52 protein-coding genes and 6 pseudogenes are annotated in these 55906 nt (G+C 68.6%); 27 read left to right on the top strand and 31 right to left on the bottom strand.

The genetic code is table 11. The annotated features are described in order from the left end of the window. Positions 1-192 precede the first annotated feature (192 nt). On the bottom strand, positions 193-1155 hold the full coding sequence (locus tag ACIBK0_RS40830) for a carbohydrate kinase (protein ID WP_399091817.1): 963 nt from the start codon (positions 1153-1155) through the stop codon (positions 193-195). A 223-nt stretch (positions 1156-1378) separates the two neighbouring features. On the opposite strand from ACIBK0_RS40830, the gene ACIBK0_RS40825 reads away from it, so the two are divergent. From ACIBK0_RS40825 to ACIBK0_RS40810, 4 genes are all read left to right on the top strand, one after another. Further along, positions 1379-2401: a sugar ABC transporter substrate-binding protein gene (locus ACIBK0_RS40825; RefSeq protein WP_399091814.1), complete on the top strand. Its 1023-nt coding sequence runs from the start codon at positions 1379-1381 to the stop codon at positions 2399-2401. Positions 2402-2556: 155 nt separating this feature from the next. After that, positions 2557-3552: an ABC transporter permease gene (locus tag ACIBK0_RS40820; RefSeq protein ID WP_399091811.1), complete on the top strand. Its 996-nt coding sequence runs from the start codon at positions 2557-2559 to the stop codon at positions 3550-3552. Further along, positions 3549-4385 carry an ATP-binding cassette domain-containing protein gene (locus ACIBK0_RS40815; protein ID WP_399091808.1) on the top strand — a complete coding sequence of 279 codons (837 nt, stop codon included), beginning with the start codon at positions 3549-3551 and terminating at the stop codon, positions 4383-4385. Before ACIBK0_RS40820 ends, ACIBK0_RS40815 begins: the two co-directional genes overlap by 4 nt. Before the next feature lie 75 nt (positions 4386-4460). Further along, the gene (locus ACIBK0_RS40810; protein WP_399091805.1) at positions 4461-5492 is read left to right on the top strand and encodes a LacI family DNA-binding transcriptional regulator; all 1032 of its coding nucleotides are present in this window, start codon (positions 4461-4463) and stop codon (positions 5490-5492) included. 281 nt (positions 5493-5773) lie between these two features. On the opposite strand, the gene ACIBK0_RS40805 is transcribed toward ACIBK0_RS40810, so the two are convergent. Both ACIBK0_RS40805 and ACIBK0_RS40800 read right to left on the bottom strand, forming a co-directional pair. Continuing rightward, positions 5774-6490, bottom strand: coding sequence for a hypothetical protein (locus ACIBK0_RS40805; RefSeq protein WP_399091802.1), 717 nt, complete (start codon positions 6488-6490; stop codon positions 5774-5776). A gap of 477 nt (positions 6491-6967) precedes the next feature. Further along, positions 6968-9769, bottom strand: coding sequence for a SpoIIE family protein phosphatase (locus ACIBK0_RS40800; RefSeq protein ID WP_399091799.1), 2802 nt, complete (start codon positions 9767-9769; stop codon positions 6968-6970). An 85-nt stretch (positions 9770-9854) separates the two neighbouring features. Here ACIBK0_RS40800 and ACIBK0_RS40795 point away from each other — a divergent pair, with 85 nt between their 5' ends. Beyond that, the gene (locus tag ACIBK0_RS40795; protein WP_399091796.1) at positions 9855-10190 is read left to right on the top strand and encodes a hypothetical protein; all 336 of its coding nucleotides are present in this window, start codon (positions 9855-9857) and stop codon (positions 10188-10190) included. 1135 nt (positions 10191-11325) lie between these two features. Here ACIBK0_RS40795 and ACIBK0_RS40790 read toward each other — a convergent pair. The 4 genes from ACIBK0_RS40790 to sigJ all read right to left on the bottom strand — a co-directional run bounded on the left by ACIBK0_RS40790 (position 11326) and on the right by sigJ (position 14416). Next, the gene (locus tag ACIBK0_RS40790) at positions 11326-11784 is read right to left on the bottom strand and encodes a carboxymuconolactone decarboxylase family protein (protein ID WP_399091793.1); all 459 of its coding nucleotides are present in this window, start codon (positions 11782-11784) and stop codon (positions 11326-11328) included. 125 nt (positions 11785-11909) lie between these two features. Then, positions 11910-12392: a cupin domain-containing protein gene (locus ACIBK0_RS40785; protein ID WP_399091790.1), complete on the bottom strand. Its 483-nt coding sequence runs from the start codon at positions 12390-12392 to the stop codon at positions 11910-11912. Between the two features lie 14 nt (positions 12393-12406). Continuing rightward, entirely contained in the window at positions 12407-13327 is a 921-nt protein-coding gene (locus tag ACIBK0_RS40780) for an NADP-dependent oxidoreductase (RefSeq protein ID WP_399091787.1), read from the bottom strand. Positions 13328-13525: 198 nt separating this feature from the next. After that, positions 13526-14416: an RNA polymerase sigma factor SigJ gene (gene sigJ, locus ACIBK0_RS40775; protein ID WP_399091906.1), complete on the bottom strand. Its 891-nt coding sequence runs from the start codon at positions 14414-14416 to the stop codon at positions 13526-13528. 341 nt (positions 14417-14757) lie between these two features. Here sigJ and ACIBK0_RS40770 point away from each other — a divergent pair, with 341 nt between their 5' ends. Continuing rightward, positions 14758-14946, top strand: coding sequence for a hypothetical protein (locus ACIBK0_RS40770; protein WP_399091784.1), 189 nt, complete (start codon positions 14758-14760; stop codon positions 14944-14946). Between the two features lie 181 nt (positions 14947-15127). On the opposite strand, the gene ACIBK0_RS40765 is transcribed toward ACIBK0_RS40770, so the two are convergent. The 3 genes from ACIBK0_RS40765 to ACIBK0_RS40755 all read right to left on the bottom strand — a co-directional run bounded on the left by ACIBK0_RS40765 (position 15128) and on the right by ACIBK0_RS40755 (position 17607). Beyond that, positions 15128-16108, bottom strand: a complete 981-nt coding sequence (locus tag ACIBK0_RS40765; protein WP_399091781.1) for a GlxA family transcriptional regulator — start codon at positions 16106-16108, stop codon at positions 15128-15130. Between the two features lie 104 nt (positions 16109-16212). Beyond that, a complete protein-coding gene (locus ACIBK0_RS40760) occupies positions 16213-16746 on the bottom strand; it encodes a DUF4863 family protein (RefSeq protein WP_399091778.1) in 534 nt (177 codons plus the stop codon). Positions 16747-16920: 174 nt separating this feature from the next. After that, positions 16921-17607, bottom strand: coding sequence for a TetR/AcrR family transcriptional regulator (locus ACIBK0_RS40755; protein WP_399091775.1), 687 nt, complete (start codon positions 17605-17607; stop codon positions 16921-16923). Positions 17608-18072: 465 nt separating this feature from the next. Between ACIBK0_RS40755 and ACIBK0_RS40750 the strand changes: the two genes are divergently transcribed. The 3 genes from ACIBK0_RS40750 (at position 18073) to ACIBK0_RS40740 (ending at position 21346) form a co-directional block, all read left to right on the top strand. Further along, positions 18073-18804 carry a nitroreductase gene (locus ACIBK0_RS40750; protein WP_399091772.1) on the top strand — a complete coding sequence of 244 codons (732 nt, stop codon included), beginning with the start codon at positions 18073-18075 and terminating at the stop codon, positions 18802-18804. A gap of 675 nt (positions 18805-19479) precedes the next feature. Beyond that, positions 19480-20118, top strand: coding sequence for an HD domain-containing protein (locus ACIBK0_RS40745; RefSeq protein ID WP_399091769.1), 639 nt, complete (start codon positions 19480-19482; stop codon positions 20116-20118). Between the two features lie 574 nt (positions 20119-20692). Beyond that, positions 20693-21346, top strand: a complete 654-nt coding sequence (locus ACIBK0_RS40740; protein WP_399091766.1) for a class I SAM-dependent methyltransferase — start codon at positions 20693-20695, stop codon at positions 21344-21346. A 287-nt stretch (positions 21347-21633) separates the two neighbouring features. On the opposite strand, the gene ACIBK0_RS40735 is transcribed toward ACIBK0_RS40740, so the two are convergent. From ACIBK0_RS40735 to ACIBK0_RS40725, 3 genes are all read right to left on the bottom strand, one after another. Further along, a complete protein-coding gene (locus tag ACIBK0_RS40735) occupies positions 21634-22179 on the bottom strand; it encodes an AAA family ATPase (RefSeq protein ID WP_399091903.1) in 546 nt (181 codons plus the stop codon). Between the two features lies 1 nt (position 22180). Further along, positions 22181-22438: a hypothetical protein gene (locus ACIBK0_RS40730; protein ID WP_399091921.1), complete on the bottom strand. Its 258-nt coding sequence runs from the start codon at positions 22436-22438 to the stop codon at positions 22181-22183. Positions 22439-22534: 96 nt separating this feature from the next. Then, on the bottom strand, positions 22535-23257 hold the full coding sequence (locus ACIBK0_RS40725; RefSeq protein ID WP_399091763.1) for a VOC family protein: 723 nt from the start codon (positions 23255-23257) through the stop codon (positions 22535-22537). 135 nt (positions 23258-23392) lie between these two features. Between ACIBK0_RS40725 and ACIBK0_RS40720 the strand changes: the two genes are divergently transcribed. Together ACIBK0_RS40720 and ACIBK0_RS40715 are read left to right on the top strand one after the other, a co-directional pair. After that, positions 23393-23647, top strand: coding sequence for a hypothetical protein (locus ACIBK0_RS40720; protein WP_399091760.1), 255 nt, complete (start codon positions 23393-23395; stop codon positions 23645-23647). A 137-nt stretch (positions 23648-23784) separates the two neighbouring features. Beyond that, positions 23785-24027 carry a hypothetical protein gene (locus ACIBK0_RS40715; protein WP_399091758.1) on the top strand — a complete coding sequence of 81 codons (243 nt, stop codon included), beginning with the start codon at positions 23785-23787 and terminating at the stop codon, positions 24025-24027. Positions 24028-24135: 108 nt separating this feature from the next. Here ACIBK0_RS40715 and ACIBK0_RS40710 read toward each other — a convergent pair whose 3' ends face one another. From ACIBK0_RS40710 to ACIBK0_RS40700, 3 genes are all read right to left on the bottom strand, one after another. Next, on the bottom strand, positions 24136-24360 hold the full coding sequence (locus ACIBK0_RS40710; protein WP_399091756.1) for a CBS domain-containing protein: 225 nt from the start codon (positions 24358-24360) through the stop codon (positions 24136-24138). Between the two features lie 33 nt (positions 24361-24393). After that, positions 24394-24954 carry a hemerythrin domain-containing protein gene (locus ACIBK0_RS40705; protein WP_399091753.1) on the bottom strand — a complete coding sequence of 187 codons (561 nt, stop codon included), beginning with the start codon at positions 24952-24954 and terminating at the stop codon, positions 24394-24396. A gap of 390 nt (positions 24955-25344) precedes the next feature. Continuing rightward, positions 25345-25482 carry a hypothetical protein gene (locus tag ACIBK0_RS40700; RefSeq protein ID WP_399091918.1) on the bottom strand — a complete coding sequence of 46 codons (138 nt, stop codon included), beginning with the start codon at positions 25480-25482 and terminating at the stop codon, positions 25345-25347. On the opposite strand from ACIBK0_RS40700, the pseudogene ACIBK0_RS40695 reads away from it, so the two are divergent. Beyond that, a pseudogene (locus ACIBK0_RS40695) lies at positions 25442-26447 on the top strand (IS701 family transposase); the annotation flags it as partial. The gene ACIBK0_RS40700 and the pseudogene ACIBK0_RS40695 sit on opposite strands and share 41 nt — an antisense overlap. 235 nt (positions 26448-26682) lie before the next feature. Continuing rightward, positions 26683-27192 carry a hypothetical protein gene (locus tag ACIBK0_RS40690; RefSeq protein ID WP_399091750.1) on the top strand — a complete coding sequence of 170 codons (510 nt, stop codon included), beginning with the start codon at positions 26683-26685 and terminating at the stop codon, positions 27190-27192. 197 nt (positions 27193-27389) lie between these two features. Here ACIBK0_RS40690 and ACIBK0_RS40685 read toward each other — a convergent pair whose 3' ends face one another. The 5 genes and pseudogenes from ACIBK0_RS40685 to ACIBK0_RS40665 form a co-directional block, all read right to left on the bottom strand. Then, complete coding sequence (locus ACIBK0_RS40685; RefSeq protein WP_399091747.1) at positions 27390-27827, bottom strand: DUF6086 family protein; 438 nt, start codon at positions 27825-27827, stop codon at positions 27390-27392. Between the two features lie 61 nt (positions 27828-27888). Continuing rightward, positions 27889-28416, bottom strand: a pseudogene (locus ACIBK0_RS40680) (IS5 family transposase); the annotation flags it as partial. Positions 28417-28941: 525 nt separating this feature from the next. Beyond that, a complete protein-coding gene (locus tag ACIBK0_RS40675; RefSeq protein WP_399091744.1) occupies positions 28942-31236 on the bottom strand; it encodes an FtsX-like permease family protein in 2295 nt (764 codons plus the stop codon). After that, positions 31233-31931: an ABC transporter ATP-binding protein gene (locus tag ACIBK0_RS40670; protein ID WP_399091741.1), complete on the bottom strand. Its 699-nt coding sequence runs from the start codon at positions 31929-31931 to the stop codon at positions 31233-31235. The genes ACIBK0_RS40675 and ACIBK0_RS40670 overlap by 4 nt, the downstream gene beginning before the upstream one ends. Then, positions 31928-32452, bottom strand: a complete 525-nt coding sequence (locus ACIBK0_RS40665; protein ID WP_399091738.1) for a PadR family transcriptional regulator — start codon at positions 32450-32452, stop codon at positions 31928-31930. Before ACIBK0_RS40665 ends, ACIBK0_RS40670 begins: the two co-directional genes overlap by 4 nt. 153 nt (positions 32453-32605) lie before the next feature. Here ACIBK0_RS40665 and ACIBK0_RS40660 point away from each other — a divergent pair. Then, a pseudogene (locus ACIBK0_RS40660) lies at positions 32606-33381 on the top strand (transposase). A 113-nt stretch (positions 33382-33494) separates the two neighbouring features. Then, positions 33495-33923, top strand: a complete 429-nt coding sequence (locus ACIBK0_RS40655) for a VOC family protein (RefSeq protein ID WP_399091735.1) — start codon at positions 33495-33497, stop codon at positions 33921-33923. A gap of 26 nt (positions 33924-33949) precedes the next feature. Here the strand turns inward: ACIBK0_RS40655 and ACIBK0_RS40650 are convergent, their stop codons facing one another. From ACIBK0_RS40650 to ACIBK0_RS40640, 3 genes are all read right to left on the bottom strand, one after another. Then, entirely contained in the window at positions 33950-34276 is a 327-nt protein-coding gene (locus ACIBK0_RS40650) for a hypothetical protein (RefSeq protein WP_399091915.1), read from the bottom strand. A 700-nt stretch (positions 34277-34976) separates the two neighbouring features. Next, complete coding sequence (locus ACIBK0_RS40645) at positions 34977-36269, bottom strand: RNA polymerase sigma factor (RefSeq protein WP_399091732.1); 1293 nt, start codon at positions 36267-36269, stop codon at positions 34977-34979. Continuing rightward, positions 36266-36616, bottom strand: coding sequence for a YciI family protein (locus ACIBK0_RS40640; protein ID WP_399091729.1), 351 nt, complete (start codon positions 36614-36616; stop codon positions 36266-36268). Before ACIBK0_RS40640 ends, ACIBK0_RS40645 begins: the two co-directional genes overlap by 4 nt. 912 nt (positions 36617-37528) lie before the next feature. Between ACIBK0_RS40640 and ACIBK0_RS40635 the strand changes: the two genes are divergently transcribed. Then, positions 37529-38326, top strand: coding sequence for an IS110 family transposase (locus ACIBK0_RS40635; RefSeq protein WP_399091726.1), 798 nt, complete (start codon positions 37529-37531; stop codon positions 38324-38326). Positions 38327-38786: 460 nt separating this feature from the next. Here ACIBK0_RS40635 and ACIBK0_RS40630 read toward each other — a convergent pair whose 3' ends face one another. Both ACIBK0_RS40630 and ACIBK0_RS40625 read right to left on the bottom strand, forming a co-directional pair. Then, complete coding sequence (locus ACIBK0_RS40630) at positions 38787-39089, bottom strand: hypothetical protein (protein WP_399091723.1); 303 nt, start codon at positions 39087-39089, stop codon at positions 38787-38789. A 227-nt stretch (positions 39090-39316) separates the two neighbouring features. Next, positions 39317-39490, bottom strand: a pseudogene (locus ACIBK0_RS40625) (JmjC domain-containing protein); the annotation flags it as partial. Positions 39491-39791: 301 nt separating this feature from the next. Between ACIBK0_RS40625 and ACIBK0_RS40620 the strand changes: the two are divergent. Next, entirely contained in the window at positions 39792-40238 is a 447-nt protein-coding gene (locus tag ACIBK0_RS40620) for a hypothetical protein (RefSeq protein WP_399091720.1), read from the top strand. A gap of 207 nt (positions 40239-40445) precedes the next feature. Here the strand turns inward: ACIBK0_RS40620 and hemC are convergent, their stop codons facing one another. The 3 genes from hemC to ACIBK0_RS40605 form a co-directional block, all read right to left on the bottom strand. Further along, positions 40446-41381, bottom strand: a complete 936-nt coding sequence (gene hemC / locus ACIBK0_RS40615; RefSeq protein ID WP_399091717.1) for a hydroxymethylbilane synthase — start codon at positions 41379-41381, stop codon at positions 40446-40448. A gap of 204 nt (positions 41382-41585) precedes the next feature. Then, positions 41586-43988, bottom strand: coding sequence for a SpoIIE family protein phosphatase (locus ACIBK0_RS40610; RefSeq protein WP_399091900.1), 2403 nt, complete (start codon positions 43986-43988; stop codon positions 41586-41588). Further along, positions 43880-44623: a hypothetical protein gene (locus ACIBK0_RS40605; RefSeq protein ID WP_399091714.1), complete on the bottom strand. Its 744-nt coding sequence runs from the start codon at positions 44621-44623 to the stop codon at positions 43880-43882. The genes ACIBK0_RS40610 and ACIBK0_RS40605 overlap by 109 nt, the downstream gene beginning before the upstream one ends. Before the next feature lie 691 nt (positions 44624-45314). Here ACIBK0_RS40605 and ACIBK0_RS40600 point away from each other — a divergent pair. The 8 genes and pseudogenes from ACIBK0_RS40600 to ACIBK0_RS40565 all read left to right on the top strand — a co-directional run bounded on the left by ACIBK0_RS40600 (position 45315) and on the right by ACIBK0_RS40565 (position 51950). Beyond that, the gene (locus tag ACIBK0_RS40600) at positions 45315-46025 is read left to right on the top strand and encodes a VanZ family protein (RefSeq protein ID WP_399091711.1); all 711 of its coding nucleotides are present in this window, start codon (positions 45315-45317) and stop codon (positions 46023-46025) included. Between the two features lie 68 nt (positions 46026-46093). Continuing rightward, positions 46094-46789 (top strand): response regulator transcription factor, encoded by a 696-nt coding sequence (locus ACIBK0_RS40595; protein WP_399091708.1) that lies wholly within the window; start codon positions 46094-46096, stop codon positions 46787-46789. Further along, positions 46782-47861: a sensor histidine kinase gene (locus ACIBK0_RS40590; RefSeq protein WP_399091705.1), complete on the top strand. Its 1080-nt coding sequence runs from the start codon at positions 46782-46784 to the stop codon at positions 47859-47861. Before ACIBK0_RS40595 ends, ACIBK0_RS40590 begins: the two co-directional genes overlap by 8 nt. 318 nt (positions 47862-48179) lie before the next feature. Further along, complete coding sequence (locus tag ACIBK0_RS40585) at positions 48180-48827, top strand: GntR family transcriptional regulator (RefSeq protein ID WP_399091702.1); 648 nt, start codon at positions 48180-48182, stop codon at positions 48825-48827. A gap of 54 nt (positions 48828-48881) precedes the next feature. Continuing rightward, a pseudogene (locus ACIBK0_RS40580) lies at positions 48882-49391 on the top strand (DUF2848 family protein); the annotation flags it as partial. Positions 49392-49454: 63 nt separating this feature from the next. Beyond that, positions 49455-49994 (top strand): LuxR C-terminal-related transcriptional regulator, encoded by a 540-nt coding sequence (locus ACIBK0_RS40575; RefSeq protein ID WP_399091699.1) that lies wholly within the window; start codon positions 49455-49457, stop codon positions 49992-49994. An 893-nt stretch (positions 49995-50887) separates the two neighbouring features. Then, positions 50888-51151, top strand: coding sequence for a hypothetical protein (locus tag ACIBK0_RS40570; RefSeq protein ID WP_399091696.1), 264 nt, complete (start codon positions 50888-50890; stop codon positions 51149-51151). Positions 51152-51353: 202 nt separating this feature from the next. After that, positions 51354-51950, top strand: a complete 597-nt coding sequence (locus tag ACIBK0_RS40565; protein WP_399091897.1) for a class F sortase — start codon at positions 51354-51356, stop codon at positions 51948-51950. A 688-nt stretch (positions 51951-52638) separates the two neighbouring features. On the opposite strand, the gene ACIBK0_RS40560 is transcribed toward ACIBK0_RS40565, so the two are convergent. Further along, a complete protein-coding gene (locus tag ACIBK0_RS40560) occupies positions 52639-53244 on the bottom strand; it encodes a TlpA disulfide reductase family protein (RefSeq protein ID WP_399091693.1) in 606 nt (201 codons plus the stop codon). A 194-nt stretch (positions 53245-53438) separates the two neighbouring features. On the opposite strand from ACIBK0_RS40560, the gene ACIBK0_RS40555 reads away from it, so the two are divergent. Further along, on the top strand, positions 53439-53948 hold the full coding sequence (locus ACIBK0_RS40555) for a GNAT family N-acetyltransferase (protein ID WP_399091894.1): 510 nt from the start codon (positions 53439-53441) through the stop codon (positions 53946-53948). Positions 53949-54291: 343 nt separating this feature from the next. On the opposite strand, the pseudogene ACIBK0_RS40550 reads toward ACIBK0_RS40555, so the two are convergent. Beyond that, positions 54292-55055 (bottom strand): annotated as a pseudogene (locus ACIBK0_RS40550) (transposase family protein). Between the two features lie 252 nt (positions 55056-55307). Between ACIBK0_RS40550 and ACIBK0_RS40545 the strand changes: the two are divergent. After that, entirely contained in the window at positions 55308-55685 is a 378-nt protein-coding gene (locus ACIBK0_RS40545) for a hypothetical protein (RefSeq protein ID WP_399091690.1), read from the top strand. Positions 55686-55906: the final 221 nt, after the last annotated feature.

Here is a 55906-nt window from a genome sequence, read left to right as displayed (position 1 = left end):
CAGCGGAGCCTGCTGCCCGGCGCGGACGGACCGAAGAGTGACACCCTGTCGGCGCGGTCGTCCCCGGCGCCGACAGGGGTGTCATCGTTGACTTGTGTCATCGATGACATCGAGTGGCCCGATGATGGGGGCAATCCGGCCCGTGCGTCAACCAGTTCGGGCGTGACGTACCCCTACGCGGCCACCTGCCCGTCATACGCCGTCGGCTGTGGCGAGTTGCGTCAACTGGCTCTGCCATGGCGGATTGGGACCGGCAACCGAGCAGGTCAGAGCCGCGACCTGGGCTGCGAACTGGCAGGCTTCCGCGACATCGCCGAGACGGACGCTCGTCAGTCTGCCGCCGAGGAGGCCGTGGGCGCCGAGGTGGTGCAGCAGCCCGGCAGTGAAGGAGTCCCCCGCCCCGACCGTGTCGACCACCCGCGTCGCCACCGCGGGGACCCGCAGCCGCTCGCCGCCGAGCGAGGCCAGGGCGCCTTCGGCGCCGCGCGTGATCACGACGAGCCGCGCCCCCGCGGCGTGCCAGATGTCGCACGCCCGCTCGGGGGACGTGTCGGGCAGAAGGAGTGCCAGGTCGTCCTCGCTCAGCCGCAGCACGTCGGCGAGTTCGCACCAGTGCGCCAGCCTCGCCCGGTAGACCTCGGGGCGCACCAGCAGCGGCCGGACGTTGGGATCGATGCTGATGGTGGCCTGGGGCGCGGCGGTTGCCAGAAACTCCTCCACCACCGCCGCCCCGGGCTCGCGGACCAGGGCCAGAGAGCCGGTATGCACGCAGGCGGTTTCGGACAGATCGACGCCGGCCAGCTCCTCGTTCGTCCACTGCCAGTCGGCGGTGGCCTCGGCATGGAAGGAGAACACGGCCTGCCCCTGGGCATCCAGTTCCGTCACGGCCAGCGTACTGGGCTCCGCGGCCGTGACGGCGTGCGACAGGTCCACCCCGGATGCCTCCAGGTGGGAGCGGAACAGGCGGCCGAATACATCGTCGGACAGCCGCGCGAGGAAGCGGGCCGGGGTGCCCAGCCGGGCCAGGGCCGCCGCCGTGTTCGCGGGCCCGCCACCGGGCAGCACACGCAGGGCGAGTTCGTTCGGAGCGCTGGCGGGTTCGGCGAACGCGTCCGCCACGCACTCCCCCAGGACGGTTATCTGACGTGGGCTCATGGGCTGCTCTTCTCTGCGAACGTACGAGCGAAAGCGGGCACGAACCGGGCGGCCGCCGCGGTCGTTACGGACTTGCGTCGGGTGCAAGGCATTGACGTTGCCGGGAGGCGGAGTCCATCATCCTCGGCAAGCAGTGTCAACGATGACATAAGTCAACGATGACACCTCGGGACGGCATGCTCCGATGCCGGCCGCGCCGCTCGCAATCCCGCAGGAGTCGTTCATGTCTCGCACCCCTCGTCTGCCCCTTTCTCTCCTCAGAGTCGCTGCGTGCACGGGCATCGCAGCCCTCACCCTGACGGCCTGCGGATCCGGCTCCGGATCCGATTCCGCCAGCACCGGCTCGGGCAGCGTGAAGGTGGGTCTGATCACCAAGACCGACACCAATCCGTTCTTCGTGAAGATGAAGGAGGGCGCGGAGAAGGCCGCCAAGGAAAACGGCGCCCAACTGGTCACCGCCGCAGGCAAGTTCGACGGCGACAACGCCGGTCAGGTCACGGCCATCGAGAACATGGTCGCCTCCGGCGTGAAGGGCATCCTGATCACCCCGAGCGACTCCAAGGCCATCGTGCCGGCGATCGCAAAGGCCCGCGCCAAGGGCGTGCTGGTCATCGCCCTGGACACCCCGACCGAGCCGGACAGCGCGGTCGACGCCCTCTTCGCCACCGACAACCTCAAGGCCGGCGAACTGATCGGCGAGTACGCCAAGGCAGCGATGAAGGGCAAGACCGCCAAGATAGCCACCCTCGACCTCGCGCCGGGTGTCTCCGTCGGCGTCCAGCGGCACAACGGCTTCCTCAAGGGCTTCGGCATCGACGAGAAGGACCCGTCGGTCGTCTGCTCCCAGGACACCGGCGGCGACCAGGCCAAGGGCCAGACCGCCATGGAGAACTGCCTCCAGAAAGAGCCCGGCATCAACGTCGTCTACACCATCAACGAACCGGCCGCCCTGGGCGCGTACACCGCGCTCAAGGCCAAGGGCCGGGAGAAGGACGTGCTGATCGTCTCCGTCGACGGTGGCTGCACCGGGACTCAGGCGGTCAAGGACGGCAAGATCGCCGCGACGTCCCAGCAGTACCCGCTGAAGATGGCCGCCGAGGGCGTCAAGTCCGTAGTGACGTACGCCAAGGACGGCAAGAAGGCGTCCGGTTACACCGACACGGGCGTCACCCTGATCTCCGACAAGGCACAGGACGGGGTCGCGTCCAAGGACACCGCCTACGGCCTGGAGAACTGCTGGGGCTGAGCCGCCCCCGAGGACCGTACGACACCGCCTCTCCCCTCAGCGGGGCGGCCGGCCCCTCCTCCCCGACCGGGACGGCCGCCCCCTCGTCCTCTTGTCCTCCTCTTGTCCTCCGGCAAGGACGGACAACGACTTCTGTCTTCCGACAAGGACTTCGCATGACAGCCACGACCACCCCGTACGCCGAGCTCAAAGCACCGACCACGGCCCGCAGACTGCTCACGGCACCGACCACCGGACCGCTGGTCGCCCTCCTCCTGGCCTGCGTCTTCTTCTCCGTCACCTCGGACCAGTTCCTCACGGGCGGGAACTTCTCCCTGATCGTGCAGCAGGTCATGGTCGTGGGCACCCTCGCCATCGGACAGACCCTGATCATCCTCACCGCGGGCATCGACCTGTCGTGCGGAGCCGTGATGGCGTTCGGCAGCATCGTCATCGCCAAGATGGCCGCCGAGGGCTCCGTGCCCCCGCTCGTCGCCATCGCTCTGGGCCTGGTCGTCTGCGGCGGCTTCGGGCTGCTCAACGGGCTGCTCGTGCAGAAGATCCCGCTGCCACCGTTCATCGTCACGCTCGGCATGCTCAACGTGGCGTTCGCGCTGACCCACATCTACTCCGAGGAGCAGACGGTCACCAGCCTGCCCGGCCCGCTGACGGCCCTCGGGCAGACCTTCCCGCTCGGCCACACCGACATCACCTACGGCTCCCTGGTCACCATCGCCCTGTTCCTCCTCCTCGCCTACGCGCTGAGCAATACCGGCTGGGGCCGACACGTCTACGCCCTCGGCAACAGCCAGGAAGCAGCGCGGCTGAACGGCATCCGCACCTCCCGGCTCACCATCGGCATCTACACCGTGGCGGGCGTCCTGTACGGAATCGCCGCCCTGCTGCTCATCTCCCGCACCGGAGTCGGCGACCCCCAGGCAGGACAGACCGACAACCTAGACAGCATCACCGCCGTGGTCCTCGGCGGCACCAGCCTCTTCGGCGGACGCGGATCGGTCCTGGGCACCTTCATCGGCGTCCTCATCGTCGGTGTCTTCCGCAACGGCCTGCAGCTGATGGGCGTCGCCTCCATCTACCAGACCCTGATCACCGGAATCCTGGTGATCCTCGCGGTGACCGTCGACCAGATCTCCCGGAAGAAGGCCCGATGACCGCCACGTCCTCCCCCACCCCCGTGCTGCAGGCCCGCGGTCTGATCAAGCGCTACGGCCACGTCACCGCCATCGACGGCGCCGACTTCGACCTCCTGCCCGGCGAGGTCCTCGCCGTCATCGGCGACAACGGAGCCGGCAAGACCAGCCTGATCAAGGCCCTCACCGGCGCGGTGGTCCCCGACGCGGGCGAGATACGCCTGGGCGGCGAACCCATCCAGTTCTCCGGTCCGCAAAGCGCACGCGCCCACGGCATCGAGACGGTCTATCAGGACCTCGCCGTGGCCGCCTCGATGGACATCGCCTCGAACATGTTCCTCGGGCGTGAGCTCCGCCGCCCCGGCGTCCTCGGCAGTGTCTTCCGCATGCTGGACAAGAAGCGCATGCGCCAGGAGGCCGCCGAGCACATGGCCGACCTGAAGATCGGCCTGCGCTCGCTGACACAGTCGGTCGAGACCCTCTCCGGCGGACAGCGGCAGGCCGTCGCTGTCGCCCGTTCCGTCGCATGGGCCCGCAGCGTCGTCGTCATGGACGAACCCACCGCCGCTCTCGGCGTCAAGGAATCCGGCCAGGTCCTGGACCTCATCCGCCGCGTCCGGGACAAGGGCATGCCGGTCGTCCTGATCAGCCACAACATGCCGCACGTCTTCGAGATCGCCGACCGGATCCACGTCCACCGACTCGGCCGGCGCGCTGCCGTGATCAAGCCCTCCGACTACTCCATGGCGGAGGTCGTCGCCATCATGACCGGCGCGCTCACCGTCGATGAGACCGGAGGTACTGTCGTAGCGGATTCCGAGGCGGCGAAGGCCGCAGGTGTCCAGGCCAACTGACGTACAGCTGAAGCACTCACAGGTTCCGGCCGAGGCCGCGGCCGGAACCGACGAGCACAGGAGACTGTTTCCTCCATGGCAGCGAACCGCCGCCCCACCCTGGCAGACGTCGCCCGAGAAGTGGGCGTCAGCGCCAAGACCGTCTCCCGTGTCCTCAACGAGGACGGACCCGCCTCGGCCCGGACCAGGGAAAAGGTTCTCGCCGCCGTGGCCAAGCTCGGCTTCCAGCCGAACCTCATGGCCCGCAACATCCGCGTCGGCGGACCCGACACCACCATCGGACTGGTCATCCCCGACCTCGGCAACCCCTTCTTCGGTGCCGTGGCCAGAAGCATCGAGGACACAGTCCGCGACCGCGGCCTGACCCTGCTCATGGGCTCCTCCGCAGACGATCCCGACCGCGAACGCGCATTGACGGACAAGTTCCTCGCGCGCCGTGTCAGCATCCTGATGGTCGTGCCGTCCCTCGGCGCCGACCACTCACACCTCAAGAGCCACCGCACCGCGGGCCTGCCCGTCGTCTTCGTCGACCGCCCGGGCGCGGGCCTGGCCACGGACAGCGTCGTCAGCACCAACCGCGCGGGCGCCCACGAAGGCGTCGCCCACCTCATCGCCCACGGCCACCGGCGCATCGGCTTCATCGGCGACCTTCCCACCAAGCTCTACACACGCCGCGAGCGCCTGGCCGGATACCGCGCGGCCCTACAGGAAGCCGGCCTCCCATATGACCGCTCCCTGGTCACCAACGCCCACGACCAGCACGGTGCCTCCGCCGCCACGTCCCAGCTACTGGGCCTGGCGGATCCCCCCACCGCGCTGTTCGCCGGCAACAACATCGTCGCGCTGGGGATAATCGCCGAACTCGCCCGCAGCAAGCGGAAGGACGTCGCCGTCGTCGCCTTCGACGACGTGGAGCTTGCCGAGGCACTCGAACCGGCCCTGACCGTCGTCGCCCAGGACCCCGAGGAAATCGGCCGATCGGCAGCGACGACCGCCCTGGCCCGCCTGGACGGCGACCGCTCCCGCGCCCGCACCATCACCGTCCCCACCCGACTGATCGTCCGGGGCTCGGCCGAGCGCCCTGCTCCGGTGCTGCAGGAGGCTTGATCCTCTCGGCGGACTCCTGCCGGTCAGAGGACACCGGGGCCACTGGAGCACAAGGAGTCGACCCGCGTGCTCATCCGTTGACTTGCTCCTCGGGCCCTCGACCTGCTGGAGCGCCGGGTGGCCGACGTAGAGTGCAGCCGCGCCAGCGGTTACGAGGAACGCGGGATTTGATGATCTGGCTCCCGGTAAGTCCGCCCCGCTGGATGAGATCCAGCGGGGTGGACTTACCAACAGCGTCAGCTCTTCTGCCGGGCCCTTAGTTCATGTCGAACCGGGCCCTGTTAGGCGGCCTTCTCGAGCTTGGTGACCTGCGCCTCCATGACAGCGGCCGGCACCTCGGGGGCCTTTCCGCCCAGAGCGTTCATCGCGTAGAAGACGACCAGGGTCGAGCCGCTGCGCACGACGGAGTAGGTCACCGGGATCTTGTCGCCGTCGATGTCACTGGTCATCGTGTACGACACCGCCTCGTCACCGAGGTCAGGGGACTTGAGAGGCTTGACGCCGGTGTACTGGTAGTCGGTGTGCTCGTAGGAGTTGCACTTCTCGCTCTGGGTGCGAAGGTCGGCGACCACTTTCTTGGCGTCCGCTTCCTTGTGCGCGAGCAGACCCATCCGGAGCATCGTGCCGTCGGTCCGCTCCAGGCTGGTCAGCGAACGGGACACACGGGCCGTGGCGTCGGGCTCGGTGCCGAGCAGGAACATGTCGGCGATGGCCTGGCAGGTGGCGGGCTTCGCGGGCACGCTCACCTCCGGGATCTCATCGTCGGGTGTGTTGCCGACGCGGTAACCCTTCACATCCGCCTTGGTGATCGCAGCCTTCGTCAACTGCGCCTCGGTGAGCGGCTTCAGAGCCTCCGGAGCTGCGGACGATGCCTTGGTCGCAGGCTTCTTCGACCCGCTGCTCTTGTCGTGGGTGTCCTGCCCACCGCATGCGGCCGTCGCGGTGAGCGCCGCCGTCACACCGATGCCGACCAGGACGCGTCCCAGAGCTGACTTCACGTTGGTTCCCACCCTTATGTGTCCATGGGCGCGTCCACGATGCCGGTCGCGCCGAGCCGACATCAAAGCCCACAACCAGCGGGCTTTACCAGCCCGTTAGGGTGTCTTGGCGTAACGATCAGAGATCAACGATTTGGTTGTACAGCGCGAAAGTGGCACTCGACACAACTCAGCACCCCGACGCATAAGAGACGCCCACGGAAATTGACGGGGACCTCCGTCGGCCAAGCGCCAACCGACCCCATCCCCTCCGGCACGGCGGGGACGCCCGCCGCCTGGTCGGTTGGGGGGAGGTTCGGCGAGGGCGGTCCGCTGACGGGGCACGGGACGGGTGGGACTGCGCAGCCCCACCGCCAGTCCAGCTTTTTGTGCATGTCAGATGAGTGCTGCACGGGCGCGACGGGCGAGTTCGGCGTCCCGCAGGTGGCACCAGGCTTCGAGGCAGGGCGGTCGCCCCGGTGAGCGCGCTGTCCGAGCTCACATGCTGGGATCATCGAACTGTTCAAGGAGAACGTCGATCGGAGTGTGGCCCGTGGCGGCGGATGCGCCGTCGTGAAGAAGCTGTTCCGCCCAGATGACCTTGCCGCGGGTTGTGTACCGCGTTCCCCATCGCTGGGCGAACTGCGCCACCAGGAACAGTCCCCGCCCGCCTTCGTCCGTGGTCGCCGCCCGCCGCAGGCGCGGCGAGGTGCCGCTGCCGTCCGACACCTCGCAGATCAGAGAGCGTCCGCGCAGCAGCCGCACGCCGACCGGCGGTGAGCCGTACCGGATCGCGTTCGTGACCAATTCGCTGAGGATCAGTTCCGTGGTGAATCCGGTCTCCTCCAGCCCCCACTCCAGCAACGTCTTTCTGCAGCGCGCTCGCACCGAGGGAACCACCGCCGGGTCCTGCGACACGTCCCACTCGGCCACGCGCGAGGGCGGGAGCATCCGGGTACGCGCCGCCAGCAGCGCGATGTCGTCGGAGCAGTGAGAGGGCTTGAGCGCGTCGATCACCGCCTGACACGTCTCCTCCGGAGTGCGGCCCCCGGACCCGTCCAACGCCCGGCGCAGCCTCTCCAGCCCGACCTCGATGTCATGGGTGCGGTCCACGACCAGGCCGTTGGTGTACAGCACCAGTTGTGAACCTTCCGGCAGGGACAGCTCGGCGGTCTCGAAGGGGTAGCCGCCCAGGCCGAGCGGCGCCGAGGCCGGCACGTCGGGGCAGGTGACCGTCCCGTCCGGGCGCACCACCACCGGTTCCGGGTGTCCCGCACGGGCCATCGTGCAGGTCCCCGTCACCGGGTCGTAGACCGCGTACAGACATGTCGCTCCGGTCACGCCCTCCCCCTCGTGGCCTTCCGCGACATCGCCCGTGTTCTCCTCGTTGTCCATGCGGAAGACCAGGTCGTCCAGGTTCCCGAGCACCTCGTCCACGGGCAGGTCCAGGGTGGAGAAGGTGTGCACCGCGGTGCGCAGCCGGCCCATCGTCGCCGCCGCGTGCAGCCCGTGACCGACGACGTCACCCATCACCAGCGCCACGCGAGCGCCCGGAAGCGGGATGACGTCGAACCAGTCCCCGCCCACCCCCGCCTCTGCGGGCAGATACCGCCAGGCCACCTCCAGTGCGTCCTGCTCCGGCTGCCCCCGCGGCAGCAGGCTGCGCTGCAGTGTCACCGCCATCGCGTGCTCCCGGGTGAACCTCCGGGCGTTGTCGATGGCCACCGCCGCCCGCGCCGCCAGCTCCTCCGCGAAGGACAGATCCTCCGGCTCGAACACCGAGGAATCCCCCGCCCGGTAGAAGTTCGCCACGCCCAGCGGCACGCCCCGCGCCCGCAGCGGCACGCTCACCAGCGAATGCAACCCGCACTCCAAGGCCTTGCGAGCGCGCTCCGGATCCTGTGCCCGCCAACCGCGCGCCTGCCGCAGGTCCGCCTCCAGCACGCCGCTTCCCTCCTGCAGCGTCCGCATCTGCGGGGTTCGGGGCGAGAACGTGATCACTTCGCCCAGCGGGTACACCGGGACCATCCGCTGTTCGCCGCCGATCGCCGCCCGGCGCAGATGCCGCCATCCCTCCGCCGTCGGCTCCCACCCCCGCAATACCGCGTCGAGCAGATCCACCGTCACGAGGTCGGCGAACTGCGGCGCCGCCACGTCGGCCAGTTCCTCGGCCGTACGCCCCACATCCAGCGTCGTCCCGATCCGCACTCCGGCCTCGTACAGCAGCTTCAGCCGCTCCCGCGCGACCTCGGCCCGCCCCGAGACCGCCGCCAGCTCCGTGGTGTCCCGCAGGGTCACCACGCTGCCTCCGCGGTCGGCCTGCGGGTACGTCGGCCGCTTGCTCACTGCCAGCAACCGGTCCCCCGCGAGATGCACCTCATCGGTGACCGCCTCCGGCGACGTCAGCAGGCGCGTGATCTGCTCCGGCAGTCCCAGCTCCCGCACCGGGCGCCCCTGCACGTCCGCCGGCAGTCCGAGCAGCCGCGTCGCCTCGTCGTTGGCCAGCAACAGTCGTCCGTCGGCGCCGGTGATCAGCACTCCTTCCCGCACCGCGTGCAGGACCGCGTCGTGGTGCTCGTACAACTGCGCCAGCTCCGCCGGGGCCAAGCCGTGCGTCTGCCGCCGCAGCCGCCGGGACACCAGCGTCGTTCCCGTCATGGTCAGCGCCAGCGCGGCCGCGCCGCTGCCCAGGATGATCGGCAGCTGCGGCATCCACAGGCTCGCCACGTTCTTGACCGTGATCCCGGCGGAGACCAGGCCGACGACCTTGCCGCGCGAGTCGATCACGGGGACCACCGCCTGCACGGCCGTCCCTTTGCCGGCGGGCAGAGGCGGCCCGCCGGCCTGCTCGACGACGGTACGGCCCTCCAGCGCCGGTTCGATGGTGCCGACGAACTTCTTCCCGATCTCTCGCGGGTAGGGGTACGTATAACGAATCCCCTTCGTATCCAAGACGACGACGAAATCCACGCCCGTGCGCTTCCGCGCCGCCTCGGCCCGGGGCTGGAGCACCGCCGTCGGATCCCGGCTCTGCAGCGCCTCGACCACGCCAGGAGCACTCGCGAACGACTGGGCCGCGACGACCGACTCCCGACTCCCCTGCTGCACAGCGTCACGCGCCGCCTGGAGCACCATGCCCACCACCGCGGCCACCACCAGCAGCACCACGATCACGACCTGGAGAAGGAACACCTGCCCGGCCGCACTGCGCAGGTCCAGCAGGGAAGCGCGACGTTCCCGCGAGCGTCCGGCGGGCGGATGACGCGCCGGGCTTCGAGGATGCCCGGAAAATACCTCCATGCACCCTTCATACACCGCTGTGCTTCGGCGGGAGACGGGGTGTTCTGACCTGGGCGGGAGGCTGCTCACCATCTACTAGGGGTGCGTGGGGCGGGCCGCTAGCGGTGCGCGGGGCGGGGAGATGCTGTTCGGCCTGTACTGGCGGGGCTTCACCACCACAGGAGCACTGTGGAGCGTCTATGGCGGCCTGATCTGCTCGGTGTCCCTGGCCGTGCTCTCTCCCGCCGTCTCCGGAAGTCCGGCCGCACTGGTCCCCGGTATGGACTTCGCCGTCTTCCCGCTGAAGTACCCAAGCATCGTCTCGGTCCCCCTGGCCTTCCTGCTCGGATGGCTGGGCTCCGTGATGGGTAAGGAGAGGACCCATCCGGCCACCCGGTCCGCCTTCGAGCTGCGCATGCTCGTGGGCAGCGACTCCTCGTAGAGACGACTCCTCACAAAACCAGGGGGAGCCCTCGGCAGCGGCGCCGGGGGCTCCCCCGTGATCAGGCGAGGCTCCGCGGCCCGGCGCAGCGTCAGAAGGTGCCCCGGCGGCGCTGCAGCTTGGAGGGCGCGCCGGCGGACTGGCGTGCGCGTGATGCGCGCCCCCGAGCGCACCACAGCCGTGTGGTGCGGTGCGCATCCGTGGAGCGAGCCTGCCGGGTTGACCGGGGCTGGGGTGTCGGTGGTGAGCCGGATGCTATGGCCGTGTACTTTTCCAGGCTGTCGGTGCTGGTCGTCGAGGACGTGGCGGACGGCGGCGACGCGATGGTGGTCACGGCCCGCACCCGGGATGTGGCTGAGCTGTGTCTGGTCTGCGGGACGCCGACAAGCGCAGACGACGGCCCCCGAACGCCGGGCGGGGATCGAGGGCCGTCGAGCACGGGGCCGCCGGTGAGGTCCGCATGCGGTGTGTGCACCACGGACAACGCGTCCCCCGAGAAGAAGTCACGGCACTGCAGCTCTGCGCCGGTCCCCACGCCTACCCCGCCGTACCGGACGCGCACACCAGCAAGGTCTTGCCGTCATCGGGGTCCGACTCGACACGCATGCCCGCAACGCCGAGGGCGTCTTCCACCCGCTGGCCGAACGTGTCATGGCATGGGCCAATCTTGCATCCGGGCCCCTGGTACACAGGATCGCCGCCGATGGGCGCCAGTCCGCGGGGCGGGGCCGGTTTCACGACGACCTGGCCATGGTCATCGCTCAGCGGGACCGAGCACCGATGCCCCAGTGACCGGCAGCCAACCAGCAGGCCGTACAGATGCGCGACAGCCCCGTCCTGTCGGCGGCGGTCCGCAAGCTCGTATGGCTACCCCTGTCAGGTCGCCCTGCGGTCTCGGGCAGGGGCAGGACTTCGCCGCGCTGCTCGGTGCAGACGATCGTCGGTCGGCACCGTGCCGACCAACGTCCTCAACCCGTCTCCGTGCGGCCGGGCGAGACGCTGTGCTACCGGTAGCGCCGCCGCATCAGGTGACGTGATCGGCTGCTCCACCGCGCTGCCCGAGGTGATTCCACCATCATCTTCACGACGGTGGAGGCTTCGGCAGCCCGTATCACCGCCGGTGTCACCCTCGAGGTCAGCTGCCGACGGGGTATCGGCTGGTGATCGCGACGCGGTTGAAGGCGTTCATCACGGTTGCCAGCCAGGCGATTGCCGAGACCTGGTCTGCGGTGAGCACGGCCGCGGCGGCGTTGAAGTCCTCGTCGCTTACGTGTCCGTCCGACACGCGTGTGATCGCCTCGGTCAGGCGGAGGGCGGCGCGATCGGTCTCAGAGAAGTAGCCGGTCTCTGCCCATGCGGGCAGCACGGCGATCCGGTCGGGGTTTTCGCCCTTCTTGAGGGCGTCGCGGGTGTGCATGCGCAGGCAAAACGCGCAGCCGTTGATCTGGGAGGTGCGGATCCTCAGCAGCTCGACCAGGAGCGGGTCGAGGCCCGCTGCGGAAGCGGTTTCGTCTACCTCCGACGACAGGGCGATGAGGGCCTTGTAGGCGGCCGGGTGCTGCTTGCCGATGTTGACGCGCTGGGTGTCGGTCACGGTTTCCTTCGATTCGTTCGTGTGGTTTGCGCCGCGCCCTTCGGGCGCGTCTTGGTGGCGGGCGGTGTGTGTTGTGGCAGGGGCCGAGTTCGTGCAGAGCGTTGCCGCCCGGTGCGTGCTCCGGGCTATGACTTCGTGTCGTCGACCTTGAGCTTGTCTCCGGTGTTGGAGACGAAGATGACCAGGAGCTTGGCCCGTTTGGTCGGGCTGGTGTTCTCGGTGAGGACGTGGTGGGCACCCGGCGGCTCAACCCAGTTATCGCCCTGGTGGTAGGTGATCACGGGCTTGCCTTCGAGCTGGCTGCGCACGGTGCCTTCGAGGACGTAGGCGTAGACGAACGCCTGACCGTGCCGGTGCGGCGTCGCGCGTGTGTTGGGCGGGAAGTCGACGATCACCGAGGTGAACGTCTTGCCCTTCACATTCGGAAGGGCCTGCTGGAGCAGCGGCTTGAGGGTTTCGGTGGGGCGCGTCGATGCCACGGCCGCAGGCGATGCCACGGCCGCGGTCGTCCCCTTGGCGTGGGCGGGCTGGTCCGAGGTCGAGCAGGCCGTGGCCGCCGCCAGCGTGGCGACGGCCAGCAAGCCGCCGGCGATCCGCATTCCGATCATGATCGGTCTCCTGTTCAGTCTTCCGTGGCGCGGATCATCGTCTTGCCCGAGGTGCGCTTGCCGGGGGCGAACGCGGCGGGTGCCTCGGCGAGCGGCCGTACAGCACCGACGACCGGCTTGAGCCGGCCGTTCCTCAGCCGCGCGGCGAGATCAGTGAGCCGGGCGCGGTCGGGTTCGACGACGAAGAAGACTGCCCGCCCGTCCTTGGGCTGGGCCTTGGGCGGCATGGCGATGGTGACGAGCGTGCCACCGGGGCGGACCAGGGCGGCCGAGCGGTCGAGGATGTCGCCGCCGATCACGTCGAACACGACGTCGGCCTCGCCGGCGTCCTCCAGCTTCTCGGTCTGCAGGTCGATGAAGGTGTCGACGCCCAGGGCGAGTGCCCTGTCCCGGGCTGCGGACCGGCCTGTGCCGATGACGCGGGCGCCGACCTCGCGGGCGAGCTGTACCGCGATCGAGCCGACGCCGCCCGCGGCACCGTGGATCAGGACGGTCTGGCCTGTGGTCAGGCGGCCGTGGTCGAACAGACCCTGCCAGGCGGTCAGCCCGGAGATCGGCAGCGCGGCGGCCACGGTGTGGTCGATGTCCGTCGGCAGCGGGGCGAGGTTGCGGGCCTCCACCGCGGTGTACTCGGCGAGGGTGCCGTTGCGGGTCCAGTCGGCCAGGCCGAACACCCGCTGGCCGACGCTCAGGCCGGTGGTGCCGTACCCCAGCTCTACGACGACACCCGAGAGCTCGTGCCCGGGCACGCTCGGCGTCCGGTCGCGGCCGGCGCGATCGGTCCACGTGGCGGGCCAGTCCAGCTCTCCGGGGGTGAAGCCCGCGGCGTGCACCCGCACGATGACGTCGTTCTCGGCGGCATGGGGGTAGGGCATGTCCGTCAGGGACATCCCGGCAAGACCGGCGTTACGGTCTCGAACCGTGATGGCTTGCATACAGGTCCTTCCTGGGAGGGGCGACTCGAGCGCGCAGCCCGTTCACACACAGGGCTCATGGCCGCTCGTGATCGGGAAAGGTGCAGCAGGTAGATGTATGCCGTTCCGCATGATCGATTTCACCTGCTTGCGCATTCCTTCGTCGCCCGTCTTGCGTTCTCATCAGGGAGACGAGGTAGCCCCTCCGGGTGTGACAGCTCAGATGCGCAGGAGTTTGTCGGGATTGATGACCCTGCGGTACGCGCTGATCAGACCATCTGTGATCTGGACCGTGTCGACGGAGTAGACCCGGCCTTCGCGGTAGAACACCACGGCGAGCTCGCCGCCGACCTCGGCGAAGTCGATGCGGTCCGGGTGCCACTGGCGCCCCACACGCACCATGACCTCGGCAACGCGCTCGCCGCCGTGGATGAGCTTGCGGGCCGCAGAGACCCTGCCGCCGCCGTCGGTGACGTAGACGGCGTCCGGGTGCAGGAGCCTGACCAAGCCGGCCAGGTCCCCGGCCTCGTAGGCTGCGCGAAATGTCGCCAGCACGCGTTCGCGCTCCGCCTTCGACGCCTGCGGCATGGACTGCTTCGCCTTGGCCACCCTCCGTCGCGCCCGCGAGGCGTGCTGCCGGGCACCCGGCACGGAGACGTCGAGCACTTCGGCGATCTTGTCGAACTCAAGACCGAAGACGTCGTGCAGCACGAAGGCCACCCGCTCCGGCGGGGACAGCTCCTCCATGATCAGGAGCAGCGCCGAGCTGACGGACTCATCGACAAGTACCGGCTGCGACGCGTCCGGCCCCGTGAGCAGTGGCTCCGGCAGCCACGGTCCGACATAGCTCTCCCTGCGGAAACGGGCACTCTTGAGGATGTCGTACGACCGCCGCGCGGCCACCGTCACCAGCCAGGCCTGCAGATCACCAATGCCCTGCAGATCCGCTCCGGCCGCCCGCAGCCACACATCCTGGGTCACGTCCTCGGCATCGGCCACACTCCCCAGCAGCCGGTAAGCCACACCGAAAACCGCGGGCCGGTGCCTCTCCCATCCGGCTCCGAGCGAGTCCTCCTGCTCAGACCGTCCGGGCCCGTGCCCGTCGCCCATACAGATCGCAACCTCCTCCAGCTTGGGATCCAGCGTAGCCATCCGAACTCGGGATCTTCGCAGACAGCTCCGTCAGCTCGGACACTCGGACCGCCGACGAGGGCGATGTTTCACAGGTGGTCGCCTGTGAAACACCCCGCCGCGCAGCGGTCCACCTGCGGCGATCATGTTTCATATGCCGTTGCAAACGACTGGGCGTCAGAAACAGGCTCATGAACAGTGCGGGCTGGTGAGCGACGACTTCAAGCGCGTGGAATCGCACGACTGCCCCATGTCCACCTGCGCCGCCCCGCGGGCTCCCCGTACCGAACCGGCAAGGGCAAGGGCAAGGTGACCATCCAGTGCCACACCGCCCGCTTCCGCCTCGTGCCCTCGCCAAGGCGCTCAACGTGCCGACCCCGCCCGTACGCAAACCAGGGTCCGTACAGATCGAGCTGCCCCGGCCCGTCAGTGCCGGCGCCGAGCTGGTCGGGCATATCCGCCTCGGCTATGCGCGCGCGTCAACCGCGCGGCAGTCCCTGGACGCGTAGCTGAACTTGAACTGGCCCGCCACCAGAGGCTGCTCACTCGCTGGGGCGACCAGGCCATGGACGACGCGGTGCGCATCCGCCCTGACCTCGTCGCCGGCGTGCGGCTCACCGTCGCCTCCCGGTGGCGGAGCGCGGCCTGAACCCAGTTCGACGGTCTCGAGCAAGCCTGGCCGCCATCCCGTCACCGCCCCGTCCGTGCGTGGCGAACGGTTCGGAAGCGGCGCTGATAGGCAGCGGGGCTGATGGACAACTCCCGCACGAAGACTCGGCGCAGACTCTCGTAGCTCGGGAATCCCTCCAGGGCGGCTGCCTGCGTCGCGGTGTGCCCCTGGTCGAGGAACGACTTCGCGAGGTCGAGCCGGATCGACTCGACGTACCGGCCCGGCGTGGAGGACAGCTCCTCGCGGAACAGTCGTGTGAGATGCCGGGCGCTGACGTGGAGGTGTTTGGCGAGTTCACCGAGGGAGTGGTCCCCCGCAGGATCCGCCAGGACCCGGTCGACGACCGTGCGCAGCGCGGGAGACCGGGGTGGAGGATACTGCAGCGGGGCGGAGAACTGCGACTGACCTCCCGGGCGTTGCAGGTAGACCACCAGGGCGCGGGCGACGTCCCGGCTCAGCTCGGACCCGTGGTCCTCCTCCACAAGGGCCAGCGCCAGGTCGATGCCGGCGGCAACGCCCGCCGACGTGAACGTGGTGCCGTCGCGCACGTAGATGGCATCGGGCTCCACGTGGGTCTTCGGACACCGGGCGGCGAGTTCGCCTGCGACCTTCCAGTGGGTGGTAACACGCTTTCCGTCCAGCAGGCCGGTGGCACTGAGGACGAACACCCCCGAGCAGACGGAGGCGACACGGCGGGAGCGAACTGCCAGGTCCCTTGCAGCCTCGACCAGCTCGCGCCTGATGGGAGTCCTGGGATAGACGTCCCCGCCCGGCACCACGAACGTGTCCGGGGCCGGCTCGGTAGCGGGGCTGCCGTCGACGGCGATCCGTATGCCGACCGACGACCTGACGTCGGCACCGGTCGTCGACAGCACAGCGATTCTGTAGTCGGCACCGAGTCGATTCGCCTCCGCGAACACATCGGCGGGACCGGCGACGTCCATAAGTTTCACCCCGTCGTAGACGAGGATGGCGACCCGGTGGTGCGTCCCGGAGCTCACAGTTGCCGGCCTCAGGCGTCTGGATGTGAGTGATTCATGGCCGGACCGATGCCGCGCACAACGACCCGATGTCCTTCAGACCGTAGCTCCCGTGTGGCGCCGACCTACGCGGCTGCACCGGCGGACCGCGGAGGTCTGATGTCGTACGAGATGCGTCCGGCGGGGAGGTAGAAGAGGGCGATCAGCGCGCCTCCGCGTACCTCGGGGTAGTGGTGGCTGCCCGGGGCGGGTGCTGTCCAGCCCGGCCCCTGCCAGCCGTTCGGACCCACCAGCTCGGCTCCGGGGTCGATGGGGACGACGAGGTTCAGTTCGCCGTACGGGTGCGCGTGGTACTGGCCCCGGTAGCGCTCGACGCTGTCCATGTAGACGGCGGTGATGCTGAAGTAATGGGTCTCGGCCGTCGGTTCGGCGATGAGGCTGCGGCGGTAGCGGGCGCCGTCGACCTCGATGTGCGCCGCCCAGCCCTCCTCCAGGACACCGATTTTGATCAAGTGCGCCAGGTCCTGGTACAGCTCGCTGCCGGCACCGTAGGTGGTGTTCAGCCAGCTCTCGAGGTCCTTGCCGGCCGTGCGGTTCCTGACCTCGGCCAGGAACGGGATGCTGCGCTCGATCAGTGCCTTGCGGCTGTCCGCACTCATATGCGGAGTCCTCTCGTGTCGCCACTGGGTCTGACCCCATAACGATGACTCGGCTTTTCGTTACAGTCAATAGCTGTAACGAAATCGGCGCCTCGGTGGCGGGGCGAAGCAGCACCTCGTCCGCCGGTGCCGGCCGGAGGCCGTGCCCTCGGCCCTGGCCCGAAGGGACCCTTGTCAGACGGGTCGGACCTCACCCTCCATGGCGAGCGTCGGCCAGAGCGCGGCGACGACCCGTTCCGCGAAGCCGGCCTGGACCTCCCGGCCGGCCCGGAGGTAGTCGGCGAAGTAGCTTCCGAAGCACAGGGTGACGACCATGTCCAGGTCCACGTCCTCGCGCACGGCGCCGCGGCGCTGCAGCGAGACGAGCGTCATCAGCAGTTCCTCGCAGCGGGGATGCACGCCGTGCTCGCGCAGCTGGTCCAGCAGGCCGGGCGCCCGCTCCACCTCGGCCATGAAATTGCCGTGCAGGGCCATGGCCCGCTCGTTGTGGTAACGGGGGTCGAGACGCCGTACCGCTTCGACGAGCGCCTCACGCGGGGCCAGTTGCTCCATGTCCAGCGGAGGATAGGCTTCACGCTGCTTGCGCAATCCGTACTCGAGGGCATCGATGACAAGGTCGTACTTGTTCGCCCACCGCCGGTACAGAGTAGGCCGTGTGACGCCGGCGTCCGCGACAATGTCCCCGATTGTCATGGAGGAGTAGCCCTCGGTGGCCAGCCGCTTGCGCGTGGCCTGGATGATCGCCTCCTCGATGGCCGGATCCCGGGGCCGTCCGCCGGCAGAGGCGACCGGCTCCGCGCCCGGGCGACCCCGGCGCCCGTCGGCCCGCTCACCGGAACGCGTCGTCTTCGGCTTCGCCATCTCATCCCTTCCGAACACACAAGGCCGAAGCCGGTTGCCCATCCGCGCTCCCCCGCACGAGCACACTACGCGGACTCCGGCCTGCTGCCCGCACCGGCTCTACCAGACGCCGTGAGGGCAGCCCCAGGTTTTCTTTACAGCTATTGACTGTAACTAAAACCCGCCTCTAGCCTGGCGCGACCCACAGAGCCTGGTGACCGAACGCGAGGAGTGCACGATGCCGATCCACCGCAGCGTTCCGGACCCCGATGCCGCCAGGAACCGGAACGCCCGGAGAAGATCTCGTCGCTGGTTCGGTGTGGATCGGACGGCGCCTGTGCCCGGAGGCCACCGCCCGGCACCGCGGGCCGGTACGACGAGCCACCCGGTCGTCAGATACGGAACGCCGACCCCGCCGTTTCCCGCGCCGGCCGGACACGTCTCCTCCGGGACCAGTCAGTCCGCGGCCTGACCATGGAAAAGGCCATGACCCACTCCTCGGCCACGGCGCCGGCCTCCGTACCAGTACCGGTCACGGTGGAGGACGCCCTCCGCAGCCGGCGCAGTGTGCGCGCGTTCCTGCCGGTACCCGTCCCCCGGTCCACCGTCGAGCGGCTCCTGGCCCTGGCCGCCCGGTCCGCGAGCAACTCCAACAGCCAGCCCTGGCAGGTCCACGTCGTGACCGGGGCGGCCAAACGCGCACTGAGCGCGGCCCTCCTGCGGGCCCACGCCGACGACGACGGGCGGGGACGGGACTACGACTACCAGCCCGAGCCGGACGGATGGCGCGAGCCGTACCGGTCGCGCCGCCGCCGGTTCGGTGAGAGCCTCTACCGCGACACGCTAGGGATCCGCGCGGACGACACCGGCGCCCGGCTGGACCACCACCGGCGCAACTACGACTTCTTCGGTGCGCCCGTCGGCATCGTCCTCACGGCCGGCCGTCATCCGCTGCAGGGCGCCCTCGTCGACGCAGGCCTGTTCCTGCAGGCCCTGATGCTCGCCGCTCGCGGCGACGGCCTGGACACCTGTCCCCAGGCATCGCTCATCGACTTCTCCCCCGTGCTGCGCCGGCGCCTGCTGATTCCCGACGATCAGCTGATCGTCTGCGGACTCGCCCTCGGGTACGCCGACCCCGCGCACCGCCTGAACCGGCAGTGCACCCCGCGCGAGCCCGTCGGTTCCTTCGCGACCTTTCACGGAGACGAAGCGGAGTAGAGGCGCTGCCGGCGGACCCCGCGTGCGGGACATCATCGAGCCCACCATGAACAGCGGCATCACCACGTGGCGGGTCCCGGTCGGCGAGACCACCGCGCAAAACGCCCCGATCCCGCACGTACAGGCAGGTGGCGCCGTCCAGCGGATGAGGCCGAGGCCGGTGCGGGACGTGTCGTCGACCCGGTCCGGGAAGCCTTGGCGCGCGCGGTTGGCGCACGGGGCGCCGACGGGTGCCGGCGGGGAATCCGGTCAAGGCCCCCTTCGGCCGTCCCGCCCTCCTCGATGAGAGCCGGCGCCGGGTTCGACGCGATCTTCGGATGCCGGCGGCGAGTCCACTGGGGCAGGTTGCGTGGCGGCGCTGCCGTTGGCGGTCCGGATGCCGGTCGAGGAGGCGACGTAGGCACCGGACGCCGACACCCGCACGATTCGGTGGTCGGCGCCGACCACGCACGCCCCGCGAACACTTCGGCGGACCGGCGGCATCCAGCAGTCGAACCGCATCGTGGGCGAGGACCGCCGTCCGATGCGTGTCACAGCTCGCAGCCCCATCCTGAAGTGGCTGGATTTGAGTGGTTCACGGCCGGTCCGATGCGGTGCCGAAGTCCGCATCGTCGGCACTGTGGACAACGCACGCACAGTCCACCCGTAACAGATCGCACCGGAAGAAGCGGACACATGACCGACATCATCGCAGGGGTGGAAATCCCCGAGACCTCGGCCGTCGCGGAGGCCACGAGCCACCTCCGGGATACGACCACGCCCCTGATCTTCCATCACTCCCGGCGTGTTTTTCTCTTCGCCTCCCTGCACGCGCGCGAGTTGGGCCTGCAGCCCGATCCCGAGCTGCTTTACATCTCCGCGATGTTCCACGACACCGGCCTGTTGACCCCGTTCTCCAAGGAGGAACAGCGTTTCGAGCTCGACGGCGCCGACCACGCGTGCAAGTTCCTGCTCGACCGCGGGTTCCCCAAGAGCGCCGCCGAAGTGGTCTGGACGGCGATCGCGCTGCACACGACGCCGGGGATTCCCGGCCGGATGGGCCCGGAAATCGCTGCCACGAACTACGGCGTGCTGACCGACGCGGTCGGCTGGGGTCTGGACGGACTGGAGGGCGACCAGGTGGACGAGATCGTCGCCGCTCATCCGCGCGGAAACTTCAAGAAGGAATTCGTGCAGGCGTTCGTCGAGGGGCTCAAGGACCGTCCGGACACCACGTACGGGACCATCAATGCGGACTACCTGGAACGCTTCGTTCCCGGCTTCCACCGCACATCCGTGATCGAGCGCATCACTGATGCCCCCTGGTCGCAGTGAGCCGGCAGCAGCCACGGGCGTGCCGATGAAACCGCCCGGTTCCCTCCGCGGACCTCGCCGTCTGGGACGACGCGCCGCCTTCACCGTTCTGATGGTCACCACCGTCGTTCTGATGGCGACTGCGAGTGCACCCTCACCGGTCTATCCCCTCTACCGGAGCGCTGGGGCTTCTCGGTCACCATGGTGACGGTCGTTTCATGGTGACGGTCGACTTCGCCGTGTACGTCGTGGGGCTGCTCGGCGTCTTCTCCGTTCTCACCTGCGTCTTCCTGCTCCTCGCGGTGGCGATCCGGCTCATCCCCGAGACGGATGCAACGCCGGCCGGTGCCCGGGTCTGCCTCCGCCCCGGATGCGGGTACCGCAGCTATCCCGCGCCGGTTTCTGACCGCAGTACCTGCCCTCATGGCGAGCTGGTCCGTCACGGGGCTGTTCCTCGCTCTGCCCCCCCCTCAGTGGTCACCGGCGTTCTGAGTCTTGACCCTGCCCAAAGGTGAAGGCCGACAGTGTCCGGGGCAACCAAGCCGGCGAGCTGAGCGTGATTCGCTTTGACCGAACCCGGATGAGAGGAACCTGCATGGACGTCGACGCTCTCCTGGCAGAGCAGAGGGCCTACTACAGGGCCGGCGCGGCCGAATACGACCGGCCCTACGCAGAGTACGAAGCCCTGCAGGAATTGCTGGCTGTCGTCGATGACCTCCCGATTGCCGGGGATGTGCTGGAGTTGGCCTGCGGAACGGGCCAGTGGACCCTGAGGCTCGCCGCACGGGCACGTTCGGTGACGGCCGTAGATGCGGCAACCGAAGTGTTGGCCCTCGCTCGAGCGCGCACCGCATCCCCCTCCGTCCAATTCCTTGAGGCCGACCTGTTCGAGTGGCAGGCGCCACGACGCTACGACACCGTGTTCTTCGCCTTCTGGCTCTCCCATGTCCCGCCGACGCGGTTGCCCGACTTCTGGAACACCGTCGCCGCCTCACTCGCGCCGGGCGGCAAAGCGATCTTCATCGACGACGGGCCCGCCGCAGCCGCGTACGAGGAAGTCCTCGCGAACCAGCCGACCCCGGCGGCGCTGCGTCGGCTCGATGACGGCAGCCAGTACCGCATCGTGAAGGTATTCCACGATGCCCAGAGCCTCACGGACGACCTCACCGCGCTGGGCTGGTCAGTCCGTATCCGGACCATGGCCGGGAACTTCATCGGCATTGCAGAACCGCCGACCACCGCTGGCTAAGGAGACGCGGGATACCCAGGATGCTCGGCTAAGTAGTAGCGACGCCCGCTTCAAACACGTAAGCGAACCAGGTCACCTGAGACCGCAGGCGAATCGGACCAGATCATCTGAGGCAGGTGCCAGATCGGCAGAGACGGGACATTGGCACACTCGCTCGGGTGACGTTGGCTGTGACGTTGTTCAGCGGCCCCGGCATGTTGGCCTCAAGCGGCCCCGCCCGTGGAGATCCTGCGGCTTTCCGACGTCTTGAAGTGGCTCTGGGGGACGGCCTTCGGCTGCCGCCAGTGTCAGTGCTCCAGTGCGGGGAGGCCGGCCAGGCCGGTGTCGAGCATGATGCGGTCGACGGTCTCTGTGAGGGCGCTGTCGGCGTCGATGACGATCTCGACGCCGTTGGGCAGTAGATCCAGCTCGCGGTACCAGTCGCGCAGTTGCGTCTCTCCGACTTCGTTGGCGATCGGCTTGGTGGCGTGCCGAGCGACGGTTTCCTCGAACGGCACGTGCAGGTAGTAGCCGTGAGTCGGGCCGCGGTGGTCAGCGCGCAGTTGCCCGAGCATCTCGCCGTAGTGGCCGGCGTACAGGATGCCCTCCAGAACGACGTGGTACCCGGCGTCCAGGGCATAGCGGGCGACGGTGTCGATCAGGCCGACGTTCGCCGCGCCCGGCCGGTCCCGCTCGCGCAGCACGACCCGGCGAAGGTTGTCCTGGCCGACCAGGGCCAGGCCCCGGCCGAACTTCTCGCGGAGGCCGGCCGCGACGCTCGACTTGCCCGATGCGCTGTTGCCCCGCAGGACGACCAGCCGGGTATCTTCGGTGCCCACCAACACGGGGGCCAACCTACCGGCGCCCGCTGACAGAGCTGGAGACGTCAGCGGGAACAGCTTCGGGATCGTCTGGTTGTCCACGAGCGCGGTGTGCAAAGCGTTCGCACCAGCGGAGTTTCAGCCACTCCTGGACGTAAGAGGTCTCCCGCCTGATGGACAGTGTGGGCTTCCACGCGGCGCCCGCGACGCCGATCTCCGGCTCGGTGGACAGGACGAAGTCGGTGTACCCCTTCTCAAGATCGGTGCGGTTCAGGTCCGGACGCGTGTACAACTCATGAAACATGATCGCCGCAGGTCGACTGTCGAGTGACCGCGCGTTTCGCAGGCGAACGCCTATGAAACGCGGGCCCAGCCGACAACAGCCCCTCTACCGGGGCCTCTGTACGGAGAACTCGTTGCCGTCGGGGTCGAGCATCAGCGCCCGGCCGCCGTGGCCCTCGCCGGTGTCGGTGCGCGTCGCGCCGAGCGAGATCAGGCGCTCGACCTCCGCCTCCCAGTCGGCGTCGGTGGGGAGCGCCAGCTCGAAGTACAGCCTGTTCGTGCCCGTCTTCGGTGCCACCGGAGGACCACCCCACGTGATCTTCGTACCGCCGTTCGGCGATTGGATCGCGGTCTCCTGGTCCTGGTCCCAGACCAGCGGCCACCGCAGCGCCTCGCTCCAGAAGTAACCGACCTCCTGCGTACCGTCGCAGGCCAGCGCTCCGATGAAGCCGGTGTCGGCGAGGAACTTGTTGCCCGCCTCGATGACGCAGAACTCGTTGCCGTCTGGATCGGCGAGCACCACATGCCCCTCTTCCGGGAGTTGGCCCACATCGATGTGTTTCCCGCCGAACTCCAGGGCCCTGGCCACCGTCTGCTGCTGATCCTCCGGGGAGGTGCTCGTCAGGTCGAAGTGCGCCCGGTTCTGACCGGTCTTCGGCTCCTGGCTCGGCAGGAAACGGATGCGGAACCCGGCGGTATCAGGGGGCAGGATCGCGACGTCGTCGTCCGGACCGTCGGCCAACTCCCAGCCCAGGACCCCGGACCAGAACCGCGCCAGGCCCGACGGCCGGGTCGCATTGAAGCAGATCGCGAACAGTTGACTGGTCATCCCGTGCATCTCCGATCCGCTGACGGTCGATACGGCACCTCGCCCGCCCCGCGAGCGCAGCCTAGGGGTGGCCGCGCGGCACCCGCATCCGAGTTTGCCGTCGCGAGGGAGCCCGGTCCCCACAAGATGACGACCGTGCGGAACGGCACCGTCGTCCGCGGCACCGGCTGCGCCAGCCCGTCAAGCCGGGGAGGCAGCCGGTTTGCCCGAAACGCTGGCGGCGTCCGGGATCACCAGGACCTCCTTGTCCTTGGAGGCGGCCCGGTCGAAGACCTCGAACGCGTCCCGGTACGCGCCGAACTCACCCGGCTTGTTGCCGACGACGAGCAGCAGAGGCTGGGTCAGCAGCTTGTCCGCGAGGTGGTAGGCGCCCGGTCGCCACCGTCTTGAACCGGCGTTCGGTCATCGCGGCGGCTCAGGTGTAGCCGCCGCCGGCGCACATGCCGAACACGCCGATGCGGGCCTCGTCCACGTAGGGAACGGTGACGAGGTAGTCGGCAGCGCAGCGGAAGTCCTCCACCCGCCACGTGGCGTCGCGGTTCGCCGCCGCTGGCGGCCTGGAAGGCCGCGTCGAACGCGAGGACGACGAGGCCTGCCTCGGCGAACGCCTGGCCGTACACCGACCCGGAGGTCTGTTCTTTGCAGCTGCCGACCGGGTGGGCGCTGACGATGGCCGGGTACTTTTGCGCCGGGTCGAAGCCAGGCGGGAAGTGGATGTCCGCGGCGACATCGACGTACTTGTTCTTGAAAGTGACGGTTTCCACGGCTGACACCCCCTGGAAGTGGATTCGGTTCCGCAAGGAGGAGCGGGACGGGCCGGTCAGCAGGTGCCGGTCCCGGCAATCGCTCGCGTTTCATGCGGCGGTCTTGCGGTGATTTCACCGTTCCACATCGGATGACGGCTGTGCAGGGTAGGAATCTTTGCTCGCTCCGAGAACCTCGGTGACGATGTCGCGGTCGGTGATCAGGCCCTTGAGTTTGTCGTCACTGCCACAGACCGGCAGGGCTCCCACCCCCATGTCGGTGAGCTTGCGGGCGGCGTCCAGGACGCTGTCTTCGGCGCCGATGCATTCCGCTCCGGACGACATGATGTCGCGTGCCACGGGCATGGTGTGCTGCCTCAGGGGAGCTGCGGGCTATTGGCCGCGGCCGGTGACGTAGTCGCGGGCGCGGTCGACCAGTCCAAGGCCGGGGGCGAGGAGCTTGTTGGCCGGCGGGGAGTCGGGGGCTGCGGGGTGGGGGCGTGTGGGGGCGGTCTTCTTCGCGTGGCGGACCTTCGTCCCCAGGCTCTCTAGGACAAACGGGTGGCAGCCCTCGCGGAGCTGGACGAAGAGGTTGTGCTCCTCGTCCCTGACGTGGGCGAAGACCTCGGTCTTCAGGTTCACCAGGAGACGGGTGAACTCGAGGTCGTCGGCGTCCGTCGTCTCGAGGTCCTTGAGGAGCTGCTCCACTCGGGCGTGGTCGGCGAGCTCCTTGTCGGCCAGGGCGTCGCCGTTCTCCAGATGCTCGCGTACCGCGGGGTAGAGGTACTCCTCCTCGGCCACCGAGTGCCGCACCAGCTCGATGGTCAGCTGGTCAAGTAGTCGTTTGCGCTCGGCCGAGCCGGGCGCGATCTGCTCGATCTGCGCGAACAGCTCGTCCACCTCACGGTGGTCGGCCGTCAGTTCGGCAATGACATCTCCGCCGTGTCCGGCCATGACACACCCTGCCTTCCCTCGATCCCGCGCCGCCGGTTCCCGGCACGCCACACAACGCGTTCCCCACGGGCTTGTGCCGTAACGGATTTTCCGGCCGGTTGCGCCGGATGCGGCTGCAGGATGAAGCGGGGGCCGCTGACCGGCGGCAAGAGGCCAGCCTGGTACAGGTGCCAGTCGACCTCGGGTGCTTCGTCGAAAGGGCATCACGTGCTGAGCGGACACGGCTGTGTTGACCTTCCCGTGCGGGGAGCTGAACGGGTGAGGGTGCCGACCTCCAGGTCACACCGGCACCTCTGGGCGTGCCGGGCCAGGTGCCGGTCAGTCGGCGGGTGGCGGTGGCTCCGGCGCGGTCGACGGCGGCCTTGACCGCGGCGAATGCCTTTACCTGATTCACCCCTTCCGGAGGCGGCAGGCCAGCCACACCAGGACGGGCGCACCGGCGGCCGCCAGCATCAGGGTGCGGTGGTCCCGTGCCATCCGCGCCCCGGTGCTCGTCGTCGACGAGACCGGCGATGTGAAGAAGGGCATCCACACCGTCGGGGTCCAGCGCCAGTACACCGGCACAACCGACGGATCGAGAACTCCCAGATCGCGGTCTACCTCGTCTATGCCGGCGCCCGGGGACACGCGGCGGTGGACCGGGAGTTGTACATTCCGCGTTCCTGGACGGGCGATCCGGATCGCTGCCGGGCGGCGGGGCTCGGCGAGGACACCGTTTTCGCGACCAAGCCGGACCTGGCCCTCAGGATGATCGAACGGTTCTGGGCTGCCGGACACCGCGTCGGCTGGGTCACGGGTGACGAGGTCTATGGCGGCAACCCGAGACTGCGCGCGGCGCTGGAGGAGCGCGGCATCGGCCATGTCCTTGCCGCGGCCTGCTCGGCCGAAATGGCCACAGGTGCAGGAAGGTTCCGCGCCGACGTCCTGGTGAAGAAAGTGCCGAAGCGGGCCTCGCAGAAGCTCTCGGCCGGACGCGTGCGAAGGGGCAACGGTTCTACGACTGGGCCGTCGTCGACCTCGCCGACCCGACGCCGGGCAGCCACCAGCTCCTGATCCGCCGCAGCCGCAGCCGCACCACCGGTGAACTCGCCTATTACCGCTGCCACTCCACCGAGCCAGTCCCGCTGACTGTGCTGGTCAAGACCGCTGGTTCGAGGTGGCGTGCGGAAGAGACCGTCCAGGCCGAGAAAGGGCTGGCGGGACTCGACGAGCACCAGGGTCGCCGCTACCGCTCTTGGACCCGCTGGGTCACCCTCGCGATGCTCGCCCACGCCTTCCTCGCGGTAGTCCGTGCCGACGAACACGCCCGCAGCCCCACACCGGACGGCCTGGTCCCGCTGTCCTGCAACGAGATCCAGCGCCTGTTCATCACGGTCGCCGTGCAGCCTCGCCACGACATGGCCTACCGGCTCGGCTGGTCGCACTGGCGGCGGCTCCATCAGCGGCGATCCCTCACCATCCATTACCGGCGACAAGCCGCATCCCAGACATGAGTGCCTACTTCCGATCCCAGGGGCGGCACTCGTCCGAGTCAGGAGCCAATGTGCTGCACCGGCGTCAACCCGCCCGCGCGACTCGTCCGGTCGAGCGAGCCGTCTCTCGTCCCGGGTTGGTCCGATTGGTCGGATCTGACGGTGGGTCGCGCCGGGACGTTCCGGGCGGCGGCAGAGCCGAAGTTATGAATGCGTCACCTGACCGTCCATGAGCATCAACCTCAGGAGCCACACGATGCGCCCCATCAGAGCAGACTGTCTCGGCACGGCCACTGCGCTGGTTACCCTTCTCGCCTGCGCCCCTGTCGCGGCCGCCGCCGCGACGGACACCGATTCCGCCCACACCAAGGGCAGAGACCAGGTCATCACACTCATCGGCCGGCTCGCGCAGCAGACGCGCTTCCCCGTCAACCCCGGCGGCGCCCCCGCCCAGGGCGATCGGACCGTCTTCCGCTCGATCCTCTTCGACCAGGACGGCAAGCAGGTCGGCGACACCGACGGTACCTGCACCACCACTCGGGTCGACAACGGCGGAGCGGAGGAGTGCGTCGTGACCTACAACCTCCCGGGCGGCCAGCTCTCCGTGCAGGGGATGGTCTTCGGCATTCTCAACCCGGGCCCTCCCCCTTCGTTCGACAACGGGATCACCGGCGGCACCGGGGAATTCGACCGGGCTCGTGGTTCGGTCCACGCCGACACGATCGCTCCGGGCACGAGGCGCTTCACGATCGACCTCGACCGCTGACTGACCCTGCCCCCGCCCGGTGAGAAGGCTGGCCCATCCACGGCACGGCCCAACTGGTCCACTGGCGACGCCGCCACCAGGCTCGATCCCAGGCCCACCACTATCAGCGACAAGCCGCCCAGACACGAAGATCGCGATCTGCAGCTGGAGTATCAAACGTTGTTTCTCTTGGCTCGTTGATCACAGTGGATGTCTACTCAACGGGCCATGCAGGTGCTGAGCGTTCGTGAGGTGTCCTGAAGCCGATCCAGCCGCGCGCGAGGACCGGTGGTGCTGTCCGGAACTGCGCTCGGGACCTGGATGTCCGCGATGGTGCCGGGGTCAGGGGTGTCGTCAGTCGGCCAGGTGAGCTCGATGCCGGCCCGCTGTGCCAAGACCAGCATCGTCGCGATGAAGCCCTCGGACAGAGCGATCAGGACTGCATGATTCGTTCGAACATGCTGCTGTAGGAGGGTGTCGACAAACGTCCCGAGGGCAACGGGGTCAATCTGACACTCGTCATCCTGCATGGGCCCGACGCCGGATGGCAGGCCGAGTTCGGCTTCGAAGACGAAGACCTGGCGCAGGAACATCCGGGCCGCGCCGTTCGACGGGTTCCACAGGGTTTGCTCGCCCAGGTCGAAGTACTGGCTCACCGTTCGGTCCCCCCATTGTCCACGGCGGAATCGTAGCCGGAGCGGCGGCCGTCCGGTGCCTTCAGGCGGCCGCGAGGCGCCGATAGCAGATGAAGACGGCGGCAATGCCTACGAAGCCGAGGAAGTGTTCGGACTTGCGCTCGTAGCGGCGATGGAGCCGTCGACACCCGGCCAGATAGGAGATGGTCCGCTCCACGACCCCAGTGGTGACGGCCCAGGCGACCGGAGGGCTCGATCCCGCGGCGGGCGATCCGGTGACGGATGCCTCGGCCTAGAAGCCATGGGCGCAGGTAGCCGTAATCGTAGCCCTTGTCTGCATGCAGCTTGCCCGGCCGCCTCCGGCGCGGTCCGCGGCGTGAACGGGTCGCTGGGATCCCTCGGACGAGCGGTTGCAGGTCCAGGCTGTCATCGGTGTTGGCGGCCAAGATGCCCAGCGGGATCGGCAGGCGATTGCAGTCGCAGAGCAGGTGGATCTTTGACCCCTTCTTGCCTCGGTCGGTCGGATTTGGTCCGGTCAAAGACCCCCTTTGGTGGCGTGGATGCTGACCGAGTCGATGGCGCACCGGGACCAGTCCAGTTCGCCACGACTGGTCGCGGCTCCACTGGGCGAAGCGCCGGTAGACCAGAGAGGTCTCCCTGAGTTGGACCTGCCCGCGCTCCGTACCCGCCTGCCCCGACAGTCGAGAACGAGGGCAATGCTGGGTTACATCCGTGGGATGCGGGCTACCCGCACGACGCGGTCCTTTGAAAGCCGCGGCGGCGGCCGTGGCCGGCTTGTCCCGCGTGTGCCTGACGCTTGAGGCTGACGGGCATACAGGCTTTGGCCCCTCGATCGCGCAAGCCTCCTCGGCGACCCGCAGCGCCCCGTACGAGCAGGCGTGTCTCAAGGGCGGAACAGCGTCGGAGCACGGTGCGGCGAGCGGCGGCGGCCGGGTCGATGACGTGGTCGTGGACACCGAGGTGTCGGCAAGAACACGATCTACAAGTGCGCACCGGTGCTGATGGGCTGCAGCCTGGTCGCGCTGCTCGAGTACGAGGTCGCGATCCAGCCGCACTGAACGAAGGACGGCTCGGACCGGCTGCCGTCAGCCGGTCCGAGCCGTCGTCGTATCTGCTACTCGTTGCGTGCCGTTTCGGGTCCGGTGATCCGCCTGAGCAGCGGCATCGTGGACGCGATGACCCCCAGCGAGGCGACGAGCCCGGCGAGCACGATCGCGTAGTACTGGATCCCCGGCGCCCGGATCGAGTAGTTGAACTGTGCCTGCACGAACAGCTGGGCAGCCAGGAAGCCCATCCCGATCGCCACCACCGCGACCACCAGGAGCGGAACCGCGCTCTCCAGCAGTACCACCCGCCGAAGCACCCCGATCTGCGTGCCGGTCAGCCGCAGCAGAGTGAAGGGGCGCTTGCGGTCGCGCAGGCCGCCGGCCACGCTCACCGCCAGGCTGCAGCCGGCGATGGGGAAACTGACCAGGATGACCACGTTGGCCAATTGCTGGTATCCGGCGAGCTGCGCGCCACTTTCGGCATGGTCCTCCCGGACGGTCCATGGAACGTCCTGGTCGGGATACGTATTGGCGAGGATGGTGCGCGCGCGTTCGATCGCCGACGTCGATCCGTTGGTGGCCACGGCGATCTGCTGGACCGGGAGGCGGGCGAGCCGCTGGGTGGAGATGGCGGCGGCGGGCCATTCCGTGGGCCAGTGCTCCCAGTCGTACGTGCCGAAGAGGGTGTAGTTCTCGCTGACCGACGCCGCTTCGGCTCCGGAGGCGCATGTGCTGTAGGCCGGCATCTTCGAGAGCTCGGCGCACGAGGCCAGGCCGGCCACCGGCGATGTCCCGACGCCTTGGGGGCCGCGCCAGGCCGGGTCCGTGGTGCCGAGCGGATTCGTGTGGATCATCAGCACGCCTTTGACGCCCGGTACGGAGTTCAGGTCGCCGAGCGTGGCCGCCGAGAGCGGGGGCACGCTTCCGACCGGCTCCCCCGGACGGTTGAAACCCTGGATGTAGTTGGCGACCAGGGCACTGGCGACCGCCGGGCTGCCCTTCGGTACGCCACGCTCGGCGTTCAGCGAGCCGATGATCCCGACGGCCGCGCTGGTGACGCACAGGGCGAGGACCAGCCCGCTGACCGCGCGGAAGCCGGCCTTCGGGTCGTCCGCCAGCCGCCGACCTGCAATGAGCAGCGCAGGCCGGCTTGTGAACCGGGCCAGGACGCGGGCTCCGGTCATGGTCAGCCAGGGTCCTGCGATGACGAGTCCGGTCAGGACCAGCAGGATTCCCGGGACGAAGACCCAGATCTGGCCGTTGGTGCTCCTGGGCACCCGGCCGATGGTGTACGAGAGTTCGGCGATACCGGCGACCAGCGGGATCACCCGGTAGACCCGCGGCGGGCGTGGCGTGACACGCCGGGTGACCCCGAGCGGGGAGACCTGCACGCGGCGCAGGGCGAGCCGGGCCGCGATCGCGGCCCCCACCGGGACGGCGATCGCGACGAGCAGGATGTCACCGGTCCTGAGTGTGAGATCGCTGACGAAGTACGGCGTACGCGTGAGGTTGACCGCCGCCAACTGCGTACGGAACAGGGAGAAGAGGCCGAATCCCGCGGCCGTACCGATGACCGCGGCGACCGTCGATTCGACGGCCGAGATCATCGAGATCTGCCGCGGCGTGGCGCCCACCAGACGCATCGCGGCGAAGCGCTGCTCACGGCGGGCGGCCGCCAGCCGGGTGGCCGTGCCGATGAGGATGAGCACCGGGAAGATCAGGGCGGTACCCGCGACGGAGAGGATGAGCTTGATGCCCCTGTTGTCGATGCCCGCCCTGACCGTGCAGTTCGTGCCGTTGCAGGCACTGGGGGTGACGGTGGTGATCGAGGTGACCCGGGTGGCGTCGTGCTGCTTTGCAAGCTGGTCGGGGCTGTGGCCGATGACAATGACCAGGGAGTCGGGGCCCGGGAGCGCCGACTTACCGACCGTGCCGACCTCGTGGCCGGGGTAGCGGTCGGCGAGTTCGGCGACCGGCGTGGAGTGGAGAAGCTTGCTGAGGGCCGGTGAGGCGTAGAACTCGCCTGGTCCAGGAAGGCGTGAAAGGCCCGGTGGGACTGGGGAGTTCGGGCCAGTGGCGGCGACGTCGACTCTACCGATGATCTTGCCGTCGAAGTGGTCCGCCCTCAGCAGCCACCACAGCGGGTCCGTGTCCGCCTTCGCTGCGGACTGGCTCGACGCGCTCTTGCCGGAGCCGGTGTTGAGCCAGGCGTTCCGGCTGTTCTGGGTAGCGGTGGCGTTGATGGCCGCCAGGATGCTCAGCAGCAGGCCGACGCCGAGGGCGACGGCGGCCACGATGACGGCGAGACGGGCGGCGGCCTCCCTGCCGCCGCTCAGGGTGAGGCGCAGGCCGAGGCGGATCACGAGGTGAGCCGTTCGACATACAGCGACGTCACCTTGCCGTCGCGGACAATGACTTCACGGTTCGCGTACGCGGCCACCCGCGGCTCGTGGGTGACGAGGATGACGGTGGTGCCCTCCTCGCGTACGGAGGCGACCAGCAGGTCCATCACATGCTCGCCGGTGAGCGAGTCGAGTGACCCGGTCGGCTCGTCGGCGAACAGCACCTTGGGCCGGGAGACCAGGGCGCGGGCCAGGGCGACACGCTGTGCCTGTCCGCCGGAGAGCTCGCCGGACCGGCGCCCCTCGAGACCGTCCAGGCCGAGCCGCCCGAACCACGACCGCGCCTCGGCCAGCGCGCTCGCCCTGCGGGACTTGGCGAGCAGCAGCGGCAGAGCGACGTTCTCCTCGGCGGTCAGCTCGGGGACGAGCTGGCCGAACTGGAAGACGAAGCCGAAGCGGTCCCGACGCAGTTCGCTGCGCTCGGGCTCGCGCTGGGTGTCGATGCGGCGGCCGTCGAACCAGATCTCGCCGGAGTCAGGTACGAGGATCCCGGCCAAGCAGTGCAGCAGTGTGGACTTGCCGGAGCCGCTCGGGCCGGTGACGGCGAGGATCTCGCCTTCGGCGGCGGAGAGGTTCGCGCCCTGCAGCGCGGGCGTCTGTCCGAACGACAGGACGGCCTCCCGCGCTTCTACAAGGAAGCCTTCGTCCGAACTCATGAGCGCACCTCCGCTGTCAGGGCGGCGAGCCGCGCCACGGTCAGGTCCATCCATCGCAGATCGGCCTCCAGGTGGAACACGCCGTGGTCGGCGAGCAGCGCGTCGATCGTGCTGCCGGTCCGGCGCAGTTCGGTCAGTGCCCGCATCCGCTCCATGTGGGCGGCACGCTGGATGTCGAGGTACACGCGGGGGTCGCGCTCCAGCAACAGCGCCAGTACGACCTTGGTGAACAGCACCGTCTGCAGGTGCGGTTCACCCGCGACCGGCTCAGTCAGCCAGCTCTCGACCTGCGTGACCCCCAGCTCGGTGATCACGTAGCGCTTGCGGTCTGGCCCCGACCCGGACTCGGTCTCGCCGACCTGGACCTTTCCGTCACGGGCGAGGCGGCCCAGGGTCGAGTAGACCTGCCCGGCGGGCAGCGGCTTACCCCGGCCGAAGTAGGTGTCGTAGTCGCGCTTGAGGTCGTAGCCGTGGCTCGACTCCCGTTCGAGGAGTCCGAGGAGTGCCAGAGGAACGGTCATACCTCAGTATCTACACTCAGTATCTAGTTGCCGTCAACGGGCGATGGTGTCCCGACAAGTGGTGTAAGAACGATCCCCGCATAGCCCCAGGTCATGGCGCAGCCACCGCGCAACTCTCCAAGTAGAGAGGCTCGTTCAACGAGAGGACGCGCGATGGCCTCGTCCCAGCATGACCTCCGCCTGATGGAGTCACTGCGTACGGCGGACGGGATCGAGTCGGTCAGGGTTCTGGCCCAGCGGATCCTGCGGGAACTCACGAAGCCGAGGCCACCGCCCACATCGGTGCGGAGCTCGGCGAGCACACCGAGACGCGCACGGCCTGGCGCAACGGGCACCGGGAGAAGTTACTCACCACGCAGGCCGGGGACTTGGACCTGGCGACTCCCAAAGTTCGCATCGGCAGTTTCTTCCCGTCACTGCTGGAGCGCCGGCGCCGCATCGACCAGGCGCTCTACGCGGTCATCATGGAGGCATACGTGCACGGCATGTCCACCCGGAGTGTGGATGACCTGGTCAAGGCCCTGGGCGGTGACACCGGGATCTCCAAGAGCGAGGTCTCCCGGATCTGCGGCGAGCTTGGCACGGAGCTACCTCTTCTCGCCCGGCAGTTCCCCAAGGCCAGAGACATGCTCCTGGAAGCCAAGGAGGACTTGACCTCCTTCGCAGACTTCCCCGAGCGGCACTGGAAGAAGATCCAGTCCACCAACCCGCTTGAACGACTCAACCGCGAGATCAAGCGTCGCACCGACCTCGTCCAGATCTTCCCCAACCCCGCCGCCCTCGAACGACTCACGACCGCCGTGCTCGTCGAAATGCACGTCGAATGGATCGCCTTCTCCCGCCGCTACCTCCCCGAAGGCAGCATGGACAAGATCTACCCCCAGGCCACAGACCAACTCACGCCCACTACACCACCGCAGGCGACATGACCGCGGCCGGTCGGCCGCCCCTTCGGAAAGACGCCTAACGCAAGGCGCTCGACCTGCGCGGTGTCGACACCCTGGGGGTTTCGCTGAAGGGCACGTGCCAATACGGTGGCCCTGTGATGTCGATCAAGAAATTCCAAGTCACCTTCGACTGCGCAGAACCTGAGCGCCTCGCCCGTTTCTGGTGCGAGGTGCTGGGGTACGTCGTACCGCCGCCACCGGAGGGGTTTGCCACGTGGGACGATTTCAAGCGCTCGCAGCCACCTGAGCAGCAGGACGCATGGTTTGCCTGCATTGACCCTTCAGGCGTGGGCCCGCGGCTGTACTTCCAGCGCGTCCCCGAAGGGAAGGCCGCCAAGAACCGGCTGCATCTTGACGTGCGGGTCGGCACCGGACTCGTGGGTAAAGAGCGCCTCGCCGCACTTGAGGCCGAATGCGCACGACTGATCCCGCTCGGAGCGGTACACCTGCGAACGCTGTATGACGGCAATGATTCGTGCATCCCGATGCTGGACATCGAGGGCAACGAGTTCTGTATCGACTGAGGTGCCGCGAACGTGCCCTCGTTCGGTCATGTCCCGCAGAGCGGTGTAGTGGCGCGGCAGCCCCTGACGCCCCCGCTGTTCAGCGGCTTGATACCCCGCCGCCGAAGTAGGCGTCGGTACTTGTCGAAGTCGTAGCCGCGGTCGGCATAGAGCACCGGCGCCCAGTCCATCGGAGGCATGCCGGTATTCATGGATCCGTTCGAACCGGCCCACCCTTCCAACCCCAATGCCAAGATCAGCACGAAGGCAACCGGAATCTCAAGAAGTAGCAAGATCAGGGCCAGGCAACCACCCGCAAACACGTCGCCCCGGCTGTTCAGGGGATTTCGGGGCCGGGGCAGATCCTCCGGCATGCGTGAGGTGCGGGGCCCAAGGTCTAAGGGCATGGTCGTACATTCGTACGCAACCTCGCGCTGTGTCCCGGCATTTTCTGAGTCGAGATCAAGTCGTGGCTGTTCGTCCCCGTTACTGACACCTGAGTGGGCCGCGAGCTCCCTGGCCACTCAGTCCCGTTGTCCCCAAAGCGCTGCTGAGGGCGACCCTTGCCGTCCTCGACACGTTCGAGGACGAACTGCCCGCGCTCGCGGAAGCCGACGACGCGCATGTCCTCGGTGCAGTGGAGCGCGTCGTGGTGGCCCTGAACGCCGTGGTCGAAGCCCACGATGCAGGGGCCCCCTTGGACCCCGCTTCCTGGGCGGTGCCGCAGCGGCGCCTGGCCCACAGTGAGGCATGGCAGACGGACAACCCGCACGTCATGGTCACCAAAGGAACAAAGGCCGGGCGGAGCCCGGCCTCAACTGCCTGTCTTTCCCACGTCCTTGACGGCTGCGGTTTCCCGCCCCGCATGATCCACAGCACCCGTCCCGTCGACATGGTGAACACCGTGGACCCCAAGCTCGTCGCTGCGTGGAGCGGCAAGCCACGCTGCGGACCGTATCGCCGGGCACTGGCAACCGGCTGAGTTGGGCGGACACTACGGTCCAGCTTCGCGGCAACCGAGTTATCTCGAGAAGCGTGAGGCGAGTGCGCTACGCCGACATCAACGGACTTCACTCATGCGGGGCTGGTCTCCTGATTGGTGAGGCGGGCGGTGAGGAACGCGCGCTCAGCCTCGTTGCTGGTCAGCTCCAGGGCCTGCTGGTACGCGGCCGCCGCCTCGTCAGGACGACCGAGGCGCTGTAGCAGGTCCGCCTTGATCGCCGGCAGGTACTGGTACCGGGAGAGCCGGCCGTCCTGCTCCAGGGCCTCGACCTGCGCCAGTCCGACCGCGGCTCCTTGGGCCATTGACACCGGCACGGTGCGGTTCAGTGCGACTACCGGTGAGGGCCAGAGCGACAGCAGCCCGTCGTAGAGGGCCACGATCTGTGGCCAATCCGTCTCCTCGTACGTCGGCGCCTCGGCGTACAGGGAGGCGATCGCCGCCTGCAGCATGTAGCGCCCCGCGCGGCCGCCGCGCAGCCCGGCCACGATCAGCTCGTGCGCCTCGGCCAGCGCGGTACGGTCCCACAGCGAGCGGTCCTGCTCTGCCAGCCGCAGCAGCCGGCCGTCGGCCCCGGTCCGGGTGGCGCGCCGGGCGTCGTTGACGAGGAGCAGCGCCAGCAGCCCGCGGGCCTCCGGCTCGTCGGGCATGAGGTTGCGCAGTGTGCGGGTCAGGTACAGCGCGCGGTCGGCCAGGTCGGTGCGCATCAGCGCGGGGCCCGAGGGGGCCGTGTGGCCGGCGGTGAACAGCAGGTGGAGTACGCCGAGTACGGCCGTCAGCCGGTCCGGGAGCTCCGCCGGGCGTGGCAGGCGGTAGGGGATGCGGGCGGCGGAGATCTTCTTCTTCGCCCGGGTGATCCGGGCGGCCATCGTCTGTTCCGACACCAGCAGCGCCCGGGCGACGTCCGGTGTCGGCAGCCCGCACACCAGCCGCAGCGTGAGCGCGAGTTGCGCCTCCTGCGCGAGCGCGGGATGGCAGCAGGTGAAGATGAGCCGCAGCCGCTCGTCGGGCACGACATCCTCCGAATCCACAGCCTCCCCCTCGTCCTGTTCGTCCCGCTCGTCCAAGGCGAGCTCCGCGACGGCCTCTTCGGGCTCCACCAGCAGCGGCAGCTTCGAGCGGAACGTCCGCTCCCGGCGCATCGCGTCCATCGCCCGGCGCTTGGCCGCAGTGGTGAGCCACGCTGCGGGGCTGCGCGGGATCCCGTCGCGTTCCCACGCCGACAGCGCCGCGGCGTACGCCTCCTGTACGCACTCCTCGGCCAGGTCCATGTCGCGGGCGACGCGGACCGTCGCGGCGAGCACGAAGGCCCACTCGCGCCGGTGCGCCTCGGCGACCGCCTGTCCTGCGTCCGTCGCAGCCGTCACCGGGCGATGGGCGCGATGCCGCCTGCGACGGGCCGCACCTCGACACCGCCACGGCCCCACTGGACAGCGGGGTTACGACGCGCCAGCTCCAGGGCGGCGTCCAGGTCGGGAGCCTCGATGATGCAGACGCCGGCGATGACTTCCTTGGAGTCGATGAAGGGGCCGTCGGTGACCACGTCGCCGCGCAGCGAGGTGGCGGTGTCGGTGGACTGCAGCGCGTACGCCGTGATCATGGCGCCGGAGTCGATGAGGTCCTCGGCGTGCCGCTTGCTCGCCGCCTGCTGCTCGGGGGTGTAGTCGCCGGCCGCAGGGTTGTCGAAGATGAGGATCGCGTACTGGGCCATCATGGGTCTCCTTGGCTGTGTGTCTGGTCGGTACGCCTCTACGTCGGACGGGCGACGCGAATTCGACAGACCGTACGCGAAGTTTTTCAGATGCCCCCGGGCTGGCTCCGACAAGGTGCTCGGCCGCGTGCCGGTCGTTGGCCCTGGCGTGGTTCTGTCTCACTCGTCCTCGGTGCCCTCCGGCTCGCACAGCGACCGGCAAAGCACAAGTCAAAGCGGTCGCAGGCACGCGGTGGGCTTAGTGTCGGTTTTCCTCCCGACGTTCCTCGACCCCCGCTTCTGGGCGCCGCTATATGCGCAGCCGGATCATGAGCGCCGCCGCGGTGACGCTGCCCAGGAAGACGTAGCCGCTCTTGTCATACCGCGTGGCCGCGGCCCTCAATTGCTTCAACCTATTGATCGCCCGCTTCACCGTGTTGCGCTTCTTGTACGGCGAGGCATCGAATCCGTAGGGCCGTCCGCCCCGTGAACCTGGCGCAGGCAGGCGGCCTTGTGGTCCTTCTTCTCCGGGATCGCGTACCGGATGCCGCGCTTGCGGAGGTGGGCGCGGGCCTTGCCTTGCGGTGGCTGTACGCCTGATAGGCACGTGGGTTGGCCGTTGGGCCGGTCCTGGCAGGGGCTGGACAAGACGTCTGGGCTTTAAGCAGCGCACAAAGTGCTTCGACAAGAGGGACGCTGTTCCAGCCCCTGCCGTGTCGCACCCAGCCGCCGTACCGTGCCATGGTTCGAGCCGTGCCCAGGGCTACCTCCCGATCAGCCGGAGCCGTCGAGTTCTTCACGAGACTGAGGCCCCTGAGCAGGACTGGGGCCACGGACGGCTGATGGGGCGGTGCGCCCGAGAGCGCTTCCACTAGGTCGCCGGGTGGTCCTCCCGCGGCTTGATGCCGGCGGACAGCGGACCCTCGAAAGGAGCGTGTGGTGCACGCAACCTGCGGAATCGACTGGGCCGAGGACCACCACGATGTGGCGGTGGTCGACTCCGACGGCCGACTGCTCGGCAAGCTCAGGATCAGCGACGACGCGGCGGGCTTCCAGAATCTGCTGCACCTGCTCACCGAGTACCGCGACAGCCCGGACGATCCGATCCCGGTCGCGATCGAGACCTCCCGGGGCCTGCCGGTGGCCGGCCTGCGGGCCTCCGGACGCCGGGTCCACGCGATCAATCCGATGGCTGTCGCGCGCTACCGCGACCGGCACGTGGTCTCCCGGAAGAAGTCCGACCACCAAGACACCGTCGTCCTGGCCAACATCCTGCGCACTCACGCTGCACTACACCGCCCGCTGCCGAGCGACTCCGACCTGGTCAAGGCGATCGCCGTCCTCGCCAGGGCCCAGCTGAACGCGGTCTGGGACCGCACCCGCGCCCACAACCGGCTGCGCTCACACCTACGGGAGTACTGTCCCGCGATCCTCGAAGCGTTCACCGACAAGCGCGAGCGGCTGCTGGCCCGGGACGCCCGCGCGATCCTGGCGATCGCGCCCACTCCGGCCCAGGACGCCCGGCTCACCCGCACCCGGCCGAGGAACGCCGTCACACAGGCGCCGGACGCCAACGCCAGATCAAAACCGAGACCGACCGGCTTCTTGAGGTATTCCACCGGACCTGGCTCCGCCAGCCTCCCGCGGTCGAGCAAGCAATGGGACGGCAGACGCTCGCTCCGAGGGAATTCTGTGACCCGCGGGTTTACCGCGTTTCGTGGGTGGGCCCCGTGACGCCATCGGGAGAATCCCTGGAGCTCCGAGACTGGAGTCGATCGCCGATTCGGGTGGCTTGTGCCACTCGCGGCACTGGCGCCGCATGCGGTTGATGCGGGCGAGGCGAGGATCCGTCGGCCCACGGATCAGTCGTGCAAGCGACGGCAGCTGTTCACCACGGCCCTCGCAGCCGTGCTGCACCTCGAACGCGGCTTCGGTTGCACACCAAGGACTTTCAGGGCTACGACGGCAGCGCCCGCAGACCCGCCGACCTGGAGAGTAACTGCCGGTCGGCGGGCCTATCAGCTTGCCACCACAACGGAATCTGAAACCGCTGCGTGGCACGCCCCAAGCTTGTCGTGCTGCGGTCCAGGCAGCGGAATCCCGACATCGAGCCTGTGATGACACTCGTTCACATGCGCAGGTTCTCGACACCTCGCCCGGAACGGCTCAGCGCGGGGCCTGACGGCACGGCTCCTTACCGCCAGGAGTGGTAGCCGTTGTCGTGCCGCCATCCGTTACCGCGGAAGCGGTCGCGGCCGTAGTGGTGGCCGTAGTCGTGCTGCCATCCGTCACCGCGGAAGCGGTCGCGGCCGTGGTTGTAGTCGTGTTCGTGTTCGTGATGCCATCCGTTACCGCGGAAGCGGTCGTAGTCGTGGTCGTAGCTCCTGTGGTGCCCGCGGTCGTCTCCACGCTCGGCGGCGGAGGCCGGAAGTGCGCCGGCTCCGACAATCGCGAAGGCTACGAGCGCGGCGGCGGCGATGCGTCTGCTGTGGAACATGAGTGGTTCCCTTCCGTGCAGGATGCGGCGAGAGCCTCGCCGATCACGAGGTTGAACTGTCGGCCAGTAACCGACAAAGGGAATCTTCCTGATGAATCGTCATAAACGCCTGCACACACGCTGCAGATTACCGATTTGAGACAATAGCCAACTTTGGTCTCAATACTGTTCGGCGCGCGGGTCGACGTGGCAAAGGGACCGGAGAGGTGTCCACCGGTACGCGCCGCCAGCCGCCCCCCGGTCTGCGTGGTAAGGCCGAAGGTGAGGTGAAGCGAGGGCGTGCTCTGGTCGGCGGAGACAGCGTGCCACCAGCCGGCGCGACAGATACAGGACGTCACCAGCCGTCAGGACTTGTCGACGAGCGGTTCGTCGACCGGCTCGGGTGGGGCCTCAACGTCCCGTCATACGGGCGCCGGCGACCGGCCGTTGCCTCCGCCGTCGCACGCTGCTCGACACGCGAACGGGCTGCGCTGATCCGGCGGGCGGCAACCAGCAGGCCGCCCCCGCTCTGGGTGGTGTTCTGTTCGGGCATCCGGAAGCCGTCGGCACGGCTCACCTTCTCGAACTCCGCGAGGGCCTGCGGTCCCTGTACACCCTGGATGACCCGTACGGCGGCGGTGACGTCCCCTCTCTCACCGTCCGGCATCTGCGACACGTCCGCCGCATCATCAACACCAGCGCTTTTCCGGACACCATCGGGTCATGGTCTCGCCGAGCATGCAGGTCAGCTACGAGGGTCGGCCCCGCGACGGCTACGAACTCGCCCGCGCCGCCCACCAATTCGCGGTCCCTATCGGCTCCCCCGTACTACTGTCGCTGATCGCCTCCCGCGAAGCCCGCGCCCTGTCCTTGATGAAGGACCAGAGCAGGGCCCGCAAGAAGCTCGCCGAGTCCGTGCGCATGGTCGAACGCTCCAAACGCGGACGGCCCGCACCGGACTGGGCCGCCTTCCACGGGTACGCCGAGCTGGACTACGCCCAAGGCCTGCCCTACTCCGAGACCGGGCACCACAAGGCCGCGGTGCCCTTCCGGCGGGCAGCTCTCGCCCACCAAGACCGGTCGTACGGGCGCAACCGGGCCCTGTACCGCATCACCCGAAGCCGTCCGCTCCGTCCTGAGGGCCTGGCGCCTACGGGCGACAGCAGATAAGAAGGCGTCCGTCGGCGACGGGGCCCCCGTCCCGTGCAAGCGCGCACGGTCGGCGACCCCGGGTCCTGGACCTCCCCGGCACACGAGACGGACGATGTGCCGTCCCCGACCGTGTTGGCCTGCTTCGGCATCCGCTGCTTCACACGGTCACCCATCGTGGCGAAGGTCCTCTTCCCGCGCTGCAGGGTCCCGACAGGTCGGGTCCTGTCAGTGCGCGATGGAGTCGATCAGGGTGCGTGCGCCCTGGCGGAGCAGTGCGACGGCGACCGAGGTGCCCAAGGTGGCCAGGTCGAGGGGACCCGCCCATTCGTGGGCGTTGAGGACGGTTTTGCCGTCGGGGGTGAACACGCATGCGCGCAGGGACAGTTCACCGTTGCGTTCGGCTTTGGCGTATCCGGCGATGGGTGAGTTGCAGTGGCCTTGGAGGACGTGGAGGAACATGCGCTCGGCGGTGGCTTCCCGGTGGGTGTCGGGATGGCCGAGGCCGCTGACCGTGTCGATCAGGTCGGTGTCGTTCTCGCGGCACTGGAGGGCGAGGATCCCGGCGCCGATCGGCGGCATCATCACCTCGGGCGGGAGGATCTCGGTGATCACGTCCGTGCGGTCGATGCGTTTCAGGCCGGAGACGGCCAGGAGGAGGGCATCGGCGTCGCCCGCGGCGAGTTTGTCCAGGCGGCGGTTGGCGTTGCCGCGCATCGGTACGCAGTTCAGGTGGGAGTGGGAGGCGGCGAGCTGGGCGATGCGCCGTACGGAGGAGGTGCCGACGCGGGTGCCTTCTGGCAGTTCGTCGAGGGTGAGCCCGGTGGGGTGGACAAGAGCGTCGCGGATGTCGTCGCGTTTGAGGAAGGCGGCGAATACGGTTCCGGCCGGCAGGGGCCGGTCGGCGGGGACGTCTTTGACGCAGTGCACCGCCAGGTCCGCCTGGCCGGCGAGGAGGGCAGCGTCGACTTCCTTGGTGAACGCGCCCTTGCCCTCGACCTGGGCCAGGTCGCCCATCCACTTGTCGCCGGTCGTCTTGACCGGCACGACCTCGGTGCGGATGTGCGGGTGGAGCGCGGCGAGTTCGCTGCGTACGCGCTCCACCTGGGCGAGCGCCATGGGTGAGTCGCGGGAGACGATGCGGATCAGTTCCGGGGCGGACATGCCGCCCACCCTAGCCCTTTACGGGCCGGCGCCGCGCAGCGGCCCCAAGGCCCATCTCATCGGCGTGGCACACAAGTTGGAGACCTCGGGCAGGTGTGCGAGGACGGTGTCGACGCAGTGCTGGTGACCGGGCGGCCAACTGGGGGCGAACTCCCCGCGCGGAAGGGAAGGCTGCCTTCGTGCACGCCGCCGGCGGGCACGAGGTTAAAGATCAAACTGAGGCGGTGGGAGGGGCTGTTCGGTCCAGATGGACTTGCCGGTGCGGGTGTGGCGGGTGCCCCAGCGCTGGCAGAGTGCGGAGATGAGCTGCAGACCGCGGCCGCCCTCGTCGGTGGCGGAGGTGTGGCGGATGTGCGGCGTGGTCAGACTGGCATCGGAGACCTCGCAGATCAGTGTGCGGCTGCGCAGCATGCGCAGCCGGATGGGGCCGCAGGCGTGCCGGATGACGTTCCCGACCAGCTCGCTGACCAGGAGTTCGGTGGTCATGGTCAGGTCCTCGTCGGCCAGGTCCCAGTCCTTGAGCTGGGCGCGGACCAGGTCGCGGGCCTGGCCCGCCGCCACCGGGTCCTGCGGCAACGGCCACTCGGCGACATTCTCCGCGTCCAGCGGGTGGGTGCGGGCCAGCAGCAGGGCAGCGTCGTCTATCAGCGCGCCGTGGGCGGGGAGGAGAGCGGAGGTGAGGGTGGCGCACAGGGCGTCCAGGTCGGACGCGTCCGCCGGTGACGTCGGCATGGCGTTCACGGACTCAAAGAGGAGCTCGGCGAGGCGGCTCATGCCGGTGGTGACATCCCTGTCCTTGCTCTCGACCAGGCCGTCGCTGTAGAGGGCGAGCAAGCTGTCGGCGGGCAGGAGGGTCTCGAGGGTTTCGAAGGGCGGAGCGGCCACCCCGAGTGGCGGGTCCGGGGTCATGGACAGGAAGGTGACGGTGCCGTCGGGGTGGGCCACTGCCGGGGGCGGCTGTCCGGCGCTGGCGTATGACAGACGCCGGGTCACCGGGTCGTAGATGCCGTACAGGCAGGTTACGAAGGCATCGGTGCCCAGCTCACCGACGATGTCGTTGAGGTGGCCGAGGATTTCGTCGGGCGGCAGCTCAAGCTCCGAGAGGGTGCGGACGGCCGTGCGGAGCCTGCCCATGGTGGCGGCCTCGGCCATGCCGTGGCCCATGACGTCGCCGATCACGAGCGCCACCCGGGCCGCGGAGAGCGGGATCACGTCGTACCAGTCGCCGCCGACGTCGGCTCCCTGCTTGGCCGGCTGGTAGCGCGCTGCCGTCGTCACCTCGGGCAGCTCGGGCAGTGCCTGCGGCAGCAGGCTCCGCTGGAGGGTACGGGCCCGGGTCGTCGCCTCGTCGTAGAGCCCGGCCCGCTCCAGGGCCTGCGCGATCAGTCCGCTGAGCGCGGTCAGCAGCGTTCGTTCGTCATCGTCCAGCACCCGCGGTCGGCCGAAGGAGATCACCGCCGCGCCGATCCCACGCCCTGATACCGCCAGCGGCAGAAGGGCCCACGCCTGCTTGCCGCCCTCCCGGATCAGGGTCTTGATCCTCGGGTAACGCTTCAGGAACTCCTCCGGGGAGGAGATGAAGAGGGGGGTGCGGGTGCGCAGGGACTCCCCCACCGGGTTCGTGGTGTCCCGTACTGTCCACTGCCCGTCCAGCAGCCGGGTGAAGCGCTCCGGATACCCACGGGAGCCGACCACGTTCAGCCGGTCGCCGACCACACCGAGCATGACGAGTCCGGTGGCCCCGAGGGGTGTCATCACGCCGTCGGCCACCGCCGCCATCACATCCTGGGCCGTGACGGCCTCGGCCAGCTCCCGCGTGATCCGCTGCACCAGGGCCGCCCGCTCCGCGGCCGACCGCTCCGCGGCGGCCCGCTCGGCCTCCCGCAGATGCCGCTCGGTGGTGTCGGTGATGTAGAGCGTGAGGCCTTCCGGCACCGGCACCAGCCGCAGGTGGTACCAGGACGTCCCGTCCGACCCCGGTACGTCGAATTCGGCCGGCTGGCCCTCGGCCGCCGTGGCCCTGCACCGTTGCTCCAGTCCCGGCACGGCACGCACCGCGGGAATGTTCCAGAGCAGGGCTCCGGCCACATCTCCCGCGGCGCCGAGGAGCCGCTCGGCGGCCTGATTGAGAAATCCGATGCGCCAGTCCGTGTCCAGGGAGACGAAGCCGTCGCTCATGTGTCGCAGCGCCCGCCCCACCGACTCGGCTGCGGCATGCGTTTCGCTGCTGTCCCGAAGGGTGCCGATCACCTTCACCGGCGTCCCGTCTTCGTCCGTGATCGTCCGGGCCCGGGCCTCGATCCAGAGGTATGTGCCGTCCTGGCGCCGGATCCGGTACTCGTTCTGGAAGCCGCCGCGCAGCTGGATGCCCGTGTCGAAGCCGGCTACCGCTCCTGGCAGGTCGTCCGGGTGGATCAGCTCTGCCCATGCCTCGATGCCGCCGCTCATCACCTCCGGATCGATGCCGGCCAGTACCTCCTCGACGGGCAGGTCGGAGGTCAGCTCGCCGGTGCGCAGGTCCCAGGTATACGTGATGGAGGGCTCCCGTTCCGCGTCCCACGGGGAGGCGGCCTCCCGCGTTCCTGGCCCGTTCTCCAGAGCGCGCAGCAGGTGGAGGACGGATTGAGGATTCCGGACGACCTGAGCCTCCCGGACATCCACGCCGCCACCTCGTTCAGAAACGCGCGCTCCGCCGCACCGGGCTCGGCGCCCGGAGCGAAGAGGACGGACAGCGCGCCGCGTCGCCAGCCACCGCTCGGAATGGGGACGGCCAGGTGACCGATGTCGGCGGGGAGTCGGGAAGGCCACAGGGCGGCGGGGTCCCGACCCGGCACCGGGTCAGGCGGGGCCAGGTCGGGCTGCCAGGCGATGGTGTCGTTGCGGGCGGCCCTGCTCGGCGGCGCCGCGCCCCGTACCGGGATGATCAGCCAGGGCCGGGTCATCGACTCCGGCAGGCCACTGTCGGCGACCAGGTACAGGATGCCGCTCATGCCGCCGCCCGGGAGATGCACCATGCCGCCCAGGCCGTGCACCTCGGCTACCGCCTGCTGGAGCGCGGTCAGCAGCACTTCGACATCGCGCCGGTCCTCGTCCACGGCGTCGAGCAGTCGCATCCGCATGCGGTGTCGCTCCAAGGGCCGTGCGGTCTGCATGGTCCCCAGGCCCTGCGGTGGGTGCAGCGGATGGGGGACGTGGGGTATGGACGGGCCGGTGTTGTCCGCATCGCCGCTTCTGGTATTCACCACTTCCGACTGTCGCCTCCGCTCACCGCTTGGGTACCCGCTGGGCCGCATGCGATCGGATGTGGACCCGCAGCGATCTACATCCGATCCTAATCGGACTAATTTAGGCGACTTCATCCGTCTTAGGGAAGCTTTCGTATCTGATCAACCGTATGCGGCGTAACCGTATGTGGCGTTAGCTCACCCTTCGTCAACCCTGAGGCCTTACCGCCGGCCCAGCACCGCGGCGTTACCGGAAGTTCGCCAAACGGGCAGTAGAGATCAGGACCGTGTCCCGTAGTGACCGCGTCGATCAGGACCTGGAGCGGCACGCATGCGGCACGGCGCCTGAAACGGCGAAAGGCCGGCCTGGGAGCGAAACCCTCCTGACCGACCCCTTTTTCTGCGCCCCCGGCAGGATTCGAATCTGCGCCACCCGCTTCAGGAGTTCGATCCTTAGGCGTTCTGCCACACCTCCGCCCCGGACGCCCAGCCCCGCCTGGCTGCTGAACTCCGGGGCTACTCGCCGACGTTGATGTCAGCGATGGGAAGTGTCTCCGACGCGCTGAGCGACGAAGACCGGGCGAGCGAGGAGGATGCTTGAACTCACCGCCGGCTTGCGCCAGTTCCTGGACGCCGGGGATTCCGTGTATCGCGGGCGTATCGAAAATCGCATACGCCACCGCAACGGCCCTCCAACTCCAATGGGGGCATGAACCCGGACGCATCCCTGTCAGCACCGCCCTGCCGCACGCGCAGCATCGTGCTCGTCAGCCTGGCGGTCCTCGGCCTGGCGAGCGCCGTGTTCGTCGTGCGGCGGCCGCTCATGATGTCCGCTCCGCGGTGCATGGCCGGGCGGTGGCACGGCTGCTACGACACGTTCAACGGTGTGGTGCTCATGACGTTGGTCGCGCTGCCGCTGGCCGCGCTGGTGGTGTGGGTTCTGGCACGCGTTCGGCGTGCCGCCGGCGTCACATCGGCGTGGGCGTGGCGCAAGTCGCTGGCCGAGGTGGGCATGGTCCACGGGACGCTGCCCTTCGTGTGGTTGACCATGATGCCGGGCGGTGGGGTCGGCAACGTCCCCGAGCGGGTGAGCCTGGTACCGCTGAGGGACCTGGTCACGATGGGGCCGCTCGGGATCGTCGGCAACCTGCTGGTCTTCGCGGCGCTGGGGTTCTTCGCCCCGATGCGGTTCGCGGCGCTCGCGTCCGTGCCACGGATCCTGGCACTCGGGGCGGGCTGCTCGGTCCTGGTCGAGACCGCACAGTACGTCCTGCGGCTGGACCGGGTGTCCTCCGTGGACGACGTTCTGGTCAACGCCGCCGGCGCCGCGCTGGCCGCGCTGGCGTCGCGTCGCTGGTGGCGCACTACGGCGGAAGCGCCGTCGAACCAGCCTCGCCCCGCGCCGGCACCGGCAGGCTGAGTCGCGTGTCCGGTGTGCACACGTCTTCACATACGTCAGCGATATGTTGTGCTCCTTAGGCTTCAGACATGCGCGTACTGATCGTGGAGGACGAGCCCTACCTGGCAGAAGCCGTCCGTGACGGTCTGCGGCTGGAGGCGATCGCCGCCGACATCGCCGGCGACGGCGACTCCGCCCTGGAACTGCTCAGCGTCAACTCCTACGACCTCGCGGTCCTCGACCGCGACATCCCCGGCCCCTCCGGCGACGAGGTCGCCCGGCGCATCGTCGCCTCCGGCAGCGGCATCCCGATTCTCATGCTCACCGCCGCCGACCGGATCGACGACAAGGCATCCGGGTTCGAACTCGGTGCCGACGACTACCTCACCAAACCGTTCGAGCTGCGGGAGCTCGTCCTGCGGCTGCGGGCGCTCGATCGCAGGCGCGCGTACGCCCGGCCCCCGGTCCGCGAGATCGCGGGCCTGCGCCTCGACCCCTTCCGCCGGGAGGTCTTCCGCGACGGACGCTACGTCGCGCTCACCCGCAAACAGTTCGCCGTGCTCGAAGTCCTCGTCGCCGCCGAAGGCGGGGTCGTCAGCGCCGAAGAACTGCTGGAACGGGCCTGGGACGAGAACGCCGACCCCCTCACCAACGCCGTCCGCATCACCGTCTCCGCATTGCGCAAACGGCTTGGCGAACCATGGATCATCGCCACGGTGCCGGGTGTCGGCTACCGCATCGACACCGGCCCCGACACCACCCGCCCCGGCAGTACGCATGCGTAGACGCCCAGGGCTCAGCGTCCGACTGAAACTCACCCTCAGCTACGCCGGGTTCCTCGCCGTCGCAGGCGCTCTCCTGCTGGCCGTGGTGTGGGGGTTCCTGCTGCGCTACGTACCCGACAACTCCCAAGGCCTTCTGGGGATCTCGCCCAACCGCTACCTCCTTGAGCACACCTTCGCCCCCGCCGCGGCCGTGGCGATGGCCTTCCTGCTCGTGTTCGGCCTCGTCGGGGGATGGATCCTCGCCGGCCGGATGCTCGCACCACTCACACAGATCACGGCCGCGGCACGGACGGCCGGGAACGGATCGCTGTCCCACCGGATCCGCATGGAAGGCCGCCAGGACGAATTCCGTGAACTCGCCGACACGTTCGACACCATGCTCGAACAACTCGAGTCGCACGTCGCCGAGCAGCAGAGGTTCGCCGCGAACGCCTCCCACGAACTGCGCACCCCGCTGGCCATCTCGCAGACGCTGCTCGACGTCGCCCGCAGGGACCGCACGCGGGACCAAGACGAACTCTTCGAACGCCTGCAGGCTGTCAATACGCGCGCGATCGACCTCACCGAGGCCCTCCTGCTGCTCAGCCGCAGCGACCGCGGGAACTTCACCCGCGAGAGTGTCGACCTCTCCCTCGTCGCCGAAGAGGCCGCCGAAACCCTGCTCCCCCTCGCCGAACAGCGCGGGATCACGCTCGACGTCACCGGCGCAGCGACACGGACCAGCGGCTCCGCGGAGCTCCTACTGCGGATGGTGACGAACCTCGTCCAGAACGCCATCGTCCACAACCTCCCCGTCGGCGGCACCGTGACGGTCCACACCGAGGCGCAGGGCGGCGCGAGCGTGGTGCGGGTCGCGAACACGGGTCATCCGCTCCCACCGGAACTGGTGCCGACCCTCACCGAACCCTTCCGGCGCGGAACGGAACGCCTACGCACCGACGAGCACGCCGGCGTCGGCCTCGGCCTGGCCATCGTGCACAGCATCGTCCGCGCCCACGACGGGACCCTCGGCCTCGTTCCCCGCCCCGCCGGCGGTCTCCTCGTCACGGTCCGGCTTCCCGGCACGCCGTAGGCATCGTCCCCGAGCGGGGCCCACTAGATCGTTGACTGGAAGTTCGGTGCAGGCCAGAGTGACCCGTGGCAGCAATTCGTAAGGAATGCCCTCGCGAGTGCGCGGACCTCCGGTGGCAGGCGCCTCCGTCAGGGGAACGGCGCGCAGTCCTCCTCGGGACGGCCGCCGCCCGGCCGGAGCCTGGCCCGGTCTCCGCGCGGGAGCTTCGGCCCTCACGACTCGGGGGTGCCGGTCGCCAGGGTGTCTGTCCGCTTCACGGATGCGCCGTCGTCGAAGACTCCCTCCGAAGGTGCGTGGTAGCGTCCGTATACAAGCTGTATGCGAGAGCTGGGGGTTGCCGTGACGTCCGGTCGGGAGAAGGCGTACGCGTATCTCAAGGACACGGTGCTGACGGATCCCGGGATGCAGGGCGCCTTCCTGTCGGAGCAGGAGCTCGCGGACCGTATCGGCGTCTCCCGCACGCCCGTCCGGGAAGCGCTGCTGCAGCTCGCGGCCGAGGACCTGGTCGAGCTGGTGCCCAAGCGGGGCGCCCGGGTGTCCCCCCTGACGGGACGGGAGATCCGCGAGCTCATGGAGCTGCGGGGCATCGTCGAGCGGTACGCCGCCCAGCAGCTCGTCTCCGGCGGAGCGGCGCCGGTGGCGGGGCTGCGATCCCTGCTGGAACGGCAGCGCGAGCTCACCGGCGCCGATCAGGCCCGGGAGTTCATCGCCGTGGACCACCGCTTCCATTCGGCCCTGGTGTCCGCCGTCGGCAACGCCCTCCTCGACCGGCACTACGACGGCCTGCGCAGCCGCCAGGTCCGAGCCGGAGTGGTCGCCCTCTTCAACCAGCAGGGACGCCAGGAAGCGGTGCTGGAGGAACACGAGGCCATCCTGGACGCCTTGGCGGCCGGTGACGCGCAGGCCGCATGTGCCGCCATCGACCACCATCTGGAGTCGACGCTCAAGGTGCTGCTCGCGGGCTAGAGGGTGGCCGGGCACGGGTCCGGCGTGTCCTTTCCCGGGTAGCACCAGGCCCTCCCCTACCTCGCCCAGCAGACCGACCGCGTCCACACGCAGCACGGGCACACCTCCGGCGAGGCGGAATGGGCGCTCGTCGTGGCGGACGGCGGAGAGCTGCTGCTGACCGCCGCCTGCGACCACACCGACCGCGACCTGGAGGTGCACGGCGTGGCCTGGAGCAAGAACGCCGGCCCCGACGTCCTCGCCCGCCGCGCCTGGCGCCTGGCCGATGTGGAGTCCCGCATCGACGACCTCGTCCTGCGCGCCTGGGTCACCCACGGCGGCACGCCGACGGAGATCCAGCACGGCACCCTCGCCGAACTCCTCACCCCCGCCTACTGGATCGACGTACTGCGCTCGCGCGGCGCGCTCACGCCCGGCGCCGTCCTCATCTCCGGCACCATCCCCATGGCCCCCGGCGTAGACCAGTTCGCCGACGGCTGGAGCGTGGAACTGGCCGACCCCGCCACCGGGGACACGATCCGCCTCCACTACGACGTCCGGCCCATGCCGGCACCGATCGGCTGACGCGACGGCCACGCCGAGGCCGGCAGAGCACGCACCACTCCCCCGCCGGCCGGCTCACCCGCCATGGGTAGGCTCGACTCCACCGCCCCCGACGCAGTGATCGTGGACATCAAGATGCCGCCGACATACACCGACGAGGGCCTCGTCGCAGCCCAGCGGATCCGCTCCATGCATCCCGCCATGGGCGTACTGGTCCTGTCCCAGTATCTCGAAGCCCACTACGCCATGCGTCTGCTCAGCAACGCGCCACAGCACCTCGGATACCTCCTCAAAGAGCGCGTATCAGACATCGTTCTGCTTGTCGATGCGCTGCACCGCGTCATCGAGGGCGAGTGCGTCATTGATCCAACGATCGTGACCACGCTGATGCGGCGGCCGCACGATCCCAGCCCGCTCGCGGGCCTCACCCCGCGAGAGCTCGAGGTGCTGGCACTCATGGCCGAGGGGCGTTCGAACACGGCCATCGCCGAGAACCTGCTGATGAGCCCCAAGACGCTGGAGGCCCACGTCCGGCAAATCCTGCAGAAGCTGAACCTGCACCAATCACCGAACGACCATCGGCGTGTACTCGCCGTCCTGAAGTACCTCCAGGCCGCGCGCTGAGCCCTGTCTGGCTTTGTTCACGAGGTCCGGACCTCGTGAACAAAGCCAGACAGGGCCGCATTCGATGTCGTGCCGACGTTCAGGGGCGGCCACGGACCAGGGCAAGTGCACGGCGCAGAGTGAGGTCGCCGTCTTCGCTGAGGTCGTCAGGGCCTTGGCGGGCGTGCTGCTGAAAGGTCGTCCAGTCGCAGGTGACCGTGCGGGCCGAGGCGGTAGCGCTTGTCCGGTTGTTCTCAGTCACGTACGCGCCTGCGCAGCACGGCTGAACCCCTCATGAGCAACGCCATCGAACCGATCCGTGAGGTCGAGCCGGGCACCAGAGGCCCCTTTGTCGGCGTCCAGGGCTTTGGTGTCATGGGTATCGGCGCCGCCTATGAAGAGACGGACGTCGCTCGGCCGGGCTGGTACCGACAGCGTGCCAGGGGCCGGCTTGGGGATGAGTGCCGTTAGCCCATCCGCTCACCTTCGGCAATGCCTCCACGGTGTCGGTCTCTGCTCCAGCGACCTGCGTAAATGTTCATGCGAGAGGAGTCACTACGCCTGCCCGAGTGACGCATGTGCCGATGCCTCCTGTTGCGGAGCTGACGGAGTGTCGGTTGCCTCGTCGGTAGAGCACACAGGGGCGCCGTGCGGAGAGGCCGGCCACTGCAGCGTGGAGGATTCCCTTGCGAAACACACCCGTTGGCGTTGGTATCGGCCTGGTCATCGGTGTCCTGGCTCTGCAGAGTCCGGCCGCTGCCTCCGCCGATGACTCAGATCTCCACATCCGCCCGGGAAATGCCTCCCCGGGCTCTACGGTCACCGTCACCACCACGGCCTGCGGCGCGGACGTCACCTACGGCAAGGGCGAGTCGGAGGCGGGGGGCTCGTTCCACCTTTTCGAAGGCGACCGCGTGGGCGAGCTCACCGGCGAGTTCCAGGTGCCGGAAGGGAGAAGGCCCGACACCGACACGGTCACCGTAAAGTGCCCACCACGGACCAAGATCACTGATACGTACCGAATCACCGGCCGGCATCCGAACGGCGCGGTCGAAGCCGGCTTCGGAGACGCCACGGACACCGATACGCAAATTGCCGTGGGCGGTGCGCTGCTCGCCGCAGCCGCCGCCGGGTGGCTGGTGAGGATGCGCCGCCGCTCGCACGGCAACCGAACCTGACCACCCAGCTCCCGCCGCACCGGCCCCCGGCACCGCATTCGTCCCGGGGGCCGCGGGAATGAACCCCACCCGGCTGCAGGCAAGAGGCTCAACCGCGATGGAACCCCCGCACAAGACCAGCGCGCCTCCCCACACGTTCGTCCCCCCGGTCAAATATCTGGCCTTGGCACTGGTGACGGGTAGCGTGCTGGTGATCGGCGCGATGCTCGACAGGCAGCCACCGCAGCCTTCGGCCGGCCAGGCCTTCTCCACCCCCACGGCAGGCCGCACGCCCGGCCGCACTGCCTCAGCAACACTCCCTGCCGTCCAGCCGCTGCCCCCCGCGAAGCCCGTCCGGCTTCGCATCCCCGCCATCAACGTGAACGCCCCCATGACAAAGCTGGACCTCGACAGGGCCGGGGCGCTGCGGCCTCCGCCCGCCGACAACCCCAACCTTGCCGGCTGGTACGGCGAGGGCACGGCACCGGGTTCGGCAGGCACAGCCGTGACCACGGGGCATGTGGACATGCACACGGGCAGGCCCGGCGTTTTCTACGAGCTCGGCGCCCTGACCAAGGGCGACACGATCGAGATCAGCCGGGCAGATGGGCGCACGGCCGTATTCACCGTCGCCGCCGTGGAGGTCTACGACAAGGAGAGATTCCCCAACGACAAGGTCTACGGCAGCTCCGACCTGCCCGAACTACGGGTGATCACCTGCGGTGGCTACGTCAACGACACCGGATACCAGGGCAACGTCGTGGTCTACGCGACGCTCACCGCAGTGAAACAGCCAAACGGCCACTTCCTGGCAGGGTGAACGGCCCAGGAATGGCCGTCAGCACTCCTGCCCCTGTCCCTATTGATGCTCGTTACCGCCCCTCACCGCACCGGTGGCCAGACCCATTAGATCGGCGTACCCGTGCGGCCCGAACGTGCCGAAGGGCTGACGCAGCTACACAAGTAGGCACTGCTCAACATGCATCAGCCACTCACCGTGGAGTGGTTGGCGCAGCAGCCCGGCATGTCCCGGCGGGACTGTCATCCGCCGCTTCGGCTCTCCCGGTCGGCCAGGTGGATGAGATTCACAGTGCTCCCCTCCGCCATCCCCGCTCCCCACGCCCGCATCTTTGGCCCGCGGCCGTTCAGCCGCAATAGCAGAGCGTGAATGCCGGGCCACTGCTGTCGAGGAATAATTCCCGCAGCACCTCCCACGGCCCGATCAGTCCGTGCCGACGTCGTTCGTGTCGGCCCTCCAGGGCAGGACGCTCGGGAACGAGTGACCCTGTCCCTACACCCACCACAAGGCTCCGCCGACCACAGTGCGGGGCTTCACCCCCCAGCGGTCACCTGCAAGCGGATACGAGCAGTCTCGAGGGGAAGCACCTGGCAGGCCAGTACGACACCAGCGAAAGCTGGCCAGGGCTGGCGCCGGGTAGAGCCGGCACGGCGAAGGACAGGACCAACCGAGTGAAACCCATGGGGTGTGGCGAGGGGGACGCGTCGGGTCACTTCTCCGCGAGGACGGGGTTGACCATCTTGCGCAGGTTGTCCTCGCTGAGCGCCTGGAGCGTCCGGGCCGCAACCTTGCCGTCCCGGTCGATGATGAGGGTGGAGGGGATCAACTGTGGGTTCAGCGTGCCCTTCTTGAAGCGGAGCATCAGCTTGCCCGTCGGGTCGTACAGGCTCGGGTAGGTGACGCCATGCTCCTTCTCGAAGGCCAGGGCCGGACTGGTGCTGGAATCGCGGGTGTTGATGCCGACGAACTGCACGCCCTGGTCCTTGGTGTCCTGGTAGACCCGCTCGAAGTTGGCGGCCTCGGCCCGGCACGGCCCGCACAAGGATCCCCAGACGTTGACGACGACGACCTGACCCTTGAAGTCGCGGACGTCGAGTTGCTTGCCGTCGATGGTCTTGCCCGACAGGTCGGGGATCGCGGTCCGGTGGCCCTTGGCCGCGGTGTCGACGCCATTCTTGCCGGCGACGAAGTCGGTGTTGCCCGCTCCCCCGGAACCACACGCGGACAGGACGAGCGCGGCGACGGCGGTGAGCAGGGCGGCGCGGCTACGACGGGTGCGGTTCGGGCGCTGGTCGGCGCGGCAGGCGGCACTCATATGAGCAGCTTCGCATTCCGCGTCAGCCGGGTGGCTACCGGGGCGCCGAACGCTAAGGAGTTCCGGTTCTGATGGAGTTCGATCAGATGCTGTTTCGGCGCCAGCCGGGTCCGGAGAGCAGTGTGCAGAGCCCAGGCCACCGTGGTCCTGCCCTCAAGCCGTGGGACCATCCCGATGAAACCGAGGAGGAGTCAGTGCAGCTGCGCAACGTCTCGCCGGACGACGTCGATGCCTATGTTCGGATGCGATGCGATCCCGTCATGATGACCGACCTCGGCGGACCGTTGCCGTGTAAAGGGATGGCGGACAAGGTCAGACGGGATGCCCAGCAGGCAGCAGCGGACCTCGCATGGTTCAAGATGATCGTTCCTGATCCGACCAGCCCCGATGTGGTGGCGGGGACAGTGACCATCTGGTCCCACGACACCGAAGATGGGGCGATCTCGGAGATCGGCTGGATGGTTCTGCCTGAGTTTCAAGGGCAGGGGCTGGGCAGACGCGCGGTCCGTGCCTTGCTTGAGCAGGCCCGGGATCAGGACCGCTGGGGAGTCGTGCCTGCCTTTCCAGCGTCGAACAACGCGGCGTCGAACGGCATTTGCCGGTCGGTTGGGTTCCGATTCGTCTCGGAGGTCGACGTGACCTTCGCAGGCCAGGTCCTCAAGTCCAACCACTGGGTCATAGCTCCATGGACGGATTTGGCCTGACGACAAGAGACTCACGGTGCCCTTGGTCGTGCTGCAGAGTTCAGTCGGCCGGGGCTTCCTGCCGCTCCGAGGAAGTGTCAAGAGTTGTGGCTGAAGCTTCGATCAAACTGCGAGCTTCATTGGGCCACGTCCACGGACGTGGTGTACTGGCTGTCAATGTGACACATCGAGTCACAGAGTCACGTTCGCGGATCCTGGCCCGCGCTGCGCTGACCGTACGCGATGTGGATCGGCGCACCGTTTAGGTCGTCTGCGATGACCTGCGGACATGGGGAGGCCGTTTGAAGGCCGCCAAGGTCACGGCTGAGGTGCGATGGTGAAGGCCGGTGAGCCTTTGTCAGTCTCAGTTTGAGCAGGTCAGGTGAAGGGTGAGGACGGCTTGGACGAGGCTGGTGATTCGGGTGGTGCTGCAGCGGAGTTTCCGCAGCAGGCGCCAGGTCTTCAGGGTCGCCATGGCCTGTTCTCCGAGGGCCCGGATGCGGGCGTGCGCGGCGTTGACCGCGCGTTGACCCGTCGAGAGGCGATCCCACCGGCCGCGGAAGGGCTCCCGAATGGCGCTGCCTGCACCTTGGTAGCCCTTGTCCGCCCAGCAGGCCAGGCCCGCCTCGGTGAGGGCGTCGATGATGCCGTGGGTGCGGGCGGCCTTGATGTCGTGCACTGAACCGGGCAGGGCCGGCGAGGCCCACAGCAGTCTCCCGTGCGGATCGGCGATGAACTGCACGTCATCCCGTGCTTCTTGTGCTTGCCGGAGAAGTACGCCCGGTCGGCGGCGATCCGGTGGATCGGCAGCAGCGTCCCGTCCAGGATCACGAACGCCTTGGCCGAGGCAGCCGTCACCGCCGTGGCGAGGTCAGGCGCCCGCGCCGCGAGCAGTCCGACGGCTTCCGTGATGTATCGGTACACCGTGCTCACGCCCACCTCGAATCCAGCGGCGAGCTACGCGTAGGTGTGCCCCAGACGCCGGTGTGCCAGGACCAGCAGCGCCTGGTGGCCGGCGGAAAGTCGGCGTCACCAAGTCCCGCACGCCGACCGATGCGCGGCCAGCCGGTCGGTCAGGAAGCGCAGGTGCGGGGTGGACAGGTCGAGGACAGACGGGTCGACAAACACACGAAGCTCCTGGCAGCACGGGCGATCTTGGTCGTGAACCCGTCTACCAGGAGCTTCATCACGTGTGCAGGCCAACTGGCAGACTCGTCAACCAGATTGGCGGTCGAGTTCATCGCTGCGGCTCCGTATAGGCTGGTGCACGTGGATGTGACGGGGTGTCTTGGGTGCGACCTTCTGGCCGGTCGCCGGGAATTGCCCGGAGGCGTCCTGCACGAAACCGCTGCTTGGGTGGTGAACCACGTCGTCGGTCCGATGAATCTCGGCACCTTGATCGTCGGTCCGCGGGAGCACGTCGTGGCCATCGCGGAGCTCAACGACACGGCAGCGGCGGAACTCGGCCCCTTGCTGCGCGATACCGCTCGTGTCGTGGAGACGTTGTGCCGCCCCGAGCAGACCTACGTCTGCATGTGGTCGCACGGCCGCGACGCGCGCAAGCACCTGCACATCGCGGTCCAGCCGGTTACCGCGGAGGTGCGGGCTCGCTACGGCGGGCTGCGCTCCGAGCAACTCCAGGCCCGGATGCTGGCGGACGGTGACGAGCCGGACATCACGGATGTCGAGCAGTTCTGCGAGCAGGCTCGCGAGCTGTTCCGAGCGATCGCCGACAGCAGCGTCGAAGACCGCAGCTGATCACCGGTGCCGGGCCGAAGACACGGCGCAGTCGGGCGAGCACATGCAAGGAAGTAATGCAGTCTTCTCCACCGCGCACCCTCAACGTGAGGTTGGAAAAGGCTCCCTACGTTGTCCTGCGGGAGGTGAGGTTCCCCCGGCGTGCGGGAGGTGCTGATCAGCTGGTCAGACACCCCATGTCGTTTGGTGTCAAGCGGCATGGAGGTGGGCGTGGTGTGACC

It is taken from the genome of Streptomyces sp. NPDC050564 (genome assembly GCF_044457265.1).
In the GTDB taxonomy this organism is placed as follows: Bacteria; Actinomycetota; Actinomycetes; order Streptomycetales; family Streptomycetaceae; genus Streptomyces.
This window is presented reverse-complemented; position numbering and strand designations above follow the sequence as displayed.

Excerpts from the sequence above, each read along its gene's own strand:
- ACIBK0_RS40575 (WP_399091699.1), top strand. The coding sequence starts at position 49,455 with ATGGGTAGGCTCGACTCCACCGCCCCCGACGCAGTGATCGTGGACATC.
- ACIBK0_RS40640 (WP_399091729.1), bottom strand. The coding sequence starts at position 36,616 with ATGATGGCCCAGTACGCGATCCTCATCTTCGACAACCCTGCGGCCGGC.
- ACIBK0_RS40760 (WP_399091778.1), bottom strand. The coding sequence starts at position 16,746 with ATGAGTGCGGACAGCCGCAAGGCACTGATCGAGCGCAGCATCCCGTTC.
- hemC (WP_399091717.1), bottom strand. The coding sequence starts at position 41,381 with ATGTCCGCCCCGGAACTGATCCGCATCGTCTCCCGCGACTCACCCATG.
- ACIBK0_RS40670 (WP_399091741.1), bottom strand. The coding sequence starts at position 31,931 with ATGAGTTCGGACGAAGGCTTCCTTGTAGAAGCGCGGGAGGCCGTCCTG.
- ACIBK0_RS40830 (WP_399091817.1), bottom strand. The coding sequence starts at position 1,155 with ATGAGCCCACGTCAGATAACCGTCCTGGGGGAGTGCGTGGCGGACGCG.
- ACIBK0_RS40600 (WP_399091711.1), top strand. The coding sequence starts at position 45,315 with ATGAACCCGGACGCATCCCTGTCAGCACCGCCCTGCCGCACGCGCAGC.
- ACIBK0_RS40620 (WP_399091720.1), top strand. The coding sequence starts at position 39,792 with ATGGTCTCGCCGAGCATGCAGGTCAGCTACGAGGGTCGGCCCCGCGAC.
- ACIBK0_RS40665 (WP_399091738.1), bottom strand. The coding sequence starts at position 32,452 with ATGACCGTTCCTCTGGCACTCCTCGGACTCCTCGAACGGGAGTCGAGC.
- ACIBK0_RS40825 (WP_399091814.1), top strand. The coding sequence starts at position 1,379 with ATGTCTCGCACCCCTCGTCTGCCCCTTTCTCTCCTCAGAGTCGCTGCG.
- ACIBK0_RS40750 (WP_399091772.1), top strand. The coding sequence starts at position 18,073 with ATGACCCACTCCTCGGCCACGGCGCCGGCCTCCGTACCAGTACCGGTC.
- ACIBK0_RS40725 (WP_399091763.1), bottom strand. The coding sequence starts at position 23,257 with ATGACCAGTCAACTGTTCGCGATCTGCTTCAATGCGACCCGGCCGTCG.
- ACIBK0_RS40800 (WP_399091799.1), bottom strand. The coding sequence starts at position 9,769 with ATGGAGGTATTTTCCGGGCATCCTCGAAGCCCGGCGCGTCATCCGCCC.
- ACIBK0_RS40595 (WP_399091708.1), top strand. The coding sequence starts at position 46,094 with ATGCGCGTACTGATCGTGGAGGACGAGCCCTACCTGGCAGAAGCCGTC.
- ACIBK0_RS40820 (WP_399091811.1), top strand. The coding sequence starts at position 2,557 with ATGACAGCCACGACCACCCCGTACGCCGAGCTCAAAGCACCGACCACG.
- ACIBK0_RS40815 (WP_399091808.1), top strand. The coding sequence starts at position 3,549 with ATGACCGCCACGTCCTCCCCCACCCCCGTGCTGCAGGCCCGCGGTCTG.
- ACIBK0_RS40650 (WP_399091915.1), bottom strand. The coding sequence starts at position 34,276 with ATGCCGGAGGATCTGCCCCGGCCCCGAAATCCCCTGAACAGCCGGGGC.
- ACIBK0_RS40565 (WP_399091897.1), top strand. The coding sequence starts at position 51,354 with ATGCTCGACAGGCAGCCACCGCAGCCTTCGGCCGGCCAGGCCTTCTCC.
- ACIBK0_RS40740 (WP_399091766.1), top strand. The coding sequence starts at position 20,693 with ATGGACGTCGACGCTCTCCTGGCAGAGCAGAGGGCCTACTACAGGGCC.
- ACIBK0_RS40700 (WP_399091918.1), bottom strand. The coding sequence starts at position 25,482 with ATGCCCTTCTTCACATCGCCGGTCTCGTCGACGACGAGCACCGGGGCG.
- ACIBK0_RS40590 (WP_399091705.1), top strand. The coding sequence starts at position 46,782 with ATGCGTAGACGCCCAGGGCTCAGCGTCCGACTGAAACTCACCCTCAGC.
- ACIBK0_RS40755 (WP_399091775.1), bottom strand. The coding sequence starts at position 17,607 with ATGGCGAAGCCGAAGACGACGCGTTCCGGTGAGCGGGCCGACGGGCGC.
- sigJ (WP_399091906.1), bottom strand. The coding sequence starts at position 14,416 with ATGGGCGACGGGCACGGGCCCGGACGGTCTGAGCAGGAGGACTCGCTC.
- ACIBK0_RS40545 (WP_399091690.1), top strand. The coding sequence starts at position 55,308 with ATGAATCTCGGCACCTTGATCGTCGGTCCGCGGGAGCACGTCGTGGCC.
- ACIBK0_RS40810 (WP_399091805.1), top strand. The coding sequence starts at position 4,461 with ATGGCAGCGAACCGCCGCCCCACCCTGGCAGACGTCGCCCGAGAAGTG.
- ACIBK0_RS40785 (WP_399091790.1), bottom strand. The coding sequence starts at position 12,392 with ATGATCGGAATGCGGATCGCCGGCGGCTTGCTGGCCGTCGCCACGCTG.
- ACIBK0_RS40780 (WP_399091787.1), bottom strand. The coding sequence starts at position 13,327 with ATGCAAGCCATCACGGTTCGAGACCGTAACGCCGGTCTTGCCGGGATG.
- ACIBK0_RS40585 (WP_399091702.1), top strand. The coding sequence starts at position 48,180 with ATGCGAGAGCTGGGGGTTGCCGTGACGTCCGGTCGGGAGAAGGCGTAC.
- ACIBK0_RS40630 (WP_399091723.1), bottom strand. The coding sequence starts at position 39,089 with ATGTTCCACAGCAGACGCATCGCCGCCGCCGCGCTCGTAGCCTTCGCG.
- ACIBK0_RS40690 (WP_399091750.1), top strand. The coding sequence starts at position 26,683 with ATGCGCCCCATCAGAGCAGACTGTCTCGGCACGGCCACTGCGCTGGTT.
- ACIBK0_RS40560 (WP_399091693.1), bottom strand. The coding sequence starts at position 53,244 with ATGAGTGCCGCCTGCCGCGCCGACCAGCGCCCGAACCGCACCCGTCGT.
- ACIBK0_RS40745 (WP_399091769.1), top strand. The coding sequence starts at position 19,480 with ATGACCGACATCATCGCAGGGGTGGAAATCCCCGAGACCTCGGCCGTC.
- ACIBK0_RS40705 (WP_399091753.1), bottom strand. The coding sequence starts at position 24,954 with ATGGCCGGACACGGCGGAGATGTCATTGCCGAACTGACGGCCGACCAC.